Source organism: Marinobacter sp. UBA2688 (genome assembly GCF_002352785.1).
GTDB lineage: Bacteria > Pseudomonadota > Gammaproteobacteria > Pseudomonadales > Oleiphilaceae > Marinobacter > Marinobacter salarius.
Window position 1 is genome coordinate 1 of the sequence record NZ_DELU01000026.1, and the last position, 57,396, is coordinate 57,396.

The following is a 57,396-nucleotide window of genomic DNA, read 5'->3' on the forward strand; positions in this document are numbered from 1 at the left end:
CGCCATGCCTGGCGCACAACGAAAAAGGCGGCCCATGGGCCGCCTTCGGTGTTTGCTTGAACGAGTATCAGCTCAGCACCATCACCGCTTCCATCTCAACCGGGACACCCTTGGGCAACGCCGCGACACCCACGGCGGCACGCGCCGGGTACGGCTCCTGAAAATAGGTGGCCATGATTTCGTTCACCGTTGCAAAGTTGCTCAGATCCGTCATGTAGATGTTGAGCTTAACGATATCCTTGAGCTCGCCGCCACTGGCCTCGCAGACGGCTTTAAGGTTTTCGAACACCTGGCGGGTCTTGGCGGCGAAATCACCCGCGACCACTTCCATGGTTTCCGGCACCAGCGGAATCTGCCCCGACAGGTACACGGTGTCCCCGGCTTTCACTGCCTGGGAGTATGTGCCGATGGCCTGTGGCGCGTTATCAGTCTGTATTACGGATTTGTTGGTCATGACCTTGGGGTCCTCTTTATCAAAACGCCAATCCTCACCTCTGGGTGGCAGGCGTGTCAACAGGCCAAACGTAGCGGCTCTGGCCCGTTGCACCACGGTTGCGTCAGTGCCTTACCCGGTTGATATGGGTGACAGCGCGAATATTCCTGATCCGCCGCATCACCCTGGCAAGATGCCGGCGACCGTTCACATGCACCACAAGGCTGACAATGCCCAGCTTGGCGTTCTGCTCTTCCACGTTGATGCGCTCGATATTGCCATCCGCCATGGCAACTGCGTTGGCAAGCTCTGCAATGACCCCGCGCTGGCGCTCAAGCTCCACTCGAAGTTCAACGGAGAACTCGTTGGCAATGTCCTTGGCCCACTTCAGATGAGTGAGGCGCGCCCTGCCTTCATCGTCCTCTGGCAACCGTGAGCAGGTATCCGAGTGGATCACCATGCCATTGCCCGAGTCCATGGCACCGACCACCGGATCACCGGGAATCGGCTTGCAACAGCTGGCAAACCGAACCAGCAAGCCTTCGGTGCCACGAATGGTGACCGGGCTGTTATCGGCCTTGTCCATGATTGTCGCGGGTGCCACGTCCGATGCCTCATCGTCTATACTGCCGCTGACCAACTGGCGCGCCACGAGATAAGCCATGCGATTGCCCAGACCAATATCGCTGACCAGATCCTCGAAACTGTCCACCTGGTTGTGGCGGACCACCGCCTGGATCTGATGCTCGTTGATCTCGGACAGGCTGGTACCAAACCCTTTGAGGGATTTCTTCAACAGGGTTTTGCCCAGGTCCAGGGATTCGGCACGCTTCTGGTTCTTGAGCACATGACGAATACTGCTGCGAGCCTTACCGGTTACCACGAAACTGAGCCAGGCGGGATTAGGCCGTGCTCCGGGTGCGGTAATGATTTCAACGGTCTGGCCACTTTGCAGCGGCTGGCTCAGGGATCCGAGGTTGCGGTTGATACGGCAGGCCACGCAGGCATTACCGATGTCCGTATGGATGGCGTAAGCAAAGTCGACGGGGGTCGCTCCGCTGGGCAATTCCATGATTTTGCCCTTGGGCGTGAACACGTAGATCTCGTCCGGGAACAGGTCGACTTTCACGTGTTCGATGAATTCCAGGGAGTCGTCCGCGCGCTCACGCATCTCCATCAGGCCCTTCACCCAACGGTCCACCCGTGTCTGGTTGACGCTGGTCACACTGGAGGGCTCGTTCTTGTACATCCAGTGGGCCGCAATACCGTTGTTGGCGATGTGCTCCATTTCCTCGGTGCGGATCTGGATTTCAATATTCACATGCATGCCGAACAGAGTGGTGTGCAGGGACTGATAGCCATTGGCCTTGGGCATGGCAATGTAGTCCTTGAAACGGCCCGGCAGCGGCTTGTAGAGGCTGTGTACGGCGCCGAGGATGCGATAGCAATCGTCCTCGGTGTCGGTAATGATCCGGAAAGCGTACACATCCATGATTTCGTGGAAGGACTTCTGCTTGAACTTCATCTTGTTGTAGATGCTGTTCAAATGCTTTTCCCGGCCCAGGATGCGGCCGGGCAGGCTTCGCTCTTCCAGTTTCTCCTGCAATTTGCCACGGATATCGTCAATGATTTCCCGGTGGCTGCCCCGAAGCTTTGCGACCGCCTTGGAAATGTACTTTGACCGCATCGGGTACAGTGAAGAGAACCCCAGATCTTCCAGTTCGGTGCAAATGGAGTGCATACCCAGGCGATTGGCAATCGGGGCGTAGATATCCAGGGTTTCGTTGGCGATGCGCTGACGCTTCTCATAAGGCATCGGGCCCAGGGTGCGCATGTTGTGCAGGCGATCCGCCAGTTTGACCAGGATCACGCGGATATCCCGTGCCATGGCAAGCGTCATTTTCTGGAAGTTTTCGGCCTGGGCCTCGGCGCGGGAACGGAACTCAATCTGAGTGAGCTTGCTGACGCCGTCTACGAGTTCAGCCACATCCTCGCCAAACTGCTCCGACAGCGCATCCTTGGGGATGCCGGTATCTTCGATGACATCGTGGAGCATGGCCGCCATCAGGCTCTGGTGATCCAGTTTCAGGCCAGCAAGGATTCGAGCAACCGCCAGGGGATGGGTAATATAGCGATCGCCGCTTTTGCGCATCTGCCCTTCGTGGGCCTGTTCGGCATAATAGTAGGCTCTTCGCACCTGATTGATGCGATTGGTATCAAGATACGTGCTGAGTTCATTGGCCAGCACATCAACCGTTGCCTCTGCCGACACCGCGCCTCCGTGGGGATCATAAATGCCAGGGATAAAAAAACCCGAATGCAAGCATTCGGGTCCTTCCGACGTTCTTCCAGTCATGCCTATAGATACACTATAAAACCGCAAGAACAGATTTCAATGCTTTGGACGGGTAACCAGAAAATATTCCCGTCTTCGGCCACATTCAACCTTATTCGTCGTCATCCTCAGTGAGGAGATCGCGGGAGATCTTGCCTTCCGCGATTTCACGCAGGGCGATAACGGTAGGCTTGTCGTTCTCTTCGGCGACCAGCGGCTCGAAACCTTTGGTTGCGATCTGGCGGGCACGCTTGGTGGCCAGCATAACCAGCTGGAAGCGGTTATCAACGTGTTCAAGGCAATCTTCAACGGTAACTCGTGCCATAACTTCCCCGACAATAGCAAAATGACTGATTTCAGCAGACCGCGTAGTTTACTGCGGCCGGTTCAATTTGTATACAGGCAATGTGCGCCGATCAATGGCGCTCGGACAGCCTGACCAACAGCCCGGAATGCCTGACCTGCTGGGCCTGCATGCGCAGACGATGGCAACGAACAATCGCCAGCAGGTCGTCCAGCGCAGTGTCGAAATCATCGTTAACCACCAGATAATCGAATTCCACCGCGTGGCTGCACTCATCCGCCGCCTCATTGAGGCGACGCGCCACCACCTCCGGTGCGTCTGTACCCCGGCCGGTCAGGCGATCCTTTAACGCCTCCGGCGATGGCGGCACGATGAAAATGCTGACACAGTCTGGCATCAGGTGGCGGACCTGCTCCGCACCCTGCCAGTCAATTTCCAGGATCACATCCTGACCCGTGGCCAGTGTTTGTTTCACCCAGACCTGTGAGGTGCCGTAGTAGTTCCCGAAAACATCCGCATGCTCCAGAAAGTCACCGCGATTGATCATCGCCTCGAAGGCTTCTCGGCTGACGAAATGGTAGTTGACGCCATCCTGCTCACCCGTTCGTATAGGCCTGGTTGTATGGGACACGGAGACACCAAGCTTTTCGTCCTGCTTCAGCATTTGAGCCACCAGGCTGGTCTTACCTGCACCCGAGGGGGCGGAAATCACATACAGCGTGCCTTGTTCTGACTCCTGGCTCATGGGACTAACAACTCCGGGCATTGACGGGCTTTCAGTTGGCGCGGAACAACCCCGGCGCCACCACAATAACGAGGGCGGGATTATACGGCGTTTGCGCCGCCCCCGCATCCAAGTGAGGTTACTCCAGGTTCTGGACCTGCTCCCGCATTTGCTCTATCAACACTTTCAGGTCAACCGCTGCCCTTGTCACCCGGGCATCGATGCTTTTGCTGCTGAGCGTATTGGCCTCGCGGTTGAGCTCCTGCATCAGGAAATCCAAACGGCGACCGATGGCATCGTCGGACTGCAGAGTGTCCGAGACCTCGGTGATATGGGCTTCCAAGCGATCCAGCTCTTCGGCGACATCGCTTTTCTGGGCCAGCATCACCATTTCCTGGGCCACGCGATCCGGGTCAAGCTCCACCTTCGCCTGCTCAAAGCGGTTTTTCAGATGCTCTTCCTGGGCACGAATCAGTTCCGGCATTCGCTCCCGAACCTCAGTCACCCGCTCACCCATGGTGGTGAGCCTGTCTTCAAACAGCGGCCGCAGGCGTTCACCTTCCCGCTCCCTGACCGTCACCAATTCACTCACAGTACGCTCGAATAGTTCGCCAGCCGCTTTCCTGGCGGGGCCAAAATCCTGTTCAGTGGAGGCCAGCACTCCCGGCCAACGGAGTATATCCAGTGCGCTAATGTGGGCCGGGTTGTCCAGCATCCTGTTGATGTGGTTGGCCGCCTCATTGACAGCATTTGCCACATCCTCGTCGATCTCGAAGCCCTGGGTTGCCGATTCATTGGCCTGAAGACGAATGGCCACGTCTACCTTGCCGCGCCGCAATTGCTTGCGCAGTTGCTCACGGAAACTGTTCTCCAGCTCCCGGAGCGCTTCGGGCAAGCGAAAGGACGGCTCCAGGTACCGGTGGTTAACCGTGCGAATTTCACAGGTGAGCGTTCCCCAGTCTTCCTGGGTATCCTGGCGGGCGAAGGCCGTCATACTTCTGATCATGGTGACTCCACGTTTGCGAAGAAGCAGATTTCAAGTTTAGCAGGCTGGCCGCTCCAACATCGAACAGACGCCACAGACTGCGTGTTATACTCCGCAATCTTTCGACTTTGCAATCGACCGGGGATTCACCCCGGACACTCACCACTGATACCAGGAACAATTATGAGACCGAGCGGAAGAACGCCGGAACAATCCCGAGACATTCGCATCACCCGTCACTACACCCGCCACGCTGAGGGCTCCGTGCTGGTGGAATTTGGCGACACCAAGGTGATCTGCACCGCCTCTGTCGAAAACAAAGTTCCCCCTTTCCTGCGGGGCGAAGGCAAAGGCTGGATAACCGCCGAGTATGGCATGCTACCCCGCTCTACCGGCAGCCGTATGGGGCGGGAAGCTGCTCGCGGCAAGCAGGGCGGCCGCACCGTGGAAATCCAGCGACTGATCGGCCGTTCATTGCGTGCAGCGGTTGATCTGAGCGCTCTTGGCGAGCATTCCATCACCATCGACTGTGACGTCATCCAGGCCGACGGTGGCACCCGCACCGCTGCAATTACCGGTGGCTGCGTGGCGCTTGTGGATGCGCTGAACCATCTGGTGAAAGAAGGCCGGCTGAAAAAATCGCCGCTGAAGCAGATGATTGCAGCGTTTTCTGTGGGCGTTTACAAAGGCACACCGGTATTGGACCTGGATTACCCGGAGGATTCCGAAGCCGAAACCGACATGAATGTGATCATGACGGATCAAGGTGGTTTCATTGAAATTCAGGGAACTGCCGAGGGTGCGCCGTTTGAACAGGAAGAACTGGACGGCATGTTGAAGCTGGCGAAACTGGGTATTGGCCAGTTGTTTGAGGCGCAGAAGGCGGCTCTGGCCGACTAAGGTTCAGCCTTTTCGCGTGTCCGGAGAGGATCTCTTTTCCGGACACGCTTACTTTCCGATATCCCTCTACTCTGGACTAGCTCGGATCAGAAACCGATTCCGATGTCGTAATCCATGATCACCGGCGCGTGATCGGAGAAACGGGTACTGTCGTCAATCCAGCCATCCTGAATGGTCTTGCGGATACCCGGCGTCAGTAGCTGATAGTCCACCCGGATACCTGCGCTCTTGCGGGACCCTTCAGCCTGCTCTGGCCACCAGGTATACTGGTTGCTCTGCTTGTTGATATCGCGGAATGCATCAACACAGCCCATTTCATCAAACAAACGGTCCAGCCATGCCCGCTCATGGGGCAGGAAGCCGGAAAAATCCAGTTTGTGGTACAGCGGGCTGGCGTCAGTTACGTGATGGGCGGTTTGCAGGTTGGCGCAGAAAATAAACTGACGGCGCTTGCGCAGGGTTTTCTGCATATGGAGGCCAAAGGCTTCCATGAAGTCGTCCTTGTGATCCAGAACCGTCAGGTCGTCCTCGCCAATCAATTCTTCTTCGCGGCCAAGTGCGCAGGGAGAGAGAACGCAGGCGACAGATACCTTGTCAAAATCCGCCTGAATGAAACGGCCTTCGCGATCTGCCTGCTCATTGGCGAAACCGTACATAATGGCCTTCGGGAAATGGCGGGTATAGATACCAACGCCCCCATCCTCGTTACGCTCGCCATCAATAAAGTAGGCCTCATAGCCGTCCGGGATCAGGTTGAAATCCTCGACCTCGTAAGCCCGCATGCGGTGGTCCTGAACGCAAACCACGTCAGCGTCCTGCCTGGCTAGCCATTCAAAGAAACCTTTTTCAACAGCCTGGGCCAGACCGTTGACGCTGATTGTAACTACCCGCATACGTGTTCCCTGATTCGGTTTGTGTGTATGATACCGGTTTTACGCGTTAATTAAAGATCCAAACCCGCCAGAAGCCCTGTCATGCACGACTATCAGCAACAGTTCATTGAGTTCGCCATCCGCCGTAACGTACTCCGTTTCGGAGAATTTACGCTTAAATCCGGCCGCACCAGCCCCTATTTCTTCAATGCGGGGTTGTTCAATACCGGGGAGGATCTGCTTGAGTTAAGCAAGGCCTATGCCGCAGCACTCCAGCGTAGTGGGCTGGATTATGACATTATTTTCGGGCCTGCCTATAAGGGCATACCGTTGGCGACGGTCACCGCCATGGCCCTGGCCGCCGAGGGTAACAACAAACCATTCGCCTTCAACCGAAAAGAAAAGAAGGATCACGGCGAGGGTGGCAATATCGTGGGCGCCCCCCTGGAAGGCAAGGTTCTGATTGTTGATGACGTTATTACCGCTGGCACGGCTATCCGGGAATCCATGGAGCTGATCCGCACCTCAGGGGCGGAGCCTGCAGGCGTACTCATTGCCCTGGATCGCCAGGAGCGAGGCGCTGGCGAACTCTCCGCCATCCAGGAAGTCAAAGAGGAGTTCGGCATTCCTGTGGTCAGTATTATCAAGCTTGAGCAGGTGCTTGCCTACCTGCAAAGCAGGCCCGGCTTTTCAGAACATGCTGACAAAGTCGCCGCATATCGGGACGAGTACGGAGTCTGAATCCGGGCATGGTTTATCGTTCAGCTTTTGGTATGCTTCCTGACATACATTGTTTCAAGCGGAGCGCCAGTCTCTCACCATGAATCGTCTGACCAGGTTTTCAATCGCTGTATCTGCTGCGGCTGCGCTGATGTCTGCCTCTATCGTAGAGGCAAGGATGTATCGTTATACCGATGAAAACGGTCAGATTGTCATCAGCAGTACCATCCCCCAGGAAGCATCCAGACGGGGCTACGACATTCTCAGCAAGAACGGTCGGGTAATTGAAACGATCGATCCGGAACCCACCGAAGAGGAAATTGCCGCCAGGGAAGCCGAGGAAAAACGCCAGGCCGAAGCGGAACGACAGCGGGAGCTCGATCGCAAGCTTCTGGAGCGCTACAGCCACCCAGACGAAGCCGTGCGCGCCATGCACCGCAAGATACGTGAGCTGCAGGGGCTGAATCAGCTCAAGCGAGGCAACATTTCGGTGATCGTCAGCCAACTGGACAGCGAACAGAGCCGGGCTGCAGACCTGGAGCGATCCGGTCGCGACATCCCCGAAGCGACACTGGAAAAAATACGGCGACTGGAAGCCCAGATTCGTGACATCGAACGGGAAATCAACTCGCAGAACGCCAATATAAAAGCCCTGCGGGAACGTTTCGAAGCCGATATCGAACGGCTGGAAGAGATTACAGGCGAGGAAAGAACGCTTCCGCTGGACCCGGACGACCTGGAAGAATAATAAACCACACGACTCGAACAATCAGGCACAAAAAAGGTCACCTCACGGTGACCTTTTTTATGCTTCAAAGAACTCCGGTTGCCGCTCAGGCAGTAGCGGGGCTCTTCTTGGCAGTGCTGGTGCTTTTGCGAGCTGTGGTTTTGCGTGCAGCCGGCTTCTTGGCCTGCGCAGTAGCCTTGGTTGACTGGGCGACGCTGGTCACTTCGTCCGCTGCGTCGGCAACGGTATCTGCACCTTCAGCCGCTTCTTTTTCCAGCTTGGCAACCAGGTCAGCCGCAAAGCTGCCGAAACGGGTGTTCAGGCTGCGCAGTTGCTCGAACAGGTTTTCACTGTAGCCATAGTAACGAGTGCGCAGGGTCTTTACGCTGTACTCGCGGGCTTCGGTTTCCAGCTTTTCAGCGTACTCGAACGGCTTGGAAGCCAGCTTCTTCTGCTGTTCTTCAGCTGCGTTGATGCCCTTCTCTACGATGTCCTGAAGCTGTTCCTGATAGGTCTTGAGTTTACCCATGATGAATCTCCTAAGATTGTGGATGCGTGGTTTGAAAATCTGCATCGTTATCGCCGGCAAACCGATGCCGACTTCTGATCACATGTCGAAGGTTACGGTCAAAAATTAGAATGTTCATACTAAAACCACCCCCTATTCGCCATCTGTCAACGGGGGAACAGGATCGTCTCGGAATTTACGGATAGTTCACTTGATGATTTTTTAAAGATTCGGCATGCTCTGCGCCTTGAAATGAGAAAGCCCGTCTCCCCGTTTTATTCAGGCCTCGCTTCTGACGTATCCCATTACAGTAACAACAGCACCAATAACGCGCTGACAAACGGATTGCGAGAAACACCATGCCAGGTATAAGACTCAGCCAGAACGCTGCGGGCCATCGGCAGCTTTGGAAAATGGTCGTTGCCGGAATGGCACTGGCCATCATGGCCGGATGCCAGGAAGACTCCGGGGCATCAAGGGCCGCTTCAAGCCAAGCCAACGAAGCATCTGAACAAAGGCTGGGAGATGCCGTTTCGTCCATTCGGAACACCCTCGGGCAGCCTGAACCGGTACAGGAAGAGACATCCAACACTGGAGTTCCGGCCGACGAGGAGTCGATCACCCCTCCCACACTACGCTGGGACGCTCCGCTCACCCGGGAAGACGGCTCACGCCTCTATGCCAGCGACATCAGCGGCTATCGCATTTATTATCGCCTGCGGCACAGAGACAGTTTCGAGGTCATATCACTTTCCGGTGACGAAGACACTCGCTACCAGCTTGAGGATTTTCCGCCGGGTGCCTATGAATTCAGCATTACCGCCCTCGACGACAGCGGGCTGGAAAGCAAGCGCTCCGACGCAGTTACCGTCGACCTGATCTGAGTAGCATCCGAGAAATTTACCACCTGAAGATGACCCAACTGGGCACCAGCATGTCGGTCTCGCTCTCACGAATCCAGCCACCACCATCTGCTGGAACCAGGTAGTATTCGGGACCGACTTCCGGCACTACTTTGATCTCCACCAATTGACCATTCACCCGGTATTCGTAGAACACCTCGTTCTCACCCGGGCGAATCACGATCTGCGCCCCGTCAGCGGATGGCTGATAATCAGACACCACCAGGGGCTCCCTGGGTGTCTGTACAACATCGACATCCTCCTGGGCCATTGAAGGCCCGCAGAGCACACCCAACACAAGACCCGAGCAAGCGATACGTTTCATTTTCATGGTACTCTTCGGTTCTGTTTAGAGACGTGCATAATCACGCTGACACACGGGAAATGCACCCCGTTTATGTCAGAGTTGCACAAGCCTATCAACGCTTCAATCAGAATCCGGATCCGTTTTGATATGACACAGCAGCAGACTCCGCCGGTAGTTCTTGTAGATGGCTCTTCCTACCTCTTCCGCGCCTATCATGCCCTGCCGCCACTGATGACCAGCAAGAGCCACCCCACGGGCGCCATAAAGGGCGTTATCAGCATGATCCGGAAGCTGGAACAGGATTTTCCAGGCTCAAAAATGGTGGTGGTGTTCGACGCCAAGGGTAAGACCTTTCGCAACGACCTGTACGAAGACTACAAGGCCACCCGCCCGCCTATGCCGGATGACCTGGCCATGCAGATCCAGCCAATCCACGACATGGTTCGGGCCATGGGCCTGCCCTTGTTGATCGTCAGTGGCGTGGAAGCCGACGATGTCATCGGCACCCTGGCCCATGAAGCCACCAGCAAGGGCATTGATGTGGTGGTATCGACCGGCGACAAGGACATGGCGCAGCTGGTGAGCGATCACGTCACCCTGATTAACACCATGACGGATACCCGCATGGACCGCGATGGCGTGGTCGAGAAATTCGGCATTGGCCCGGAGCAGATCGTGGACTACCTGGCGCTGGTGGGCGACAAGGTGGACAACATTCCCGGAGTCAACAAGTGCGGCCCGAAAACCGCCGTTAAATGGCTACAGGCGTGGGACAACCTGGATGACATCATTGAGCATGCGGACGAGGTCAAAGGCAAAATTGGCGAATACCTTCGGGAAGCCACCGAAACCCTGCCGCTCAGTCGCCAACTGGCCACCATCAAAACCGACGTGGATCTTGAGTTCGGGCTGGAAGACCTCAAGCTGAGGACCCAGGACGACGGTCAGTTGCTGGAACTGTTCCGGGAATATGAGCTTCGATCCTGGATTGCCGAGCTCGAAAACAGCGACTCAGCCGATGAAAAAAGCGCGGACGATGCCGTCGACAACAGCACCAATCCGGCCAGCAAAGAGAAAACATACACAATAGTGACCGATCAGGCAGAGCTGGATACCTGGATTGATCGCCTCAACAAGGCACCGCTGTTCGCCTTTGATACCGAGACCACCAGCCTGCGTTATATGGACGCCGATGTCGTTGGTGTGTCCTTTGCCATTGAGCCCGGCGAGGCTGCCTACGTGCCATTTGGCCACGATTATATGGGCGCCCCGGAACAACTGGACCGGGAAACAGTGCTGAACCAGTTGAAACCACTGCTGGAAGACCCGAAGAAAGCCAAGCTCGGCCAGAACCTCAAATACGACAAGAACGTGCTGGCCAACCACGGCATCCACCTGGAAGGCATTGCGGAAGACACCATGCTGGAGTCCTACGTACTCAATTCCGTAGGGTCTCGTCACGACATGGACTCGCTGGCCAGGCAATACTTGGGCGAGCAGACCATCACTTTCGAATCCATCGCCGGCAAAGGCGCCAAGCAACTGACCTTCAACCAGATTGATCTGGAGCAGGCTGGCCCCTACGCGGCAGAAGACGCCGATATCACCCTTCGACTGCACCAGGCGCTGCGACCGCAACTGGAGAAAACCGGCCGGCTGCGGGACGTCTATGAAAACATCGACCTGCCACTGGTGCCCGTACTGTCCCGTATGGAGCAACGAGGTGCAATGATCAGCGCCAGCACGCTGCGCAAGCACAGCCAGGAACTGGCAGAGCGTATGGCGGAGCTTGAGAAGGAAGCCCACGAGGAAGCCGGCGAAAGCTTCAATCTGGGCTCTCCCAAGCAACTACAGGCTATTTTCTACGACAAAATGGGGCTGCCGGTGGTAAAGAAAACCCCGAAAGGCGCGCCCTCCACGGCGGAACCGGTGCTGCAGGAACTGGCCCACGAGCATACCCTGCCCCGATTGATCCTTGAGCACCGCAGCCTGAGCAAGCTGAAATCCACCTACACCGACACCTTGCCGGAATTGATTCACCATCGCACTGGCCGGATTCACACCTCCTATCACCAGGCGGTAACGGCCACCGGCCGGCTGTCGTCCTCGGAGCCGAACCTGCAGAACATTCCCATCCGCAGCGAACAGGGCCGGCGCATTCGCCAGGCTTTCGTGGCCCCGGAGGGCTACAAGCTGATGGCGGCGGACTACTCCCAGATTGAACTGCGCATCATGGCGCACCTGTCGGGCGACAAGGGACTGCTCAAGGCGTTCGAAAAGGGCGAGGACATTCACCGGGCGACGGCTGCCGAAGTCTTTGGCGTGGCCGTCGACGACGTCTCCGGCGACCAGCGCCGCAGCGCCAAGGCCATCAACTTCGGACTCATTTATGGCATGTCCGCCTTTGGCCTTGGCCGCCAGTTGGATGTGGGCCGCAACCAAGCACAGGAGTATATTGACCGCTATTTCGAGCGCTATCCCGGCGTGCTGAAATACATGGACAGTATTCGCAAACAGGCCCACGACGACGGATACGTGGAAACGCTCTACGGCCGTCGCCTGTACCTGCCGGAAATCAACGCCCGCAACAAGCAGCTGCAACAAGCCGCCGAGCGTACGGCCATCAATGCCCCCATGCAGGGGACTGCCGCGGACATTATCAAGCGGGCCATGGTCAGCGTTGAGGACTGGCTACAGGAACATCACCAGGACGATGCCCGAATGATCCTGCAGGTTCACGACGAACTGATTCTGGAAGTGCGTGAATCCGCCGTGGACAAGATTCGCGAAGGCCTTGAGAAGCGGATGTCTGCTGCGGCATCGCTGGATGTACCCTTACTGGTGGAGGCCGGAGTCGGTAATAACTGGGACGAAGCCCACTGAACCCTCTCGCCCAGGTTCCGTTTTGGGGCGAACAAGGTGGTTTCGCCCCAAAACACACCATTCTTTTTGCAGTCTCACCAGTATGCTCCCAGCAACGACGGCGCTGGGCTCGACAGCCGAAAACGGCACGAAATTCGCAAGCCTTGTGAGGGTCGGCCCCGCATTCGCATGAGTGAATACCGGGGCCATGTTGTGACACTTTTCTACCCGAGGCACTCACCATGACTTTTCTGGCTTCCGAGCGCAGTTGGCTTATGAACCCTGGCTTACTGAAACTGGTTCACCAGTGTCGCCGCTTAATTCAGTCTGAGTTCGGGGTAAAGCTGCACCTCACGGAAGAGCACCTGGAACGGCATCTAGCGGACTATGCCAGCAAAACCCGCTCAGCCCACCTCATCCACACCTGGGAAATACTCAGACCCCAGATCCCTCACCTGGACCTGCACGACGAGACCGACAATGCGAAGCGAATGTATCGCGGACAGGAAATTGCCGAGGAAACGTCTAGGGGCGACAGTAGTGCTTCCGAAACGGAAGCAGAAAGGACGAGAAAGAAGAAGGTTATCTATCGTGGGCAGGTTATTGGTTGAGGGGCGTCGTACGCCCCTCAAGGTATCACTTAAAACTGCTTGCTGACCTGTACCCCCGCACTCCAGGCATCAAGCTCGTAGGTACCACGGTAGCGAGCCGCCCCGGGCATGGGCTCGTCGTTGACGTCATAGTTCTGTTCGTTCACCTCTTCGTCGTCGAACAGCAACACCCCGGCGGCCACGTCTACCGTCCAGCCTGAACGGGCGTCGGCGTACTGTGCGCCCAGCGTGACCCAATCGCGATCCCCTGACGGGATTCGAGCCGTACGGAAATCGTCGTTCACCGGCGACTCATCCCAGGCATAGCCAGCCTTGAATGCCCACTCCGGGGTCGCCTGCCAGATGGCGCCGACATTGGCCTGCCAGGTGTCTTTCCAGTTTTCCGAAACGTGCGTCACCAGGCGCTCATCACCAAGACCGGGCCCTGCCTGAGAAGAAATTGGGCCATTGTCCTCACGGCTGACCACATCCAATGCCTCAAACCGGCTCCACTTGGCCCAGGTCGCACCTGCCAGCAGTGTTACGGTATCGGTCAATTGGTGACGGGCACCGAAGGTAATGCTCTCGGGAATATCCAGCGGGACAGTCACCCGTTCAGTGACCGTGGACTGGCTGAACGTCAGGCCACCACCGCTAAGGCTACCCTGCGGATAGTTACGAACTTCCGCGTCGCCATCCAGCTCCAGTTCTGTTCCGGTCTGGGCGGATATACCAAACTGTGTTCGCTCCGACATTTCCCAAAGCAAGCCAAAGGCGAAGGTGAGCGCCACGTCACTGCCTTCGATATCCGCGTAACCGTCTTCCAGGGTCCCCGGGGGCAACCCGAAGCGGGCTTCCGTACCACTGTAGTCCTGGAACTTGGTCAGCCGGCCTTCGGCGTAGATCACATTGACGCCAGCACCCATGGAGAATCCATTACCGTCGTTAACGGCAATGGACGGGCTGAATGCAATGGCGGTCAGCTCGGTCTTGTCCGCGAAAAAGCGCCCCTTGAAGTCATCCTCGTAATCCGCCGCAAGGCCATAGGGGGCGTGCAGACCGAAGCCCACGTCCAGCCAGTCGTTGATTTCGTGGGTCATGTAAAAATTGGGAAGGACGGCCGGGTCGGCGATATCACCACCGTTTCCACCGGCGACGGGACGGCCGTCATCGCGAACGGCACTGCCAGTGCCTTCCTTGAGCTCGGCATCAATATCCAGAACGGCGGCACCAAACGACATATTGGTGCCGGAAAGCTGGCTCATGCCGGCCGGATTGAAGAAAACCGTAGTGGCATTTTCCGGATTGGCTGCGGTGCCGGCGTTAGCAACGCCCATGGCACTGGCACTTTGCTCATTGAGTGAAAAACCACCGGCCAGCGCTGCGGCGGGTGCCACCAACGCCGATACCGTCGCGATTCGGATAACAGAGCCGGGCAATACTTTGTTTTTGCGCATAAATCCCCCTGGATGATCGTCGGAGCGGAGTATACGCATCACGGGCCAATGGCCTCAAATGCCATCCCTACTGATTCAGAACCCTAATTGTTTACTACTTTAGTCTAATCCTCGATCAATCGTCCTGGATCGACAACTTGTCGACACTGGAAGCCAGCTTGTCAGCGCCCTGGGAATCGGCACCCAGCTTGATCATCAGGCGCAGGTCGTTGGCTGAATCCGCGTGCGCGAGGGCATCCTCATAAGTGATGGAGCCTTCGGCATAGAGTTCATAAAGCGCCTGATCAAAGGTGCGCATGCCGCTCTCGTTGGACTTGGACATCAGTTCCTTAAGTCGGTGCACTTCGCCTTTTCGAATCAGGTCCGCGACCAACGGTGTGTTGATCAACACTTCAATGACGGCTTTGCGGCCCTGCCCGTCCGGCGTCGGGATCAACTGTTGAGCGACGATGGCCTTGAGGTTCAGGGACAGGTCCATCCAGATCTGGTTGTGCTGTTCCGGCGGGAAGAACTGGATAATCCGGTCCAGCGCCTGGTTGGCGTTGTTGGCGTGCAGGGTAGCGAGGCACAGGTGGCCGGTTTCAGCAAACTGCACAGAGTATTCCATGGTCTGGCGGGTACGCACCTCACCGATGAGGATCACGTCCGGTGCCTGGCGCAGGGTGTTCTTCAGAGCCACTTCAAAGCTATCGGTATCGATGCCCACCTCTCGCTGGGTCACGATACAGCCCTGGTGCTGGTGCACGAATTCGATGGGGTCTTCGATGGAGATAATGTGGCCCCGGCTGTTGCGGTTACGATGCCCGAGCATAGCCGCCAGCGAGGTGGACTTACCGGTACCGGTGGCACCCACGAACATGATCAGGCCACGCTTGGTCATGGCCAGATCCTTGATGATTTCCGGCAGTGCCAGGTCATCAATCTGCGGGATTTTCACCTCGATCCGCCGCAGGACCATGCCGCAGAGGTTGCGCTGGAAGAAGGCGCTGACACGGAAGCGACCGATGCCTCGGGCACTGATGGCGAAGTTACACTCGTGGCTTTCTTCGAATTCGACCCGCTGCTTGTCGTTCATGGCGCCATAGACGAACTCCCTCGTCTGCTCCGGCGTCAATGCATTCTTGGTGACAGGCAGGACCTTGCCGTTGACCTTCATGGAGGGTGGCACACCGGCAGTAATGAAAAGGTCGGAGCCGCCTTTGTCCACCATCAAACGGAGCAGTTTTTCGAATTCCATGATCTTTTTACCTGTGTTTCTGGCTTTCGGTGATTTGGGTGTCGGCCAGCGCCTGTTCCAGGGCACGCCGTGAACACGTCCATGTGCGCTCGACAAAAACATCCATGTTTTTGACGTCCCTGGAACAGGCACTGCCCGACACCCTCCGAACTTTTGCCGAACCTTCTACAAAGTTTAGAAATTATCCGGCATTTTTGCTTTCATTCTCGCGGCTTCGCGGGAAATCAGGCCTTTCTTCAAGAGTTTTTCCAAGCACTGATCCAGAGTTGTCATGCCCAGGGAACCGCCGGTCTGGATCGCCGAGTACATCTGCGCGATCTTGTCTTCACGAATCAGGTTTCGGATCGCCGAGGTGCCAATCATGATTTCGTGTGCCGCAATCCGGCCGCCGCCCATTTTCTTCATCAGGGTCTGGGAGATAACCGCCTGCAATGATTCCGACAACATGGACCGAACCATGGACTTCTCTTCCGCCGGGAACACGTCCACCACGCGGTCGATGGTTTTGGCCGCCGAGGTGGTGTGCAGGGTGCCGAACACCAGGTGACCGGTTTCCGCCGCCGTCAGGGCCAGGCGGATGGTTTCCAGGTCCCGCAGCTCGCCGACCAGGATAATGTCCGGGTCTTCCCGCAGTGCGGAGCGCAGGGCTTCGTTGAAGCCCAGGGTGTCACGATGCACTTCCCGCTGGTTCAGCAGGCACTTCTTGGATTCGTGTACGAATTCGATGGGGTCCTCGATGGTGAGGATGTGCTCATAGCGGCTGTCGTTGATGTAGTCGATCATCGCCGCCAGGGTGGTGGACTTACCGGAGCCTGTTGGGCCCGTAACCAGCACCAGACCTCGTGGCACAGAGGCGATGTCCTTGAACACCTGCCCCATACCGAGGTCTTCCATCGTCAGTACCTTTGACGGGATGGTCCGGAAGACAGCACCGGAGCCACGGTTCTGGTTAAACGCGTTAACACGGAAGCGGGCGACACCAGGCACCTCGAAGGAGAAGTCGGTCTCCAGGAACTCTTCGTAGTCCTTGCGCTGCTTGTCGTTCATGATGTCGTAGATCAGCCCATGGACTTCTTTATGCTCCATTGGCGGAAGGTTGATGCGGCGGACATCGCCATCAACACGGATCATCGGGGGAAGGCCGGCAGACAGGTGCAAGTCTGATGCGCCCTGTTTGGCCGAAAAGGCAAGCAGTTCAGTAATATCCATAGGGGTCCTCGGAAGGCTTTTTTCTTTTATCCCGGTATGCGCCGGCTCCGGTCATTGGCACTGAACGGCTTCACTTGGCATTTCAGTAACCTGCGGGTAACGTGTCAGCGTATCAGAGACTGACCGGAATCGGCGGATTCGCACTATGAGCAGCATAGCAGACAACATCGGGAGCGTAACCCGACGCATACAAAAAGCAACATTGAAGGCCGGCCGCAGCGCGGGTTCCGTGCATCTGCTGGCGGTCAGTAAGACGCGCCCGGCCGACGAGCTTCGCACGGCTTACAGCGCCGGCCAACGGGCATTTGGTGAAAACTACGTTCAGGAAGCTCTGGACAAAATGGAGGAGCTGAAGGAACTGGACGCCATCGAATGGCACTTTATAGGCCCCATTCAATCCAACAAGACCCGCCAGATTGCCGGGGCATTTGCCTGGGCACACAGCGTTGACCGACTCAAGATTGCTCAGCGCCTGAACGATCAGCGCCCTTCCACTCTCCCGCCGTTGAATATCTGCCTTCAGGTGAACATCAACAATGAGGAGAGCAAGTCCGGTTGTACCCTGAAGGATCTCACCAACATGGCAGACGCCATCGAAGAGATGCCAAATCTCTCGCTCAGGGGGCTGATGGCGATTCCGGACCCGGATCAGCCCGAGGCGGAGTTACGCTCAAGTTTTCGCAAGTTGGCCAATGCGCTGAAGCACATGCGCCAGGAGGCTCCCGGCTGCGGTCCGCTGGACACCCTCTCCATGGGCATGTCCGGCGACCTTGAGATGGCCATTGAGGAGGGCGCAACCTGGGTAAGAGTCGGTACCGCCCTGTTCGGGCCTCGGTAACCGGAAGCTGACAGGCCCAGATCCTGTTATCATCAGCGGCAGACTGACAATTGACCACTACTGATCCAAACGTGGAGTGAACCTTGAGCACATCACCAACGATTTCGTTTATCGGTGCCGGCAACATGGCCAGCGCCATCATCGGTGGCATGCTGGACAGCGGCTTCAAGGCCGCCAACATCTGGGTCAGCGCCCCCGATGACAACCATCTTCAATCCATCCGCAAACAATTTGGTGTCAGCGTCACCACCGACAATCGTTACTGCGCCGAGCAGGCGGACATGGTGGTTCTGGCGGTGAAGCCACAGGTTATGGCAAGTGTTTGCTCAGACATCGCCCCGGTGGTGCAGAACACCCGCCCGCTAATGGTGTCGATCGCGGCCGGGCTGGAAGCTTCCACCCTGGACGAGTGGCTCGGTGGCGGACTGCCGCTGGTGCGCGTGATGCCCAACACGCCATCGCTGGTTGGTAAAGGGGCTGCCGGGCTCTATGCCAATGATCAGGTCAAGGAAAAGCAGAAGACCATGGTGGAGTCGGTCTTTAACAGCATTGGCTCGGCGCTCTGGGTGGAGGACGAATCCCTCCTGCATGCAGTGACTGCACTTTCTGGCAGCGGCCCCGCCTATTTCTTCCTGATGCTGGAAGCACTGGAAGAGGCGGCCACCGATGCCGGCATTGCCGGCGAGACCGCACGCGCACTGGCAATCCAGACCATGGCCGGCGCCGCCGAAATGGCAGGACGCAGTGAACACGACCCCGGCCAGCTCAAACGCAATGTCATGTCTCCCGGTGGCACCACAGAACAGGCCATCCAGACCTTTGAAGAAGGTGGCATGAGAGATCTGGTCAAGAAGGCCTACTCAGCCGCTTACAAGCGCTCCGGGGAAATGGCCAAAGAACTCGCCAATAAACAGTAACCAATAACGGGAGACACGGCTTCATGCTGGCTGACATTCTGATCACCATTCTGCTCATTGCCTCGACGTTCTACCTGACGATCGTGCTGCTGCGCTTTTTGCTGCAACTGGCCAGGGCGGATTTCTACAATCCGATCTCGCAGTTTGTTGTGAAAGCCACCAACCCGCTGCTGCGTCCGCTTCGCCGCTTTATTCCCGGTTGGGGCGGTATCGACGGCGCAGCCCTGGTGCTGGCGGTCATCATCCAGGCGATCACCTTTTTCCTCATTCTTGTGGCCCTGAACAGCAGCATACCGGCGATCAACCCGCTCACCCTGCTCAGCTGGGCTATCCTTAACGTTCTTGATCTGATCGTTAAGATCTACTTCTGGTCCGTCATTGCAGTCGTGGTCGTCAGCTGGATTGCGCCACAAAGCGGCCACCCTGCTATCCAACTGGTTGCGCAGATCACCGAACCCGTGATGCGCCCCGTACGCAATGTGATGCCATCCATGGGCGGCCTGGATCTGTCCCCGATTATCGTGTTCCTGATCCTCAATGTGGTTTCGGTGGTGATCGACCACATGAAGGTAGCCGCCGGCATGGGCTCCATCGTCGGAATGTAGACCACCTCTCAAAAACACATTCCGTTACATATCAGGACAATAAACTACTCTCACCTGCAGCTGGTTCATCTATCTGAATCAGCTGCACTTTTTTCCTTCTACACGTCGCCCTGCTATACAGACCCGTGATCGCCGCCGCAGATTTGCCGCGCCAATGCGGTAACATTAGCTATATTTTTGGCACAACTTTAACCAACCAAGATCCAACGCAGTCGCCCGGAAGTCGCGCAGAAGGATGGTCCGATGAACAAGCAAGGAACCCTGTCGCAGCAGGTAGAGGCCTACCACGGCTGGAAAAAAGAACTGATCAGGCAGATCGGTCGCTACCGTCTGTGGCTGCAGGACAACAACCTGTTTTCAGACGATGTCAGCAACCGCATTCGTCACGGCCTTGAGCTGCTGATCGAAGACGAACTCACCATTGCTTTCGTGGGTGAGTATTCCCGCGGCAAGACGGAACTGATCAACGCCCTCTTCTTTTCAGAATACGGCCAGCGCATGCTGCCATCCCAGGCGGGCCGCACCACCATGTGCCCGACCGAGCTGTTCTTTGACCGCACGTCAAACAGCAACTACCTGTTGCTGCTCCCGATCGAAACCAGGACCGGCGAGCTCTCCCTGCAGCAACTGCGCAAGCAGCCCGAACGCTGGGTCAAACACGACCTGGACGAGCGCGACCCGGAAATCATGCGGGAAGTTCTGGCGGAAGTGGCTCGCGTAAAGAGCGTCACTCCGCAGGAAGCCCGCAAACTGGGCTTCGACGAGGACATGCTGGAGCATGACCGCAACAAGCCGGGTAATGTCGTGGTGCCGGCCTGGCGCAACGCCCAGATCAGCATTCGCCATCCGTTGTTCGAACGCGGCCTGCGCATACTGGACACCCCGGGGCTCAACGCTCTCGGCTCAGAGCCAGAACTGACCATCAGTATGTTGCCTCGCGCCCACGCCATTATCTTCCTGTTGAGCGCGGATACCGGCGTCACTGCCAGCGACATGACGATCTGGAAGGATCACATCGACACCGAGCACGCCGACCACCGCGCTGGCCGATTCGCAGTGCTCAACAAGATCGACGTGCTCTGGGATGATCTCCAGGGCGAGAAGCATACCCAGGAAGCCATTGACCGGGTGCGTAGCTACACCGCCGACCACCTCGGCATGCGCCAGAACGACGTGATACCGCTGTCCGCCAAGCAAGGCCTGCTGGCCCGGGTCAAAGGCAACGAAGAACTGCTTGAACGTTCGAACCTCGCCCAACTGGAACAGTTGATCATCCAGCGCATCCTGATGCACAAGGAACAGCTGATTACACAGAGCCTGATCAACGACCTGTTGGGCATGCTGCAGAACAGTCAGGCCGCCATGCAAAACCGGCTGGACGCACTGGAAGAAGAGCTGCAGGCCTGTTCTGGCGTCACCATGGACACTGACGCACTGCGGCGCCTGGCCGACCGCGCCCAGCGGGACTATGACTTCTACTACAAGAAGCTGATTACGCTCCGGTCCAGCCGCCGGCTGATGGATTCCCAGGGCGAGATGCTCAAGGGGCTGGTTAGCGAGGATCGGTTTGAGTCCCATGCCGAGAAAGTCCGCCAGAAGATGTCGAAGAGCTGGACCACTGCCGGCATGAACCACAGCATGGATCATTTCTTCGAGCTGCTGGAAAATGATCTGAGCAACCTTCTCAGCGAAGGGCGGCTGGCCGAAAAAATGGTGGGCGCCATCTACCGCCGCTACAACGAAGACACCCGGGCCCGTCACCTGGAGCCAATTCCATTACGGGCAGGTCGTCACGTTATTGCCATCCGCGAACTGCGCAAGAAGGCAAAACGCTTCCGCATCAGCCCCAAAAATCTGTTGACGGAGCAGTCGCTGCTGGTCAGGCGCTTCTTCAACGTGATGGTGGGCGAAGCCCGAACACTGCATCTGCGCGTGCGGGCCGATGTCGAACGCTGGCCATCGGAAGCACTACTACCAATCATGCAGTACTCCATGGAACAGAAGCAGTTGCTGGAGCACCAGATCCGCCGCCTCCGGGACATGGTTCGCAGCGACCGCGACAGCCGGGCCGAACGCGAACGACTGCAGAACACCATCAGCGATCTGACACGCCAGCTTGAACTGGCTGACGCCATGCAGCGGCAAATCCGTAAACCAGCACCCACTCTGATCCAACAGAAGGTGGTCAACATTTCCGGCGCGGTCTGACCGGCGCCGGAAATGGCGGTTGCAGCCATGCAGGCCGGCCTTTAAACTGCTTGGCTGGCAATCGCCTGGCCATATCAGTTAGGCCTGCACTTACATGCAGGTTTCCGCCCGGCCATTGCCTGAAACGTCTTCCAGATAATACGGACTGAATCAGGAACCTGTCGCGCCAATGCCCGATCCCTTGCCAACGGATTCTGTCGGGATAGTCACCCCACAGACACTGCACTTCGATACACCGATCACTCTCGCCTGCGGTCAGACGCTGGAGAGTTACGATCTGGTGATTGAGACTTACGGCAAGCTGAATGCGGATGCCACCAACGCGGTATTGATCTGTCACGCCCTCAGCGGCCACCACCATGCCGCCGGTTATCACAGCAAGGAAGACCGCAAGCCGGGATGGTGGGACAGCTGCATTGGCCCCGGCAAGCCCATCGATACCAACCGGTTTTTCGTTGTCAGCCTGAACAATCTGGGTGGCTGCCATGGCAGCACCGGACCCGGCAGCGTCAATCCGAAGACCGGCCAGCCCTACGGCCCTGATTTCCCGGTGATCACGGTACGCGACTGGGTCCACAGCCAGGCGCTGCTGGCCGACCGGCTCGGCATTGAATGTTGGGCCGCCGTGGTGGGAGGTTCCCTTGGTGGTATGCAGGCACTTCAGTGGAGCCTGGACTACCCGGATCGTTTGCGTCACGCCGTGACCATTGCCTCTACCCCACGCCTGAGCGCCCAGAACATTGCCTTCAATGAGGTGGCGCGACAGGCGATTACGTCCGACCGTGAGTTCCATGACGGCCGCTACTATGAGCACGACACGTTACCGCGCCGGGGCCTGATGCTGGCACGCATGGTGGGCCACATTACCTACCTGTCCGATGCTTCCATGGGCGAAAAATTTGGCCGTGAACTGCGGGACCAGGCCTACAAGTTCGGCTATGACGCAGAGTTCCAGGTGGAGAGTTACCTGCGTTACCAGGGTGAGCGCTTCTCGGAGTCATTCGACGCCAATACCTACCTGCTGATGACCAAGGCTCTGGATTACTTTGACCCGGCCTACGAGCACGACAATGACCTGGCAAAGGCGCTGCTCCGTGCGCGCTGCGAATTCCTTGTCGTGTCGTTCAGCACCGACTGGCGGTTTACCCCGGCACGGTCCGAGGAATTGGTGAATGCCATGATCGCGGCCCGCTGCAAGGTCAGCTATGCCGAAATCGACGCACCCTGGGGGCATGACGCCTTCCTGATTCCCACACCACGTTACACCGCCATCTTCCATTCCTACATGGACCGGGTCGCACGGGAGGTAGGTGCATGAGAACAGACCTGAAAATCATCGAGCAATGGATCAGCGCCGGCAGCCATGTACTGGATCTGGGCTGCGGCGACGGCACCCTGCTGGACTACCTGCAGCGGGAAAAAAGTGCAACAGGGTTTGGCCTGGAAATCAATCCGGACCATATCACCACCTGCATGGGTCGCGGGGTGTCCGTCATTGAGCAGAACCTGGACACCCAGGGCCTGGGGAACTTCGAAGATCACTCCTTCGACACCGTGCTGATGACACAAGCCTTGCAGGCGGTCCGGCGCCCGGACATGGTCCTCGATGAGATGCTTCGCGTGGGCCGCGAGGGCATCGTGACCTTCCCCAACTTCGCTTACTGGCGATTGCGCTGGTACCTGATGCGCCGGGGTCGTATGCCTGAATCCGAAACGCTACCGTATAAATGGTACAACACCCCTAACATTCACCTGTGCACCTTCAAGGATTTTGAAGCCCTTTGCTTCCGCAAGGACGTCCGGATACTGAACCGCACGGTGGTGGATGGCGAGCACCAGGATCGCTGGCTCAGCCGTCTTTGGCCCAATATGTTGGGGCAGATCGCCATTTACCGGATAACCCGGGAGGAATCATGACCACACATAGTCACAATCGCTGGCAGGCGTTGTTGTCACTCGCATGCCTGGTTCTGCTGTTTACCAGCCAGAGCCATGCCGACTCAAAGGATTTTGGTGAATTCGAAGTACACTGGAGCGTTTTCCCAAGCACCTTCCTGGCCCCTGAAATTGCCCGCGAGAACAACCTTAATCGCAGCCGCGGCATCGGTATCGTCAACATATCCATCATGAGGGAAACCGAGGATGGCGGCCTGGAGCCGGTATCAGGCCAGGTGGAAGGCAAGGTCATGAACGATATCCAGCAGGCCCGGTTCCTGGCGTTTCGACGCATCCAGGAAGGCAACGCTGTCTATTTCATCGCCGAATACCAATACAGCAACGCCGAGTTGATGACCTTCCAGATCACCACCCGCCCCACGGGCGCCAGACAGGATCTGCCCATCCGTTTCACCCACACACTGTTTAACGACTGATGACTAACGCCACCAACAGACTGGTCATTGCCAGCAACAACAAGGGCAAGATCGCCGAACTCACAGACCTGCTCGGCCCACTCGGGCTGACGCCCGTAGCCCAGGGTGAATTGGGGGTTGGCGAGGCGGAGGAGCCAGCGGTCACCTTCGTGGAGAACGCCATCCTCAAGGCACGCCATGCCGCCCGGATCACCGGGTTGCCGGCCCTTGCGGATGACTCTGGCCTGGCGGTTGATGCCCTCGGCGGGGCACCCGGCGTCCGTTCGGCCCGTTACGCCGGTGACACAGCCAGCGACGCAGACAACGTCCGGGCACTGCTCGACGCGCTGAAAGACGTTCCCGAGGGCCAACGCACGGCCCAGTTCCACTGCGTACTGGTCTACCTGCGCCATGCCGATGACCCCACACCGGTGATCTGTCATGGCCGCTGGCCAGGAAGCATCCTGCCAGAGCCCCGGGGTGAGGGTGGTTTCGGGTACGATCCGGTGTTCCTGGTACCGGAAACCGGCACCAGTGCCGCTGAACTGCACCGCGCCGAAAAAGGCCGTATCAGCCACCGTGGGCGGGCACTGGCGCTGCTTCTGGATCAGTTGGGGAAAGAGCCGGGGTGACCATGACCCCGACGCACGACACAGCGGTGAGCACCCTGCCCCCGCTAAGCCTGTATATTCACGTACCCTGGTGCGTGAAAAAGTGCCCTTACTGCGACTTCAACTCCCACGCACTGACCGGCGACATTCCCGAGAACGACTATCTTGATGCAATCATGGAGGACCTTGCCGGTGACCTCGCATTAATTCAGGGGCGCCCGATCGAAACCGTCTTCATCGGCGGCGGCACACCTTCGTTAATGTCGCCGGACTTCTACAACATACTGTTCGACCGGCTGCGCACTCACCTGTCGTTTACTGACGATGCCGAGATTACACTGGAGGCCAACCCGGGCACAGTGGAACAGACTCGCTTTAACGGCTTCCGTGGCGCCGGCATAAACCGGCTTTCACTGGGCATCCAGAGTTTCAACCCCATGCGATTGAAGGCACTGGGGCGCATCCACGATGACAAGGCAGCCCACAGGGCTATCGAGGCAGCCCGCAATGCCGGCTTTGACAACTTCAACCTGGACCTGATGCATGGCTTGCCGGGCCAGACACCGGCAGACGCCCTGGATGACCTGCGGGCGGCCATGTCGTGGCAACCCCCGCACCTGTCCTGGTACCAGCTGACCCTGGAGCCCAACACCGAGTTCTACAGCCGCCCACCCCAACTGCCCGACGACGACCACCTCTGGGAAATCCATTGCCAGGGTGCCGACTACCTGCATCAGCAGGGGTTCACAGACTATGAGGTGTCGGCCTGGAGCCGACCCGACATGGAGTCCCGTCACAACCTGAATTACTGGATGTTCGGGGATTACCTGGCGCTGGGCGCCGGCGCCCACGGCAAGGTTACCTTTCAAAATGGCGAGATCCGGCGTTTCTGGAAAACCCGTCAACCCGAAGCCTACATGAACCGCATCGGCAGCCGTACCGCGGGGAGCCAAATGGTCGAACTGGAAGAAAGGCCACTGGAGTTTCTGATGAATGCCTTGAGGCTGACGTCCGGTGTGCCGGAAAACCTGTTCACAGAGCGTACAGGTTTACCGTTGAGCAGAGTTGCGGTAAAACTTGAGGCGCTAAGAAAAGAAAACATGCTGGAACCGGGACGGATACAGACCACGGAACTCGGACAGCGTTACCTGAACAGTCTGCTGGAGCGCTTCCTCTGATGTCACTGCCGCGCCTTATGACCCTGTTGCCCAAACGGCTCAACCTGAGCCTGGCGGCCACCGCCGTCCTGTTGCTGGTCCTGGTTGTGGTCAATCAGCCCCTGCAGACCGGTTCGGCTCCCCAGGGCATCGTCAGCCTTCAGATGGCCGCCACGGCGGACCAGTCCATGGCCATACTGCGCAGCTGGCGACAGGACGGCATGCTATGGGCACAGATATCCCTTTGGCTGGACTTCCTGTTTGTACCCGCTTACCTGGCCACGCTGATTTTCCTGACCAATCACCTGATGCGGGACCGGCCGGGCGTTCGGGAACGTAACGTGGCACGCTGGGTGAAGGCCCTGTTTGTGACCGCGGGGGCCGGCGATCTAACGGAAAACATATTGCTACTCAATAACATGGACCCGCCCACGGATATGGTCAGCCTGTCCGCCACGCTCTGCGCATTGGTGAAATTCACCGGCCTGATGCTGGGCTGCGCCGGATTGGTGATCATTCGTGCCGCCCGGCGCCATCCGCTGGCCCACGAGTAGCAACTTCCGTCAGCGTACCGACAGCCTAGTTGGTGCGGTAAAACACCAGATCCCAGACGCCGTGCCCCAACGTCTCGCCCCGTTTCTCAAACTTGGTGATCGGGCGGTCTTCCCGGCGCGGTGAATATTCGCCGATATCCTGTGAGTTCGCAAAACCCTCGGACTCTCCCATGATCTCCATCATGTGTTCCGCGTAGTTTTCCCAATCGGTGGCCAGATGCAGGATCCCGCCCACGCGCAGTTTATGGCGCAGGCGCTGGACGAATTCGTGCTGGATCAGCCGGCGTTTGTGGTGACGTTTCTTGTGCCACGGGTCCGGGAAAAACACCATCACCCGGTCCAGCGCTGCATCGGGCAGGCACCGGTCGATCACATCGTTGGCATCAATGGCGTAGACACGAACATTCTCCAGCCCCCGGTCTTCAATCTCTTTCAGCAGTGCACCAACCCCGGGCAGGTGCACTTCCACGCCGATGAAGTCCTGCTCCGGTGCCGCTTCCGCCATGTCTGCCAGGGACTTGCCCATACCAAACCCGATCTCCAGGTTAAGCATGTTGTCCCGTCCAAAGATCTGGCGTGGGTCAATCATGCCCTGTTCACGGGTCAGGCCGTATTTGGGCCAACTGCGGTCGTAGGCCTTTTTCTGGCCTTCGGTCATCCGCCCCTGGCGCAGCACGAAACTGCGTACGCCACGGCGGGTCGTCACGGGTGAATCGCCGGAAACATCGTTGTGATCAGTCATCTGACGTCCTCAACCGCCCTGTGCGGTTTTCCTTCAATGGGTTATGGCGACAGTTTACCAGAGGCCGCCCAGCGGACTATACCGAAACCTGCGCATTCCGGGTCTGCTGCCGGTCCAGCTTGCGGTAACCCAACGCCTCAACCAGATGGCCATTGCCAATGTGGTCGAGGCCGTCCAGGTCCGCCAGGGTCCGTGCCACCCGCAGGATGCGATGCAATGCCCTGGCAGAGAGCCCCAGCCGCTCCATGGCGGCGGATAACATGGCCTCGCCTGCTGCATCCACGCGGCAGTGCGTCTGCAGCTCACCGCCACTTAACGCGGCGTTTCCGGATCCTCGCTGCATTTGCCGCTCGCGGGCCTGATACACCCGATCCCGCACAACCGTGCTGGACTCACCCCCACCGTCACGCTTCATCAGCACTTCCCCGCTCTGAACCGGCACTTCCACATGCAAATCGAACCGGTCCAGCAGTGGCCCTGATATCTTTGCCCGATAACGGAGCACCTGCGGGGGCGTACACTGGCACTCAATCGTCGGATGCCCCAGATAGCCACACGGGCACGGGTTCATGGCCGCCACGACCTGGAAGCAGGCCGGAAAAGTCACCTGCCTTGCTGCGCGACTGATGGCAATCTCGCCGGACTCCATGGGTTCCCGCAGCACTTCCAGCACCCGGCGCTCGAACTCTGGCAGTTCGTCGAGAAACAACACGCCGCGGTGCGCCAGGGAGATTTCTCCGGGGCGCGGACTGCTACCGCCACCCACCATGGCAACCGACGAGGCAGTATGATGGGGCGCGCGGTAAGGCGGCCGGCACCACTCTCCGTCCCGTACGGGAAGACCGGCCACAGAGTGGATGCTTGCTACCTCAAGCGCAGATTCGGTGGTTAACGGTGGCAAAATACCCGGCAGACGGCTGGCGAGCATGCTTTTACCAGTGCCCGGTGGACCAAACATCAGCAGGTTATGCCCGCCGGCGGCGGCGATTTCCAACGCCCGCCGCGGCACGCTCTGACCATGCACGTCCGCAAGGTCCGGACCGGCGTTCACGCCCGTTTCCGGCACCGCTGGCGGTACCGGGGAAATCCTTGCCCGATCACACAGGTGTTCGCAGACCGTCAGTAAATGGCCGGCTGGCAACACATCGTCCTGGCTGGCCAGTGCGGCTTCCGCGGCATTGGCCTGGGGGATCAGCAACCGACGCCCCTCGTTGCGAGCTGCCAGTATCGCCGGGAGCACACCTTTCAACGGTCTCAGCGCACCATCCAGGGAAAGCTCTCCCACGCATTCATACTGTGCGAGGCTTTCCGCCGGAATCTGTCCGGAAGCGGCAAGAATGCCCAGGGCAATGGGGAGATCGAAGCGGCCGCCCTCCTTGGGCAGGTCCGCAGGAGCCAGATTGATGGTGATTCGGCGGGCGGGGAATTCAAAGCCGGCGTTCATCAGCGCACTGCGAACACGCTCCCGGCTTTCGCGAACACCCGTTTCGGGGAGCCCGACGATGGACAGCGCCGGCAGGCCGCCTGACAGGTGGACTTCAACGGTAACGGAGGGTGCTGAAACGCCAATGCTGGCGCGGGTATGGACAACGGCAAACATGACAACCTTCCATGGTTATAGGTGATAGCGGCCTAGCCGCCTGACGGGCGTCCTGCCGGTCAGTTATTCGGGAACTGCTTTTCCAGGTCAGCCACGCGCTTTTCCAGCGCTTCGACCTTTTCGCGGGTTTTCATCAGTACAGCTTGCTGGGCATCGAATTCTTCTCGGGTGACCAACTCAAGGCGCGACAGAACCGTCATCACCGTGGCGCGGGCCTGAGCTTCAAAGTCCTCACGGGCGGCACGGGCCATATCGGGAACGAACTGGCCGAACTGTCCCTGAAGCTGGGAAAAGAAATCCTGTGGACCTTTCACGAATCACCTCTCAAAATCACCGGTCAAAATCGCTGCGCTGGACTATACCTCGTCCTCGGCGGGCTTTTCGTCGTGCCTGAACGACGGTTCGGAGTGTAACACTAATGCCTCCCCTGCCATACTGTGGCCGTCGACAGTATAATGTGGCTCAGGCACCCCTAATGCTTGCACCGAGTTCGTGCATCATTATGGTTCGCCCAAGACAGACAAGCCCCGAAATGGTGCGACCTGACGATCCATTCTGGATCAACAGACAGCCAACTGTCTGATAGTTATATTATTTTTTGCGTTGGCACACCCGATGCTAAAAGCCTTGTACGCAATCCGCACAATTGGTGTGCGAGGTGGCAGCATCCCGACCTCAACAACGGGCCGAAGAGTTCCAGATGTTGAGACGGCTTTACCAAGGAGAAAGCAATGAAACTTGTGACAGCGATCATCAAGCCTTTCAAGTTGGATGATGTCCGTGAGGCACTATCCGAGATTGGCGTACAAGGCGTAACGGTCACTGAAGTCAAAGGCTTCGGTCGCCAGAAGGGTCATACCGAACTCTACCGAGGCGCAGAATACGTGGTGGACTTCCTGCCCAAGGTCAAGGTTGAAGTTGCTATCGGCGACAACCTGCTGGATCAGGTCATCGAATCCATCACCAAGGCAGCCAACACCGGAAAGATCGGTGACGGCAAAATTTTCGTGACCGAACTGGAACAGGCGATCCGAATCCGAACCGGGGAAACCGGCGAAGAAGCGGTCTGATCGAAGACTGATCAACCAGACAGCCAACGCAAAAAATTTATAACTTGAAAAGCCTCGTGCGGAGGGCTTCACATGGAAAGCAATCTTAATCATATTTTTGAACTCCAGTATGCACTGGATACCTTCTACTTCCTTGTCTGCGGTGCTCTGGTCATGTGGATGGCCGCGGGCTTCTCAATGCTTGAAGCAGGCCTGGTGCGTGCCAAGAATACCACCGAGATCCTGACCAAGAACGTTTCCCTGTTTGCTGTAGCCTGTACCATGTACCTGATCTGCGGTTACGACATCATGTACGGTGGCGGGCTCTTCCTCAGCGGCGTTACCACGGTCGCTCAAATGGACGACGCGGCGATCGCCGGAGTCCTTGCCGCTTCCAACGAAGCCGGTTTTGGTGAGATGGGGGAATACGCCGGGGCTTCTGATTTCTTCTTCCAGGTTGTCTTCGTTGCAACCGCCATGTCCATCGTTTCCGGTGCCGTGGCCGAGCGCATGAAGCTCTGGGCCTTCCTGGCTTTCGCCGTTGTCATGTGTGGTTTCATCTACCCGATGCAGGGCTCCTGGACCTGGAACGGCGATGCCGTATTCGGTATCTATGAACTGAGCTACAGCGACTACGCTGGTTCCGGCATCGTACACATGGCGGGTGCCGCTGCGGCTCTGGCCGGTGTCCTGCTGCTGGGCGCCCGTAAAGGCAAGTACGGCGCGGATGGCCAGATCAAGGCCTTCCCGGGTGCCAACCTGCCGCTGGCGACTCTGGGTACCTTCATCCTGTGGATGGGCTGGTTTGGCTTCAACGGCGGTTCTACCCTCAAACTGGGTGGCATCGGCGTTGCCAATGAAGTGGCCAACGTGTTCCTGAACACCAACGCGGCCGCTGCCGGCGGCCTGATCGGCGCTCTGATAGTAGCCCGCATCATGTTCGGCAAGGCTGACCTGACCATGGCCCTGAACGGTGCATTGGCTGGCCTGGTTGCGATTACCGCTGAACCTGCCGATCCCTCGCCTCTGCTGGCAACCATTATCGGTGCCATCGGCGGCATCATCGTGGTGTTCTCAATCGTAACACTCGACAAGATGCGTATTGATGACCCGGTCGGTGCCATCTCCGTACACGGCGTGGTTGGTATCTGGGGTATCTTCGCGGTACTGCTGTCCGACGCGGACGCGACCTTCATGGGGCAGCTCGTGGGCATGCTCACCATCTTCATCTGGGTCTTCGTCACCAGCCTGATTGTATGGGGCATCCTCAAGGCGGTCATGGGTATTCGGGTGACCGAAGAGGAAGAGTACGAAGGTGTGGATCTGTCCGAGTGTGGTATGGAAGCCTATCCGGAGTTTGTCAGTTCCAAGTAAACCGGCCTGAAGGCCCGAAAGCAAGGGCGCCCATTGGGCGCCCTTGCTATTTCTCCTGAAAACCGTAGAATTTTGTGGCCTCAAACCGCATTGCAAAACAGCGAATCCTCGACCCGGCGCAAGTACCGTAGCAGTTCCATTTCAGCCTCCTAACTGCTTTCAAAAGGCCCCTTTAGCGCCCCTTCGCGAGTCTGGAAGTACCATGCGCCATTGATCAATTCAAATCTTTCGAATCGGAACCAGTTGCGCTCTGCTTCCCTTGTCGAACCGTCATCAGTGACCTCCTTCTCCATGCGCTTCGCAATCGGGCAACCGTTGCCCGATACCGGCAAGTGTAGTCAGAGGTATCGCGTTGTCTAATTTTCGACCTATTCTCCAACGGTAACCAATACCAACGCCACCACCGGCCAGCAGCCCTCACTTACGGTTTTAACAAACATGGGAGTCTGAAGAGGTGAATTACCAGCCTTCTTTTGGTACACCGTGTTTTTCGATGTAGTCGCTGTGTTCTTCAAGGTAGTTACGGGTGCCGACTTCGTAATTTGAAGCGTCCCCCTCCACCTCGTTAGCTTGCATTCGGCCTACTTCAATTTCATTGCCAATCTGGTTATTAATCCAAAGAACCATCTGCCCCCCGGGCGCCAAACCGATAGTCAGCATATCCCGTGGCCTGCTGAAGGTTCCCAGGCTGGTAGTATAAGTTGCGTGCTCGCGCATTTTTTCTTCCAGTCCCTCTGGCAGTGAAAACACGCGTTCGTAAAACTTTTGTTCAGCAAACGAGAACCAGCGTATACCGATATAGTCCGGGAAAGGCTGCGCTGTTCCTCCTTTGCCCCTAGGGCCACTGGGCCCTTTCCAGCAACACGCAACACTTCCCACCGGCATACGCCAGTGTCTTATGCCGGAGGCTTCAAGTTCCAGGTGCTCAACCCAGACTTCATAGTGCTTGGGTGCCCCTACACCCACATATGCCTTAAAAAGGCTATCAGGCCCAGAGGCACACCCCGATAGCATCAAACCAATGAGGAGGGCAAGCATGAATGTTATACGGCGCATATTACGTCTCCGGCTGATTGTTATAGACGATACGTTTCCGTTCAGGCGCAGGCCGGAATGGCGAGAGGAACCTGGCGTTCGAAAATGGGAGTTCGGAGCTCACGATGGTGTCCCCAATCAAAAACTCAAGCAGGTTGTAATGATCCGAATGATGCACATACCGCTGTTTTACCAGCTCCTTTTGCAGCGGCGGCAGTTCAGGCAGGTTCTTGCCCAGCGAGATATGCTCCCATAGTATCCGGTACGCTAGGTCGAGTTCTTTCGGAACTTCTGCGGCATTCTTGGCAGTACGAATGTCCTTCAATGGAACGCCTGCTCTTTTCGCCAAGTGATACATGCAGTGAAGATAAACCCGCGATAGCTCGCCGCGCACCTGCCGGTGCAGTTTCAGGTCGAGGCCCACTTCGCCATCCGGAACGGGGTGCTCGCGCACTGTTTTATGAATCCCGAGGCTGGCTGGCTCGCCCGTTGTCAGGGGTAGGCTGCGAGTCCCGATCCAGCCCTCGGCTTCGGTCACCCCTTTGAGGGTTGCGAGGTTGTCCCACTGCGGTGTCTGCTCCGGCCAGGCCGTAGCGCTGCCGCCAATGGTCAGTTTAGGCGAAAGCATCAGTTCCTCGGTCTGGCTATCATGGTAGCCGCCACCAATATCGGAGTGCGCGCCGGGCACCATGATTTCTCGGAAGTTGCGGGGAAGTGAACCATCCGGATTGCAGAGGCTGTTAAGCGCAAAATTTTCTCGACACTCGTCAACGGCCGTGAACTGTACAGCGGTGGAGACGGTGGCCGGGTCCAGGTACAGGTTCACCGGCGTGTTACGAGCATTGCTTGGAGAGAGATCGCCACCCGTGATATTTACGATGCCGGCGACGGTATCAAACAACCCCACAAAACGAATGGTAACTCGTTCCGGCCATTGAATACCCATGGCGGCCAAAGACTGTCCCAATTCGCCATCAGAGCCCTTGGCAATTTCATTCGCGGCATGGCGGGCGGCTGCGCCTCCCCTGCTAAAACCAAACAGATCAACTGTTAGCTTTGCGATAGGCCTTTCGTTAACCAGTATGGCTATGCGCTCTGCGACCTCAGTGAAACCATTTTTTACTTGCTCGGTGACACCCGTTTCACCAAGACCGGTTGTCATACCTTCCAGAGAATCCGGAGCTCCGGTTTTCGATCCTGCTCCCGGCGCATACACCGAAAAACTCTGGTTGATCATTGTTTCCGCCTCATTTTCGACCTCGGGATATAGATCCCGCAACTTGGCGACATTGCTGATCTCATTGGCGTAACTACCCCCCAGCAACAAAGCCAGCCGCCGTTCACACTCGGCATCGTCAATCTCGCCATTGCTGTGCGGCACGAGGCATGTCTCTTCCACCTGCTGCCGGTAAATCTCAATATTACCGGCATTGTTCAACGTGCCATCGGTGAAAATGCCCACTTCAAGATGAACCGGCTTTCTCTGTTCTTCTTTCTTTGCCTGACCGTTCTCGGGTGTTTGGGCTAGCGAGGCAGCGGGCACAAGGGGCGCAACCAACGCTGCTGTACCCAGCGGCAGGGTGGAGCGTCGGTCGGCTTCCTGTTTCGCCAGGTAACGCTCGTCGGCGCGGCGGTTGGTCATGGTGCAGTCAAAACCGCAGACGTTCATATGGCCGACACCGCCCGCCCCTACGTGGCTGATGATTTCAGGGGTGACTTCCCACTTGTTGAGAGACTCAATCTGGTTGCGAAGGCCCGGCCCGCCACCATCTCTCTTTAGGCGCCAGAACCCGCCGTTGGGGTGATCACTGTCCGTTTCCCAGACAACTATAGGCGATAAGGGCTTGCCTCCAATCAGAAACAGATGACCGTCCCTGAGCTCACGCTCCAGTGCTTTGACGCTCATTTCCTTTCCACTACGGTTTCGGGGCACGTCGGAGACAGGATGGTCAATCAGTTCGGCTGCATATGAGGCAGCGAAGAAAGGGCTTTCAATATAGGGCAGGTCCCGGAGTTCAAGCTCCAGGCGGGATTTTACTTTCATTGGCAGCGTTCCTTTGCGGCCGGTGTATTAGGCCCGCAAAGGTACTGACTAAAGCAGGCGCTCTCCTTGAGGGGCGGGCATGACCGCCACAAAGCCAAACTCTAATCAAAAACCGGGCGGCGAACAACGGCGCCCGTACCACCTTCAGAAATTCCTTGCCCCTGATGGCCTCCTAGCCCTCGCTCGACATCACCTCATCTTCCAATACATCCACCATGAACTGCGGCATCGCCAATGCCCCACGGTGGATGTCGGCGTTGTAATAGCGGGTCACAAACGGCCGCTGATCCGCGTCTTCCTCACGGAAGTACACCACCGGCTTTTCCTTACCCGCCATAGTGCAGCTCCACCAGCCGGTGGGATACACCGGTTGCGGGAACGGCAGGGTGCGGACGTGGTCGAAACCGGCCTTTTTCATGTCGTCGTGAATGGTTTTGATGATGGTGTTGGTGTGCAGCAGCGGTGACTCGCTTTGCTGGACGAGGATGCCACCGTCGCGCAGGGCGATCATGCAGTCGCGGTAGAAGTCGAGGGCGAACAGGCCTTCGGCGGGGCCGACCGGGTCGGTGCTGTCGATGATAATGACGTCGAGACTTCCGGGCACCGCATCGCGTATCCACTGGATGCCATCACCAAAGAAGAAGTTGGCGCGGGGGTCGGTGTTGGACTCGCAGAGTTCGGGGAAATACTGTTCCGAGAGACGAGTGACACGTTCGTCGATTTCCACCTGCCAGGCCTCTTCCACACCGGGGTGCTTGAGGACTTCTTTCAGGGTTCCACAATCACCACCACCAACGATGACCACTTTCTTCGGGTCTTTATGGGTGAACAGGGCCGGATGAGTCATCATCTCATGATAGAGGAAGTTGTCTCTGGTGGTCAGCATCACGCAGCCATCGAGCACCATCAGGTTACCGAAGGTTTCGGTTTCCCAGATTTCCAGTTTCTGGAACTCGGTTTGTTCTTCGTGCAGCTTTTTCTTTACCTGCAGGGAAAAGGCGGTTCCCTGGTCCTGGAATACTTCGGTAAACCAGCCATCGTTCAGTGCAGTCATGTCGTGTCTCCGGATGTGCGCGTTGAGCCTGTTCGTATTGAGGGTATTGTAGGTGCGTAACCACCACACCTAAAGGACTATCATTACCCTTGGGCCGTGTTTTTCGGGTGTTGTTCTTTTAGCGGGGCGGTGGAATCCATACAATGAGCGCCATAAGCCGGCCCGTTGCCGGCTGCGGATTCAGCACAGGAAAGCCCCATGAGCGAACCAACCCTCAGCGCCGCCCACAAGGTGTACAACATCGCCCACTGGAGCGATGGCTATATTGATGTGAATACCCGTGGCGAGGTACTGATAAGACCCGACCGGGGGCACAGCGGCGAGGACATCAACCTGCCTGACCTTGCCCGCTCCCTGGTCAGTGAGGGGGTTCAGCTTCCGGTGTTAATCCGATTTACCGATATTCTCCATGATCGGGTCAACAAACTGTGTGGCGCGTTTAACAAGGTCGCTCGCGAACACGGCTACCAGGGAGGCTACACCGCCGTCTACCCGATCAAGGTCAACCAGCAGCGCCGGGTGGTTGAGGAACTGCTCTGCGCCGAACCGGCCGCCAGCGACAACCAGATTGGCCTCGAAGCCGGCAGTAAGCCGGAGTTAATGGCGGTTCTGGCACTGTCGCGCCAGCAGGAGTCGGTGATTGTCTGCAATGGCTACAAGGACCGCGAATATATCCGGCTGGCGCTGATCGGGCAGAAACTGGGGCACCGGGTGTTCATTGTGGTGGAAAAACAGTCCGAGTTGCCGCTCATCCTCGAGGAAGCGCGCCGTCTGGGAGTGACTCCGCTGATTGGTGTGCGCGCACGGCTGGCCACCATCGGCAAAGGCAACTGGCAGAACACCGGCGGTGAGAAGTCGAAATTCGGCCTGTCCGCCAGCCAGGTGCTGGATGTGGTTGAGACCCTGCGCCGTGCCGGGGCCCTGGAATCCCTTCAGTTGCTGCATTTTCACCTGGGGTCGCAGATTGCCAACATCCGTGACATCCAGACCGGACTGCGGGAGTGTGCCCGTTTCTACAGTGAATTGCGCCACATGGGGGCACCGGTAGGCACGGTCGATATTGGCGGTGGGCTCGGCGTGGACTACGAGGGCACCCGCTCACGCAGCAGTTGTTCGATGAATTACAGCGTACACGAATACGCTTACAACGTGATTCATATCCTGCAATCGGAGTGCGATCGGGCGGGTATCCCCCATCCCAACCTGATCAGTGAATCCGGCCGTGCGCTGACGGCTCACCACTCGGTACTTGTGACCAATGTGATTGACCGGGAGATACCCGACAAGCGTCCGCCTGAACAACCGGTCAGTGATGCCCCGGCACCGCTGCAGGATTTGTGGCGCGACCTGGAGAGCCTGCGGGATGAGGCATCGCGCCGTTCCCTGGCTGAGATCTACCACGACGTGCTCCACGCCATGGCGGATGTCCACACCCAGTTTGCCCACGGCCTGTTGTCACTGGCGGACCGCGCACGGGCGGAAACGCTCTACACCACCTGCTGCCGGGCTCTGAGAAAACAGCTGAACTCCGCGAATCGCGCGCACCGGGAGATCATTGACGAGCTCAATGAAAAACTGGCGGAGAAGCTCTTCGTGAACTTTTCGCTGTTCCAGTCACTGCCGGACGTGTGGGGTATTGATCAGATCTTCCCGATCATGCCTGTGAACGGACTGAATCGCCCCCTCACCCGTCGTGCGGTCATCCAGGATATTACCTGTGACTCCGACGGGCGAATTGACCGGTACGTGGACGGCCAGGGCATCGAAACCACCTTCCCGCTGCCTGAAGAGGCGCCGGAAGAACCCATGCTGATGGGCTTTTTCATGACCGGTGCCTACCAGGAAATCCTCGGTGACATGCACAACCTGTTCGGCGACACCCACTCGGTGGATGTACGACGCAACCCCGGCGGCGGCCATACCGTCAGTGAGCCGATCCATGGCGACACCGTGGCCAAGGTGCTGCAGTATGTGAACTTCGAACCCACTGCCCTGCTTCGGGCCTATCAGCAGAAATTTGCCGCCAGCGGATTGCCGGAAGACATACAGACGAGCCTGCTGGAAGAACTGGAGAATGGCCTGGGCGGCTATACCTACCTGGAAGAGTAACCCGGATCAGGCCCTGCTTGCGCGCCAGGCTGAGGGTGACAGCCCCTCCCACTTGCGGAAGGCACGGCCGAAATTGGACGGGTCGCTATACCCCAGGCGATAGGCAATGTCATCGATCCCGAGGTCGGTGCGCCGAAGCAGCTCCAGTGAACGCCGGTGGCGGATGTCATCAAGGATGCCCTGAAATTTCAGGCCTTCGGCACTGAGCTGACGGCGCAGCGTCCTGGGTGACACACCCAGTTGCGCTGCCACGGAATCAATACCCGGAAGCCGGCCATCCCGTACCGATTCCAGCAACCGCCCCACGCGCTCGGGAATCGATGTGGTCGCCTCCAGCGATCGCATTTCCTCCTCGCATTGCGCTTCTGCTACCCGACGCGCCACAGGATTGGACAGGGAAATTGGCAGTTCCAGAAATTCCTTGCGAAAACGGAGCTGATTGGCGCCGGCGTCAAACCGGATACGATTGCCGAACAGCGACTCATAGGCCGGGGCATACTCCGGTGGCGGATAATTCAGTCGACAACTTCCACCATCAAGCAGGCGGCGTCCGAACAGGAGCAGGTTCACATCCATAAGCGAGGCCAGCACCACTTCTGCGTTGAACCAATGCAGATCATCCAGGGCGTGCACGATATCGAGTTGCAGCACAGCGTCGCTGCCCTCGGTAAAGAAACTCAGATTCATATACACGAACCGGATACGGAAATACTTGATCAACACCGTAAGAGCCTGGCCAATGTTGTCACAGCTGATGGCGGCCTGTGACAGGGAACCGTGGGTAGTGAACTTCAGGCGCTTGCCATATTCCAGCCCCAGGGCCGGGTCGTGACTCAATGCCAATGCCGAGCGACAAAGACGACTGAACTGCTCCACGGTGATGAAGTTGTCGGGGTGCCCCAACATGGCCGGACGAATATCGGCCGAGCGCAGCAACTCGGGACGCGCAGCACCCTTCTCTTCCGCCAACTGGCAAAGGATATCGGCGTAGTGGGCGCGAATAACGGGCAGATTGCCGGTCTTTCCGGGAGCATTCATGTTGGCCAAGCGTTCCTGAATAAATACCTGCAAAAGATTAGCCGTGATGATAGCGGTCGGCAATCTCCCTGCAGACGACACCGAGCGGCGGAGAAGCCAGCCAGTACAAGTGGGAAAAAATACCGCCCAACAGATCCGCCTGCCCATCGCCCCCGTAAATATCGTGACTGACAAACCCGGGGCGAGTGCATAGAATGATGAACACAACAATGCCAAATCATGCGACTGTCAAGGAGCGTCCGGTGTCCACACTGGATCAGAAGCCAGCACGAGCCGAGGGCCGCAAGGACCCCTGGAGCCAATTGCTGGAGAAAGTGGGAAAGAACCAGGATCGGCAGGCCTACCACGCTTTGTTCGAGCACTTTGGTCCTCAGATCAAGTATTACGCCATGGCCAATGGCATGGCGAGTCACGCCGAGGAGCTGGTACAGGAGGTTTTCGTATCGATCTGGCGGCGCTCCTGCTTGTACGACTGGAGGAAGGCAGCCGCGTCGACCTGGATTTTCACCATCGCCCGTAACCAACGCATTGACATGCTGCGCAAGATGAAACGCACGAGTGCGGAGATGCCGGTTGAAACGGAAGATCTGTGGCAGATTCCCGGCGAAAACGAAGACGAGCCGGTTACGTCGCTGCACCGCCTGATGTCTGAACGTCGCGTGCGAGAGTCCCTCAGCCACCTGCCGGAAGAACAGATTACAGTAATCGCCAAGGTCTACATGGAAAGCAAGTCACACCAGATGGTGGCGGACGAGCTCAACATACCGCTAGGTACCGTAAAAAGCCGGGTACGCCTGGCACTGAACAAACTGAAAGTGATTTTGCAGGACCAGAACGTATGACACGGCACCATCCAGACACACTTACCCTGATGGAATTCAGTGCAGGCAACCTCAGTGAGCCCCACGCACTGTGCATTCGTCTCCATCTGGACCAGTGCCCCCATTGTCGCAGCCGTGTGGATACGCTCGACAGCCTGGGTGCCGTCATGATGGAAAGTCAGCCCCAGGTCGGTGTTTCATCGGACATGTTTGACGCTATCCTGTCACGCATAGACAGCGAGCCTGACATGACGGAGACCTACATCAGTACACAAGCCAAGCGCATGAGCCCTCTTCAAAAGTTGTTGGGCGACGATCTCAACTCGCTGCCCTGGAAACGTCAGCTCGGCGATGTCAGTGTGCTGGATATCAGCGAACGGTTTCCCGGCCAGAGCGAGCAGGTGGTGCTTCAGAAACTGGCCGCCGGTGGGAAGGCACCCGCGCATACCCACAGAGGGAGTGAAACCACGATAGTTCTTCAGGGTGCATTCTCAGACCAGAAAGGTGTGTTCAACCAGTGGGACTTCGTGGTACTCAATCAGGAAGACGAGCACAAACCTGTGGCGGTTGGCTGCGAAGACTGCATCACCCTGTCGGTGCTCAGCGCACCGGTTAAATTAACCGGCACGTTCACTCGCTTATTGAACCCCTTTATACGCTGAGGCGGATGGACCGGAAACTGTACCGGCCTGGCCGAAGCCTTGGCCGAAAATGACCGGCCTTTGTCAGTTTGTGACCTTCCGGACGACACGTTGATAAACGATACTGATTACGTTGATTAGTGTCTCTGAACTAGTCCGGCCCACCCCCCGTCGGGTTGGGCACTTGCTTACAGGCCACGCTCTTGCGTGGCCTTTTTTATGCCTGCTCACTTCACCCCATGAATACGATATCCGACGACTGATTAGAGACAGCCGGCAGGGCTGGGTTACAATCGTGACTTTTCTCCGGAGATGCAGCATGACGGGTGACGACTTCCATTTCCGCTTCGGCGGTATCGAACGACTCTATGGCCGCCGGGCACTGGAGCACTTCCGTCACGCTCACATTGCCATCGTTGGATTGGGTGGCGTGGGCTCCTGGGCGGCTGAAGCCCTTGCCCGCTCCGGCGTCGGCACCTTGACGTTGATCGACATGGACGATATCTGCGTGTCCAATACCAATCGCCAGCTCCACGCGCTTAGCGGGCAATACGGGCGCACCAAGACGGACGCCATGGCAGACCGTTTGCGGTCGATCAACCCGGAGGGTGACATTCGGGTCCATTTCGGGTTCCTGAACACGAAAAACGTCGATGAACTGATTACCCCGGAGATGTCAGGGGTGGTCGATGCCATCGACAGCGTCAAAGCCAAGGCCGGGCTGATTGCACACTGTCAGCGTCGCAAGATTCCATTGGTGTGTGCTGGCGGCGCCGGCGGTCAGATGGACCCGACCCAGATCCGCGTCAGTGACCTGAGCAAAACCACACAGGATCCATTGTTGGCCAAGGTGCGTAATACACTCCGTCGGGAGTACGGGTTCTCACGCAATCCCAAACGGCGTTTCGGAATTGAAGCCGTGTACTCCCTGGAACAGCTCACGTATCCTGCAGGGGACGGTGAGGTTTGCCTACAGAAGCCTGCCACCGAAGGCCCGGTCCGTCTGGATTGCGCCTCCGGGTTTGGTGCTGCCAGCCCCGTCACCGCCAGTTTTGGTTTCTTCGCGGCGGCGCGGTTGCTGGCTCGCCTGGCACGCAAGGCCAATTCCGACAAGACGGCAGACTTTCCTGCAGGACTACAGAATTAAACCCATACTTCAACGGAACTGACCCCATTATGACCGTCAGCACTGTCTTTCTCCTTGCCTGTATCGGTGTGCTCTCCCTGTTTTGCCAGTGGCTCGCCTGGCGGGTTCGCATGCCGGCCATCCTGTTCCTGCTGGCCGGCGGCATTGCCGCAGGGCCGCTGCTGGGATTTCTGGACCCCGAAGTCGTGTTTGGAGACCTGCTGTTCCCGGTCATCTCCCTGGCCGTTGCCATTATCCTGTTTGAAGGCAGCCTGACGCTCCGCTACGACGAAATACGTGGCCATGGCAAGATGGTTCGCAATCTGATTCCCGTCGGCTCCATTGTCACCTGCATCATTGGTACCCTGGCCGCCCGCTGGATCCTTGATGTGTCATGGGAGGTGGCCCTCCTGTTTGGCGCCATATCCATCGTCACCGGCCCTACCGTCATCGCCCCTCTGCTCCGATCTGTGCGACCGGACGCAAAACTGGCCAACATTCTGCGCTGGGAGGGCATCATCATCGACCCAGTGGGCGCCCTGCTGGCGGTGCTGGTCTTCGAGGGCATTGTGTCCTGGGGCCAGGGCAACGTGTTCAGCCACTCGCTGTATATTTTTGGCAAGACCCTTGCAGTGGGTTTCCTGATTGGCGCTGTCGCGGGCTGGCTGAACGGCATTGCGTTGCGCAAGCACCTGCTGCCGCAATACCTGCACAACGCCGGCACCCTGACGTTCATGCTCGGGGTCTATGCCCTGTCGAATGAAATGGCCCACGAGTCCGGCCTGCTGACGGTCACTGTGATGGGCATCTGGATGGCCAACATGAAGCAGGTCCCCATCGACAGCATCCTGGAGTTCAAGGAATCCCTGAGCGTGCTGCTGATTTCCGCTCTCTTCATTATCCTGGCAGCACGGGTGGAGTTCGAAGCCATCGCTCAACTGGGCTGGGGGCTGGTGGCCGTGTTGGCGTTGCTGATGCTGGTTGCACGCCCGGCAAGCATCTTCCTGTCGGCCATTGGCACCAGTCTCAACTGGCGCGACAAACTGTTCCTGAGCTGGATCGCCCCCCGAGGCATTGTAGCCGCTGCCGTATCCGCCCTGTTTGCGTTTCAGTTGCAGAAACTGGGCTACGAAAGCGCCGGAGCCCTGGTGCCACTGATATTCATGCTGATCATCGCCACCGTCACCCTGCAGAGTCTTACCGCGAGGCCTCTGGCGAGGCTTCTGAAGGTCGCCGAGCCGGCGGAATACGGCTTCCTGATTCTCGGTGCCAACCCGGTGGCCCGAAAAATCGGCCTGGCACTGAAAAAGCTGGAGGTCCCCGTTACCCTGGCGGACACCAACTGGGAGAACGTCAAACAGGCGCGCATGGAAAACCTCCAGGTGTATTTCGGCAACCCCGTGTCGGAGCATGCGTCGACCCACCTGGATCTCACCGGCATTGGCAACCTGCTGGTTATTTCCCCTTACAAGCACATGAATTCCCTGGCCACCTACCACTTCCTGGACTGGTTCGGAAAAGACTCAGTGCTAACCCTGGCCGAAGGGGATCAGGACCAGAAGGCCCGGCACCAGACCGCCGAGAAAATACAGCTTACGAGAGGACTCTTCGACGGAGTGAGCTACGCCAAGCTGGCCAGTTTGGCCAGCCAAGGGTATACGGTGAAGACCACCCAGCTCAGTGACGAATTTACGTTCGAGGATTTCCTGGACAAGTACGACCGTCAGGCCATGGTGCTGTTCGTGGTGAACACGCGCGAACACATCACGCCGGTCAAGAGCATGGAGGCCATCAAGCCCGAGAAAGACTGGACATTGGTAAGCCTGGTGCCACCCCAGGCGAGGAAGGAACGCAAGGAGCGGGATACCGGGGAGTCGCCGGAACAGCCACCGGAACCCGCTCCAACCTGAGCGTATCAGCGGGCCCCGCAGTCCAGGACCAGTTTACCCCGAACGTGCCCACCCTCCAGCAAGCGGTGGGCATCAGCGACCTGATCCAGCGGGAAGGCCTTGTCGATATGGACACGCACCTCGCCGTCCTCGATCAGTTCGGCGATCTCATCGAGATGAAACACATCGGGGCGGACGGTCATGCCATGGGCTCTCAACCCAAGGGACTCAGCCGCGGTTATGATCTCATCTGCCGTCACGGTGGGAATCGTGACCAGTACGCCGTGCTCACTCAGGGTGTGCAGGGAACGCTTGCCCGCTTCGCCGCCGACCAGATCCAGCACCACGTCCAGACCATAGCACTCGTCTACAACGTCGGTGGTGTGGTAATCAATCACCTCATGGACGCCAAAAGCCGCCAGGAAATCGCGATTACTGGCTGAAGCAGTGGCGATCACATGGGCGCCCCGTTCAAGCGCAAACTGCACGGCGAAATGCCCGACTCCGCCAGCACCGGCGTGAATCAGCACTTTCTGACCAGCCTCCAGTTCCGCCACTTCGAACAATGCCTGCCAGGCGGTCAACGCGGCCAGCGGCAAAGCGCCGGCAGTCATCAGGTCCAGTTCCTCGGGCACAATGGCCAACTCGTCGGCGCGAGCCACTGCGTATTGGGAATAACCTCCTCCGCCAGCCGGGAAGCCCACCATGCCCATCACCCGATCGCCTGGCGCCAACGTCGTCACGTCAGCACCAACCGCAATCACTTCGCCCGAAACATCGTAGCCGGGCGTCCATGGCAGGTGGTCTTCAATCTGCCGGGCGGCAAATCCCAGGCCTTTCCGCGTCTTCCAGTCGATGGGGTTCAACCCCGCGCCCGCCACCCTGAGCAAAACTTCCTCGGCGCCCGGCTCGGGGATGGTGGAACTTTCGATCCGCAGTACGTCAGTATCGCCAAAGTGGTCATAGACCACGTGACGCATGGCATGACCAGAATTCGGATCAACGGTGTTTTCCATGGGGCTCTCCAGACAGCTTCAGGGACAGGATCATTTGTTCAGACTAGCAGAATCCTCAAGGTGTGGTATCAAAGCCGCGACCACCGGGCACCATCGCTCCACCGAGGATGTCGGCGTATTCCGCAGGCATCCGCGAGGGCCTCTGGCTCTTCATGTTGACACAGGCATGGGTGGATACCGCGCGCACCAGGGTCTTGCCATCGGATTCACGCACCAGTTGGAATTGCCGCGCCGAGCGAAAGCGCCCATCGAACCCAGTCAGCCAGGTGCCCAGCACCAGCCGGTCGCCGGCATTGGCGGACGCCAGGTAATCGATTTCAGTACGGGTAATGGCCATGGCTTTGCCGGTTTTTTCATGCAGCTCCCAGGTCATGCCGAGGCTGTCGATGTGCTGCCAGCTGATATCTTCAAGCCAGCGCACGTACACCACGTTATTGGCGTGCCCGAGCCTGTCAGTGTCCGCGTCCCGGACGTCGATGGTCATGGTGAATGGTTCGGGAAGATCCCAGTTCACCGGATCAAACTCACTCATTGTCGCTGTCTCCCAACCCCGGAATAGCCGACAAGGCTAGCCGGCCGATGCGGTCGTTGTGAAGTGAACCAAAGTAGAGGTGACCGTCATGGGGGTTGACCGACGTGATCTCCCGCAGATGGGTACCCTTGGTGTCGTGAAGACTGGTAATCACGCTGCCGTCCGCGTCCATGGCCACTACCAGCCCGTATTCCTGGGGCTTCGGCTTGAAGTAATCTGGCAGTTTGGCCAGCAGGTCTTTCAGCCATGGCTGCCGATGCAGGGCATCCACCTGGGCATTCCGGAGCGTGGGAAACGCAACCCAGTAGCGGCCCTCGTGGTCGACCGCCAGGTTGTCGGGGAACCCGGGCAGGTTGTCGGCAAACACTTCCGCCTGTCCGGGATAGCGGCCACCGATCCAGTACTTGAGGATTCGATACTTCCAGGTTTCATTCACCAACAGGTACTCGCCGTCCGGCGACACCGCCACACCATTGGCAAAATGCAGGTTGCTGAGCAACACCTCGGTTTTACCGGTGGCCGGATCATAACGAAGCAGGCGACCGTGAGGGCGCATCTCAAGCAAATCCAGCTGATACTCAGGCTGACGGAATCGCGAACTGGCATCCGTAAAGTAGATGCGGCCGTCCGGGGCAATATCCACATCGTCGGTGAAACGGAATGGCAAGCCTTCTGCCTCTCGGGTCAGTACGGTGACGGTCTTGTCCGGCGCTATGGAGAGAAGCCCCTTCCAGGCATCCGCCACGATGAGATTGCCGTGGCGATCAAACACCATCCCCAACGGCCGGCCTCCGGTTTCCAGCCACTTCTCCGTCTGGCCATCCGGTTTGACCCGGACGATCCAGCCATCCTGCGTGCCAGTGTAGAGAATACCGTCGTCATCCACCGTGGTGTCTTCAGGGCCGTACACCTCTCCCCTCGCCAGCAGGTCTGCCAGTCTCAGGCGTTCGTTGGGCGCCAGCTTACCGGTCAGTGGCTGCGGCGAAGGGGCGTTCCAGGCCTGGCTGTTAATGGGAGATGGCGACAACAGGAAGCCACCCAGCACCAAAAAACCAATCAGCAATGCGCCCAGAAGCCACTTCATAGAGGATGCCTGTTCCTGTCAGATACGATTCCGTAACCTTATCAGACACCCGCCAGCGGCTAAACTGGCAGGTACCCGTCGCTACCAGGCACTAATCCGTGAGGAAACGACGACACAGTGCCGCAAAGCTGTCGGGTTTCTCTGCGTGCAACCAATGCCCTGTGCCGTTGATGATTCGCAAATCCGCTGCGGGAAAGCGCTGACGGATGTCGTCGCGGTGTTTCTCCTGGATATAGGCCGAATCGGCCCCCTTGATAAACAATACCGGACCTTCAAACGGCCCGCTCCCCTCCGGTGCCTGCGCAAGGCGGGGATAACATTGCTCTATCACCGGCAGGTTCAGCCGCCAGCGGTACGGTCCGGGATGCTGGCCTTGTTCGTCATCCCCCACCCGCACCAGGTTCTTCAGCAGGAACTGCCTGACACCAAGCTCCTCTACATGGTCTGCCAGCACCCTGTCGGCATCCTGTCGCGTGCGGATAGAGCCCAGATCCACTGAGGTCAGCCCCTCCAGCACCACATCATGACGGGGTTTATAGGTCACCGGTGCGATATCCGCCACGATAATTCGCTCAACCCGGCCCGGAGCTTTCAATGCCACCTGCATCGCGGTCTTTCCGCCCATGGAGTGACCCAGAATAGACGCCTTTTCCAGCCCCTGAGCGTCCATGTACGCCAACACGTCGTCGGCCATAGCCGGGTAATCCATGGTGTCGGTATGGGGGGAAGCGCCGTGATTGCGCTGATCCAGAGCATGAATCTGCCACTGGTCCTGCAGGCGACGGGTGATACCTCCCAGATTTTCCAGCGAGCCAAACAGGCCATGGAGAAGGATCAATGGCGGGCCTTCGCCGGTAATGCGGTAATTGAGTTCAACACTCATGGTCATGACCTCCTAGAGTCGCCGGACAGGTTCGTGTGAGAACGGGCTGCTATCGTTAAACCGACTACATTACCATCGAATGTTATTGGAACAAGGGCAAGCCGCAGGCTTACCCGACAACCGGCCAGATATTTCAGGCAAAAAAAAGCCGGGGTCTCCCCCGGCTCAGGTCATAAACGTTTGCTGAAACTGATTAGCAGTAGTACATGCTGTTCAGGTACTCAGCCAAAGCGGCAATGTTGGAGCGCTCCAGCTCGTTATGGGGCACAAAAATTTCCAGTTCCATGAAAACACCTCCAATCCAGATGTGCGAGTGAGAATCCTCGATGACTTAATGCTATCGTTGTTAGGACAATAAACCGTTGACAGGCTGTCCCACAGGTTTGACATTTTGTATCAGTACCGATGAATTCCTGTTAACCCTCAATCATAGGTGACCGTGAACTCACCCCAGGCAAAAGCCACCACATCGCCACTGGTTGCAGCCTCGAGCACGCTGGCCCTGGTTCATTACCTGGACCGCCAGGGCGTGCTGGACATCCCCACCGTTGAGCGGATCGCCGGGTTCAACAAAAACGAGCTGGCAGACCCGGACCTGCGCATTCCGGCCGAGCGCCATTACCGCCTGTGGGAACACGCTGAAAAGGTCACCGGAGACCCTGCCGTTGGCCTCCATGCCGGCCAGGTGGTCGATCCTGACCGAATGGGCCTGGTCGGCCACGTGTTTTTCAATTGCGACACTCTCGGCGAGGCCGTTACCCAGTATGTTCGCCTGCACCGGCTGATTAACGAATCGGTGATCCTGAGTTTTGAACAAACCGGCGAGCAGGCCATCCTGACCTGGCAGGCGGACACCCCCGGGCACTACTGTCGCCAGGATATGGACCGGACGCTGGCGGCGGCTCTATGCCGCACCCGGCATTTCATCCACCCATCCATCGTTGCCGAGTGGGCCGAGATCGCCCACCCGAAACCGGGCTATGCCGATGAATACCAGCGATTACTGGGTGGCCCGGTGTTTTTTGGCTGTGGTGCAACTCGCCTGGCCTTCAGTAGCCACCACCTGAGCCATCCGATTCCCCATCGCAACCCTTACGTTTATTCCGCCGTGCTGAAGCAGGTCAACGCAGTGCTGGCCCGGCTGCAAAGCAGGCGTACCTTCGGCCGCAAGATCCGGCGACTGATTTCACGCCAGATGTCCACCGATCGCATCGACGCCGACACACTGGCGAAACAGTGCCATATGAGCCGACAAACCCTGTATCGACGGTTAAAGAAAGAAGGGCTTGGATTTCACGAGCTGGTGGAGGAAGTCCGCAAGGACAAAGCCATGCGCTACGTGGCGTCGGACCACTACGCATTGGGCGAAATCGCTTTCCTGCTGGGTTTTTCCGAGCTCAGCGCCTTCAGCCGCGCGTTCAAGCGCTGGACCGGGATGGCACCGGCCCAGTACCGCGCCCGCCACCTGAACATCGACAATGGAGACGCGCCGGAATGAGTATCGCTGACGTGCCCTGGCTGCCCCTCGCACTGGCCCTGATCTACCTGGCCGCGGCTGCCTGCATCTATCGGATACTGATGACCTACCGCGTGGCACAGGGAGCCATCGCCTGGATTCTGGCACTGATCGGCCTGCCCTATGTCGCCGTTCCCATGTTCCTGTTGTTCGGACGCAACCGGTTCGGCGGCTATATCAGGGCCAGACGCACCGGCGACGCCGCGCTGACGGAACTGCTCAACCATTTCGAACAGCAGACGGCAGCGGTCAGCAAACGCAACGATGAACATGTTCCGGACGAACTCCAGGTCCTCTGCAAGCTGGGCCGACAGCCGTTTACCACCGGGAATCGATGCGACCTCCTCAAGAATGGGGAAGCCACCTTTGAGGCGCTGTTCGATGCCATGGAAAACGCCCGACACTACATTCTCCTGGAGTTCTACATTGTTCGCTCCGACAAGGTCGGCCAACGCATCAAGTCGATCCTGAAACGCAAGCTGGCCCAGGGCGTTCAGGTCTGGTTCCTCTATGACGACATTGGCAGTGTCTGGCTACCGCGGAAGTACCTCCGGGAACTGGCCGCCGCCGGTGCAAAGGTTGCCTCGTTCGGAGACGGCAATTTTCGTCGCATGCGCCTGCAGGTCAACTTCCGCAATCATCGGAAACTGCTGGTCTGTGATGGTGAGGTCGGATTTGTCGGAGGCATCAACCTCGGCGACGAGTATCTGGGCACTGCCATGGACGAGGAGCCCTGGCGTGACAGCCACTGCCGCATTACCGGCCCGGCGGTGACCGGGCTGCAACTGGCCTGGCTCGAGGACTGGAACTGGGCCAGTGAGGACTTCCCGACGCTCAACTGGACGCCTTCCCAACCGAAGCCTGGCAACCAGGAAGTTCTGATTCTGCCCACCGGCCCGGCGGATACCTACGAAACCTGCACGCTGTTTTTCCTCAATTGCATTAACAATGCCCGTACGCGGATCTGGATCGCCTCACCGTATTTCGTGCCCGACGTTCAGATCATGAACGCCCTGCAACTGGCGGCCCTGCGGGGTGTGGACGTGCGAATCATTATCCCCGAGAAATCTGACAGCCGGCTGATCCGACTGGCTGCGTACTCATACCTGGTACAGGCATGCCGCGCCGGCATTGGCATCTATCGCTACCAGCCGGGCTTCATGCATCAGAAAGTCGTATTGGTGGATGACCGCTACGCGGCCATCGGCACCGCCAACCTGGACAACCGCTCGATGCGACTGAACTTCGAGATAACCGCCATCAGTACCGCCGTTGAGTTTGTGAGCGGCATTGAACATCTGCTGGAACAGGATCTCACCACCAGTCGACTGATGACGGAACGGGATTACCGGGACCGTTCTGTGGCCTTCCGGTTGACGTGCCGCACCATACGGTTGCTTGGCCCCCTGCTCTGAAACCGCCCACCAGGGCCTGGCCCGTTTTGGTGTGCCCATTTTCCATACGCAAAGAATGTGAGAGTATTCCAGAACCATTGAGCCAGCATGCTGTAACGAAGCAGGACCATGACCACATTCAAGCCCCGCGAAACCCTGACCGAACAGGTCGCCCGTCACATCGAAAACCTCATCGCATTCGGCCAGCTTCGCTCCGGCGAACGCATCTATGAAAGCGCCATGGCAAAGCAAATGGACGTGAGCCATGGGTCGATCCGCGAAGGCTTGCTTCTGCTTGAAAAACGCCACCTGGTACAGAACGTGCCCCGCAAGGGCGCATTCGTTACGCCGCTGGACGACTATTTTGTACGCAGCCTGTACGAAGTGCTGCAACTGTACCTGACCCATACCGGGCGCAAGCTGGTGCGGCAGTGGCAGGCAACCGACATCGACAAGCTCGAATCCCTCTACCAGCGCATGAAAGGCTGCCACGACAATAACGACCTGCTGGCGTTTCTGGAGCTAGGCATAGAGTACACTCAGGCGTCGCTGGCCTATGCCGACAACTATTTCATCATTTCCGCCATTGAGGATCTGTGGCCATCGGCGAAACGTTGCGCCTTTGTGGCGTTCCAGCGCGGTGGCAACCGGGTGCTGGAAGACAATCTGGCCCATGTGCGGGAGTCGATAGGTGCCATCAAGGAACGGGACGAGGAACGTCTTGCGGCCATTCTGGCCGGGTACGCGGAACAACAGTGTCAGCAGGTGCTTGACGCTATTCACAGCGCATCGGCTACGGCTTGAGCAACGGGCGGCTCATTCAAACAGCCGGGTAAACGAAAAGCCGACGTTGAGGTAGGCACTCCAGTCATCCCGGTTGTTGTAGGCCGTGGCAATCTGCACCGGTCCCAGGAAGGTTTCAACGCCGGCAAACAGGCTCCCAGAGCGCAACAGGTTGTTCCAGCGGGCCTCCCCCAGCGAGGACCAGGCGTTACCAGTCTCGAACCCGGCTCCGGCAAACCAGGGCACAAACGGCCCGCCAAATTCCTGCCGGACAAAGACGCCTGCCAGAGCCGCATCCTCTCCCGCCACTTCGCCCTGGCTGTATGCCGATAGCCGGTGAAAGCCGCCCAGCAGTACTGAATTCTCGATGCCGGCAACGCCCTTGGTGACCGCGTTGGCATACAACAGGCCGGTGATACTCGCCCGTCTCCAGCTTGCGGTGCCCAGGGCCATGACGGTGACCGATTCAAAATGACGGTCGGACCCAAGGCCCGGGCGCTCGAACCGGCCACGAATGCCGGCGAACCCGCCGGACTCCGGCAGGAAGGTATCGTCGAGGGAGTCGTGAACAAGCTGGAGCCGGAGACTGCCACTCTGGATGGAGCCGGAGGGCGCCATCGGTTCGCCGATCTGCTCGTCGACGGTGGCGTAGCCCCGCACATACTCAAGACGCACCTCTCCGTTTACACCCAGTTCGGTACCCAGGGCCAGATCCACCTGGCGATTGGTGATATCCACTTCGGTTATGCGCTCGCCTTCGCCATCGAACGCACTCAGGCTTTCACGGGAATAGGCACCGCCCAGCGTGAGGAATCTTTCGAAACCATAGTCCAGTGGCTGGAACCATTCGGTTCGAACCCGGGGCTGGGTGCCCAACTGAAGCCCGGTCGTCCACTCACCGCCCAGGGCATTCAGCCCCGTCATCCGCAACGACGTGGCGACATTAAACCGAGTATCGTTCTCGAAATTGTCTTCGTAGTTCAGGCCAAAGGACAGGTAGTTCGGCCCCCAGCTTTTCTCGCGAACCCGGATAACCAGATCCGTACCCGGTCCGTCGGTCGGCACCAGCGAATAGGAAACGGTTTCATAGTAACCGAGGCCGTAGATACGCTTGAGATCCTCCTCCAGTGCATCCACATCCAGAGGCTCACCCGTCTGCTGGCGTATGCGCTCACGAAGGAAATCCCCCGCCAGGCGAGAACGGTCGTCAATGCGAATATCGGTGATAACGCCCGGGTTGAACGAGTGCGCCTTCAGGCGACCGCGAAATCGATCCCACTCATCATCACTGACGCTCAGATGACGAAGTTCCCCTGCGTGACCACGAGCACTGCTGGCGCCCAGCTCAAACAGCGCCGGAGCCTCATAGAAATCTGCTGAGGACAAACCCTGCAGATCCGGTCGCATCAGGATGTCCTGATCATCCAGCAACTTGAGCTGCCGCTCGGTGTTTTGCCGCGTCATCATGGTGGTCAACTGACCAACCACAGAGAACGCCTCGCGTATGTCCTCCCGCTCCAACAGGGGATCGGTGATGTCCACGGCAATGACAATGTCGGCCCCAAGCTCATGGGCCACGCTGACCGGCAGGTTATTGGCCACACCTCCATCCACCAGCAAACGCCCATTCAGTGTGACCGGCGCATAGACGCCGGGAATACTCATGCTGGCGCGGATCGCTTCCGACAGGTTGCCACTGCCGATCACCACTTCCTCGCCGGTTTCCAGGTCCGTGGCGACGGCCCTGAACGGGATGGCCAGTTCATCAAAATCTTCAACCAGGGCTGCATCACGGGTGAGCTCATTGAGGATAAAACCGAGGTTCTGACCGGCGATGATACCGCCCCCCAAATGCAGACCGTCCATGCGCACACCGATGCCGGGCGAGACCGGGTAGCGCCAGTCCTGACGCTTGCGCCTGACAGGCTTGTAGGCACGGCCCGGGTCGTCACGAAAACTGGACACCCAGTCCATCTCGATAAAGCGCTCTTCAATCTCCTGGACCTCCATACCAGAGGCATAGAGTGCCCCAACCGCGGAGCCGGCACTGGTGCCCACCACAATGTCCACGGGCACCTTCAATTCTTCCAGCACTCGCAGCACACCCACATGGGCCATACCCTTGGCCCCTCCGCCGCTTAGCACCAGGCCCACTTTCGGCCGCCCTACGTCGGCCATAAGGGGCATAGCTGCGAGCACGGCAAGCAGGAGGGCGGTCAATCTGGCTGTTAACATCATCCCGTCCGACTGTCAGGCATCGTCTGTGGGATCCTCGTCCGCCAGGGACAGGTGAGAGACATCAGGTACAGCCGGTGGTGGAACCTCACGCTTCACGCCCAGGTCACTGCCCGGAGGCGCCAGTGTCCAGTCGTCCAAATGCTGGAACATGGGAGCGGGAGCCTCCCGGTGTTCCTCAAGCGTGACGCCAACGGGGTCAAGTGTCAGCCCGGACCCGGAAAGAATGCTGTCGACTTTATCGCCCGCCACTGGCAAGCGGTCGCCCGGCTCCACGGCAACGGCGCTCCCGGACCCGGCATCAGTACCCGCTGCCCCTGCTGGGGGTGTTGCAGGGGCAGGTTTTGGCTCAGCCTGTGGTTGAGCGGCGGGCGCCGCGCGCTCGGCTGCAGAGGCAACGGCGCCCTCCATGGGCTGCACATAAGCCACCATGCCGTGCTTTTGCAGCACCGCGCGGTACTTTTCCGCCTGGACTTCCTCCAGTTTGTTGCGGATAACGACTGGCTGACCGCTGAACATACGCTCAATCTGGTCCACCGTTGCCTTGAACAGGGTTCTGGCATTACTGCGGGCGGTTGCCGGGTCGGTTCCCGGTGTGCATTCACCTTTGAAGACGAGTTGGAACATCATCCTGCCTCTATGCGCTTCTGTTTTTATCCATAGTAGTTGATCCTGGCAGGCTGCGGAAATCCACACCCAGCCGATGGATTCTCTGAACATTGCAAACAATTGAAAAATTCGTGCAAAAAATACGCAAACCTGTTCGCACTCTGCGATAATCATCAGTAACTAAACGTTACATATGTTTACATTGATCGACGAACCGATTCCAAAGGAGCGGCTCTCATGGCCATCAAACGCATCACCGGCGCTCTCAGCCTGTTACTGGCACTGGCCTCGCAACCGGTCATGGCAGGCAACCTGGACGTGTTGCTAAGTGGAATCTTCCCCGATAAACAAGCTACTTACATTGGCTATGAAAGCATTGAGCGTGAAGACATTCCCGCCACATCGGCCGTCGAGCGTAAATACCTGATCGTCGATTTCAGATTCGAATCCGAGCCCCCTCAGGAACAGCTTCAGGCCAACGTACACCGGGTCTGCATGGCTCTGCTGAAAGATCGCGAGCTGATTCGCTCGCTGTCCGACTCGGGCTACGACATGGTCGCTGTCGCCTTTGACCGCAAGTCGCAGTTCGACTGCCTCTGACACTGTCCAGTCACTGATCCCGTCCTAGAAGGCGCGGAAAGGATTCGAGAGCACTGTTCACGGAATCCAGGTTAAACGCCTCCACGTCCGCCAGCAGTTTCTCTCCATATCGGGTAACCGAGGGCGAACGGAACCGCTTACCCCATTCCAGCACCCGGTTGGCAAAATCCTTCATCTGTTCCGGATCGCCGCTTTCACGTACCGTCTCCCACTCGTCGCCAAAATCCCGTGCCAGTTGCTCCTGCAACCATCCACGCTCCTGCATGCTGAGCGTCTGTGCCAGCAGTCGTTCCGACTCCTGGGGCGTACCATCTTCTTCGGCCTGGGCACCGGTTGCCTCAACCCGAGGAAGCTTGACCGTAAAGGTGGAGCCCGAGCCAGGCTCACTCTCAACCTGCAGTTCACCGCCCATCATGCGCACCAGCTTGCGGCTGATGGCCAGGCCCAGCCCCGTGCCCCCATAACGCCGCGTGTTCTGCCCTTCCTGCTGTTCAAAGGCGTCGAAGATCTGCTCCTGCTGGCCGGGAGGAATGCCGATGCCGGTATCGGACACCGTCACAACCAACCGGTAAAAGCAGCGACGATCTGCCTCACTGGCCACCTCTTCGACCGGCTGCTTCTCCGATGACTTCCGCGGTGTAGCCGTGGCGCGGACCGTCACACCACCTTCATGGGTAAACTTGATGGCATTGCCAACAAGATTGAAAAGCACCTGCCGCAGTCGTGTTTCATCCAGCATCATCGCCGCCGGCATCTTGGAGTCAACGCTGACTTCCAGCGAGATACCCTGCTCGGTGGCGCGCAGGTCGAATATGTGGCGTACATCACTGAGCAGCCGCCGCACCGACACCGCCGAATACTCCAGCCGCATCTTTCCTGCTTCGATGCGGGACAGGTCCAGGATGTCGTTGATCAGCATCAACAGGCTGCGGCTGCCCGCGCGAATGGCATCCAGGTAATTCCGCTGCTGGGGATCCTTGACGGTATTACTGAGCAAGTCGCTGTAGCCAATCACCGCGTTCATCGGCGTGCGGATCTCATGGGACATATTGGCGAGGAATTCGCTTTTCGTCAGGCTAGCCGCCTCAGCTTCCCGCGCCAGGCGTTCCGCCTCCAGCTTGGCCGCCCGAAGTTCGTCTTCGCTGCGGCGTAGTGCGTTTTCAGATCGGATTCGCTCGTCCACCTCCCGTGACAGTTTGCGGTTCCAGTACAGGAAGATCAGCACCACCACTAAGGCGATAAGCACGATCCGGCGCACCACGGTGTAGTCCGTTTCCTGCTCGATATCCAGGTGGATCCAGCGATTGTAGATCGACTCGGTCTCGGCCGCGTCCAGACTGCCCAACGCTTTATTGAGGATACGCTGCAGTTCGGGCCGCTCCTTGCTGACGGCAAACCTCAGCTCATACTGGTAAGGCGTAATGCTCGTTATCCGAAGGTTGGACAACCCCAGGCGGGCAACGGTATAGCTGACTGCCGGAATATGAGTCACCATGACGTCGAGGTCGCCGTTGGACAGGGCCAGCAGCCCCTCCTCGATGGATGTCATCGGATACAGATCGAGATTGGGGTGGTTGATCAATAGGTAGTCATGCCCCGCCTGGCGGTTAACCACACCCACCTTTTCGTCTCTCAGCTCCCTCAATTCGCCGATAAAGCGACCGTCGTCACGGATGGCAAGGGCAATGGGAACGGTCAAATAGGCACGGCTGAACAGGAAAGATTCCTCGACCCTTGGGGTTCGGGACATTGCGGGCAGTATATCCACCTCCCCCGAACGCAAAGCGTTTTCCTCATCGGCGCTGTTGTCCATCACCTGACGGCTGAAGCGAATGTTCAGTTGTTCTTCCAGGCGTTTGACCAGATCCGGCACGAGCCCGGCAGACTGACCATTCTGGGTATACTCGAACGGCGGCCAATCCGGCCGGAAGGCCACTCGAAGATTCGGGTTTTGATTGAGAAATGCCCTCTCGTCAACCGACAGGGAAATGGCGGAGGGATCCAGTTCCGGCAACTCGGTCTGCAACCACGACTGGCGGATCGACCGGTGCTCACCGTGGTCAATCGCCAGAACTGCCTGGTTGAGCACCCGATACAACTGGTCGCGCTCCTGGTCATTCTCCTGGTGACTCTCCGCTGCCATTTCCAGCACCACGTCGACCGATTGCTGGTTCAGCAGCGTGGCCACCCCAACCCCATTGACCATGGCAGACTGCAGATAGTCCGACACCACCGGAACCGGGCCCAGAAACGCATCCGCCTGTCCTGACAACACCCTGCCAACGGCTTCGCTGATACTGGAAACCGGCACGGGTGAAAAGCTATCGACAGGGTCAAGCAATGCGAACTGGTTGGGATCGTTGGTGATCAGGGCAATGTTCGCGTCCTCAAGGTCCGAGAGCGTGCGAATGCCTGCATCATCGGCACCAACGAATATGCCATAGGTCAAACTCATCAGCGGCGAGGAAAGCACTACATTGGAAGGAGGGGAACGATGGGCCAGATGGGTACTCAACCGGGCATCCAGGGTCCCATCCTGCAACCATTCACCGAGTTGTTCTTCCGGAGCCGACACCGGCTCAATAGGCACACCAAGCTTCTCTGACAGCCGATTGAGGTAATCAATGAAGATGCCCGCCAGCTCCCCCTCGCCGGTATCAAACACCAGCGGCACCTGACCACTTCGCACCCCGACCCGGAACGATTCTCTCTCCGCCAGCCAGCGCAGATCCTCGCTACCCAGCACCGGCGCCGGAGAGGGTTGCGGCGGCTCAGCAGCGGGCACGCCGGGCACCAGAATAGCGGTCAGCAACAGCACAAAATGAAAAACGGACCTCACTGGATATCCTCACCGGTTCGGCTACAGTTCAGGGAACCATACTCGTAAATTCTTCCGATTGCATTCAGCGGGTTACCCGATCTACTCTGATCGTGCCCACAGCGTTTTAAAGCACCGGCTACCTTGGGGAGAACCATAACCATGGATACCAGCAAACACGATTTCAGCACGCTTTTTGAACAACTCGGTATGCCATCCGACAGCGTCAGCATTGAGAGTTTTATCGCCCAGCACTCGCCACTGCCCCCGGAAATTGCGTTGCAGGATGCCCCTTTCTGGTCGGAAAGCCAGTCACATTTCCTCGAAGAGGGCCTCGAGGACGACTCTGACTGGGCGGAAATTATCGATGAGCTCGATGCCCTGATGCGGCACTGAGTCAGACATCACGTCCTGCAATAAGCACCTGGTCGCGGCCGGAGTCCTTGGCGAGGTACAGAGCCTTGTCGGCCCGGTCGAACACATCGTCCTCGTCATCGTCCCCATCAAATTCCGCCAGCCCTGCCGAAAACGTCACCGACACCGGTTCTCCCCGGAAATGGAACGGCAGCTCCGCGATATGCCCGCGCATGCTATCCAATACCGACCGGGCGTTGTCCACATTGGTTTCCGGCAACAGGATCACGAACTCTTCCCCGCCAAAACGGGCGATGAAGTCGGTTGCCCTCAGCCGCTCACGGAGGGCACGGGCAACCAGTTGCAACACGCGATCACCCGCCTTGTGGCCATAGGAATCGTTCACACGCTTGAAAAAATCAATATCAAGCACACAGACCGACAGTGAATGACGATAACGCTGCCAGCGCTGGTACTCGAACGACAGTCGCTCCTGCCAGGCTTCCCGGTTGGGTAATTGGGTCAGGACATCGGTAAGGGCTTTTTCACGTTCCTCCCGGAGTTTTTCCCGGACCTGTTCCGACTGGGCCTCCATCGTCACCAGTTTTTCCTGCATGAGCTCCAGTTGCAGCGACAGGTTACGCTCGCGCTCGGACTCCTGCTCCCGAAACCGCTCGACGGCCCCACTGATCGTCTCGAGGTGCTGGCTCACTGAGTCTTTCAGCCCGTCGAAGTCA

54 protein-coding genes and 1 pseudogene (1 of these 55 only partly in view) are annotated in these 57,396 nt (G+C 58.1%); 28 read left to right on the forward strand and 27 right to left on the reverse strand.

Annotated elements, in window-relative coordinates:
- Positions 1–67: 67 nt before the first annotated feature.
- The 5 genes from B3M52_RS15410 to B3M52_RS15430 form a co-directional block, all read right to left on the reverse strand.
- Positions 68–454 carry a RidA family protein gene (locus B3M52_RS15410; RefSeq protein WP_036205609.1) on the reverse strand — a complete coding sequence of 129 codons (387 nt, stop codon included), beginning with the start codon at positions 452–454 and terminating at the stop codon, positions 68–70.
- Positions 455–557: 103 nt separating this feature from the next.
- On the reverse strand, positions 558–2,705 hold the full coding sequence (locus B3M52_RS15415; RefSeq protein ID WP_036203176.1) for a RelA/SpoT family protein: 2,148 nt from the start codon (positions 2,703–2,705) through the stop codon (positions 558–560).
- A 175-nt stretch (positions 2,706–2,880) separates the two neighbouring features.
- The gene (gene rpoZ, locus B3M52_RS15420; protein WP_036203173.1) at positions 2,881–3,093 is read right to left on the reverse strand and encodes a DNA-directed RNA polymerase subunit omega; all 213 of its coding nucleotides are present in this window, start codon (positions 3,091–3,093) and stop codon (positions 2,881–2,883) included.
- A gap of 91 nt (positions 3,094–3,184) precedes the next feature.
- On the reverse strand, positions 3,185–3,817 hold the full coding sequence (gene gmk / locus B3M52_RS15425) for a guanylate kinase (RefSeq protein ID WP_075195033.1): 633 nt from the start codon (positions 3,815–3,817) through the stop codon (positions 3,185–3,187).
- A gap of 118 nt (positions 3,818–3,935) precedes the next feature.
- Complete coding sequence (locus B3M52_RS15430; protein WP_036203167.1) at positions 3,936–4,802, reverse strand: YicC/YloC family endoribonuclease; 867 nt, start codon at positions 4,800–4,802, stop codon at positions 3,936–3,938.
- A 162-nt stretch (positions 4,803–4,964) separates the two neighbouring features.
- Here B3M52_RS15430 and rph point away from each other — a divergent pair, with 162 nt between their 5' ends.
- Positions 4,965–5,681 carry a ribonuclease PH gene (rph, locus tag B3M52_RS15435; RefSeq protein WP_036203164.1) on the forward strand — a complete coding sequence of 239 codons (717 nt, stop codon included), beginning with the start codon at positions 4,965–4,967 and terminating at the stop codon, positions 5,679–5,681.
- A gap of 86 nt (positions 5,682–5,767) precedes the next feature.
- Here rph and B3M52_RS15440 read toward each other — a convergent pair whose 3' ends face one another.
- Entirely contained in the window at positions 5,768–6,574 is an 807-nt protein-coding gene (locus tag B3M52_RS15440) for an exodeoxyribonuclease III (RefSeq protein WP_036203162.1), read from the reverse strand.
- An 81-nt stretch (positions 6,575–6,655) separates the two neighbouring features.
- On the opposite strand from B3M52_RS15440, the gene pyrE reads away from it, so the two are divergent.
- Both pyrE and B3M52_RS15450 read left to right on the forward strand, forming a co-directional pair.
- Positions 6,656–7,294 (forward strand): orotate phosphoribosyltransferase, encoded by a 639-nt coding sequence (pyrE, locus tag B3M52_RS15445; RefSeq protein WP_075195032.1) that lies wholly within the window; start codon positions 6,656–6,658, stop codon positions 7,292–7,294.
- A 79-nt stretch (positions 7,295–7,373) separates the two neighbouring features.
- Positions 7,374–8,021, forward strand: coding sequence for a DUF4124 domain-containing protein (locus B3M52_RS15450; RefSeq protein ID WP_036203157.1), 648 nt, complete (start codon positions 7,374–7,376; stop codon positions 8,019–8,021).
- Positions 8,022–8,106: 85 nt separating this feature from the next.
- Here the strand turns inward: B3M52_RS15450 and B3M52_RS15455 are convergent, their stop codons facing one another.
- On the reverse strand, positions 8,107–8,529 hold the full coding sequence (locus B3M52_RS15455) for a hypothetical protein (RefSeq protein WP_075195031.1): 423 nt from the start codon (positions 8,527–8,529) through the stop codon (positions 8,107–8,109).
- A 338-nt stretch (positions 8,530–8,867) separates the two neighbouring features.
- On the opposite strand from B3M52_RS15455, the gene B3M52_RS15460 reads away from it, so the two are divergent.
- Entirely contained in the window at positions 8,868–9,392 is a 525-nt protein-coding gene (locus tag B3M52_RS15460; protein WP_075195030.1) for a fibronectin type III domain-containing protein, read from the forward strand.
- Between the two features lie 16 nt (positions 9,393–9,408).
- Here the strand turns inward: B3M52_RS15460 and B3M52_RS15465 are convergent, their stop codons facing one another.
- Positions 9,409–9,735 carry a DUF2782 domain-containing protein gene (locus B3M52_RS15465; protein WP_036205605.1) on the reverse strand — a complete coding sequence of 109 codons (327 nt, stop codon included), beginning with the start codon at positions 9,733–9,735 and terminating at the stop codon, positions 9,409–9,411.
- A 129-nt stretch (positions 9,736–9,864) separates the two neighbouring features.
- Between B3M52_RS15465 and polA the strand changes: the two genes are divergently transcribed.
- Positions 9,865–12,600: a DNA polymerase I gene (gene polA, locus B3M52_RS15470; RefSeq protein WP_041332637.1), complete on the forward strand. Its 2,736-nt coding sequence runs from the start codon at positions 9,865–9,867 to the stop codon at positions 12,598–12,600.
- Positions 12,601–12,821: 221 nt separating this feature from the next.
- The gene (locus tag B3M52_RS15475; RefSeq protein ID WP_041332636.1) at positions 12,822–13,190 is read left to right on the forward strand and encodes a hypothetical protein; all 369 of its coding nucleotides are present in this window, start codon (positions 12,822–12,824) and stop codon (positions 13,188–13,190) included.
- A 29-nt stretch (positions 13,191–13,219) separates the two neighbouring features.
- Here B3M52_RS15475 and B3M52_RS15480 read toward each other — a convergent pair whose 3' ends face one another.
- The 3 genes from B3M52_RS15480 to B3M52_RS15490 all read right to left on the reverse strand — a co-directional run bounded on the left by B3M52_RS15480 (position 13,220) and on the right by B3M52_RS15490 (position 17,072).
- Entirely contained in the window at positions 13,220–14,626 is a 1,407-nt protein-coding gene (locus B3M52_RS15480; protein WP_177190611.1) for an OmpP1/FadL family transporter, read from the reverse strand.
- A gap of 115 nt (positions 14,627–14,741) precedes the next feature.
- The gene (locus B3M52_RS15485; RefSeq protein WP_041332635.1) at positions 14,742–15,863 is read right to left on the reverse strand and encodes a PilT/PilU family type 4a pilus ATPase; all 1,122 of its coding nucleotides are present in this window, start codon (positions 15,861–15,863) and stop codon (positions 14,742–14,744) included.
- Between the two features lie 174 nt (positions 15,864–16,037).
- A complete protein-coding gene (locus tag B3M52_RS15490; RefSeq protein ID WP_027830795.1) occupies positions 16,038–17,072 on the reverse strand; it encodes a type IV pilus twitching motility protein PilT in 1,035 nt (344 codons plus the stop codon).
- A 145-nt stretch (positions 17,073–17,217) separates the two neighbouring features.
- Between B3M52_RS15490 and B3M52_RS15495 the strand changes: the two genes are divergently transcribed.
- From B3M52_RS15495 to B3M52_RS15540, 10 genes and pseudogenes are all read left to right on the forward strand, one after another.
- Positions 17,218–17,910: a YggS family pyridoxal phosphate-dependent enzyme gene (locus tag B3M52_RS15495; protein WP_041332633.1), complete on the forward strand. Its 693-nt coding sequence runs from the start codon at positions 17,218–17,220 to the stop codon at positions 17,908–17,910.
- A gap of 83 nt (positions 17,911–17,993) precedes the next feature.
- Positions 17,994–18,827, forward strand: a complete 834-nt coding sequence (gene proC, locus B3M52_RS15500; protein ID WP_036203143.1) for a pyrroline-5-carboxylate reductase — start codon at positions 17,994–17,996, stop codon at positions 18,825–18,827.
- Positions 18,828–18,850: 23 nt separating this feature from the next.
- Complete coding sequence (locus B3M52_RS15505) at positions 18,851–19,432, forward strand: YggT family protein (protein WP_036203140.1); 582 nt, start codon at positions 18,851–18,853, stop codon at positions 19,430–19,432.
- Positions 19,433–19,675: 243 nt separating this feature from the next.
- Positions 19,676–20,485, forward strand: a pseudogene (locus B3M52_RS20030) (dynamin family protein); the annotation flags it as partial.
- Between the two features lie 1,324 nt (positions 20,486–21,809).
- Complete coding sequence (gene metX / locus B3M52_RS15515) at positions 21,810–22,958, forward strand: homoserine O-succinyltransferase MetX (protein WP_036203135.1); 1,149 nt, start codon at positions 21,810–21,812, stop codon at positions 22,956–22,958.
- A complete protein-coding gene (metW, locus tag B3M52_RS15520; protein ID WP_075195028.1) occupies positions 22,955–23,557 on the forward strand; it encodes a methionine biosynthesis protein MetW in 603 nt (200 codons plus the stop codon). Before metX ends, metW begins: the two co-directional genes overlap by 4 nt.
- Complete coding sequence (locus tag B3M52_RS15525; RefSeq protein WP_075195027.1) at positions 23,554–24,012, forward strand: DUF4426 domain-containing protein; 459 nt, start codon at positions 23,554–23,556, stop codon at positions 24,010–24,012. The genes metW and B3M52_RS15525 overlap by 4 nt, the downstream gene beginning before the upstream one ends.
- On the forward strand, positions 24,012–24,623 hold the full coding sequence (gene rdgB / locus B3M52_RS15530) for an RdgB/HAM1 family non-canonical purine NTP pyrophosphatase (protein ID WP_075195026.1): 612 nt from the start codon (positions 24,012–24,014) through the stop codon (positions 24,621–24,623). The genes B3M52_RS15525 and rdgB overlap by 1 nt, the downstream gene beginning before the upstream one ends.
- A gap of 2 nt (positions 24,624–24,625) precedes the next feature.
- Complete coding sequence (hemW, locus tag B3M52_RS15535; protein WP_091642238.1) at positions 24,626–25,780, forward strand: radical SAM family heme chaperone HemW; 1,155 nt, start codon at positions 24,626–24,628, stop codon at positions 25,778–25,780.
- Positions 25,780–26,313, forward strand: a complete 534-nt coding sequence (locus tag B3M52_RS15540) for a hypothetical protein (RefSeq protein WP_041332628.1) — start codon at positions 25,780–25,782, stop codon at positions 26,311–26,313. Before hemW ends, B3M52_RS15540 begins: the two co-directional genes overlap by 1 nt.
- A 25-nt stretch (positions 26,314–26,338) precedes the next feature.
- On the opposite strand, the gene trmB is transcribed toward B3M52_RS15540, so the two are convergent.
- The 3 genes from trmB to B3M52_RS15555 form a co-directional block, all read right to left on the reverse strand.
- Positions 26,339–27,055, reverse strand: a complete 717-nt coding sequence (gene trmB / locus B3M52_RS15545; protein WP_075195024.1) for a tRNA (guanosine(46)-N7)-methyltransferase TrmB — start codon at positions 27,053–27,055, stop codon at positions 26,339–26,341.
- A 76-nt stretch (positions 27,056–27,131) separates the two neighbouring features.
- Positions 27,132–28,655, reverse strand: coding sequence for a YifB family Mg chelatase-like AAA ATPase (locus B3M52_RS15550; RefSeq protein ID WP_075195023.1), 1,524 nt, complete (start codon positions 28,653–28,655; stop codon positions 27,132–27,134).
- Between the two features lie 59 nt (positions 28,656–28,714).
- Positions 28,715–28,969: an accessory factor UbiK family protein gene (locus tag B3M52_RS15555; RefSeq protein ID WP_075195022.1), complete on the reverse strand. Its 255-nt coding sequence runs from the start codon at positions 28,967–28,969 to the stop codon at positions 28,715–28,717.
- Positions 28,970–29,386: 417 nt separating this feature from the next.
- Between B3M52_RS15555 and glnK the strand changes: the two genes are divergently transcribed.
- Both glnK and B3M52_RS15565 read left to right on the forward strand, forming a co-directional pair.
- Complete coding sequence (glnK, locus tag B3M52_RS15560; RefSeq protein WP_004578958.1) at positions 29,387–29,725, forward strand: P-II family nitrogen regulator; 339 nt, start codon at positions 29,387–29,389, stop codon at positions 29,723–29,725.
- Positions 29,726–29,797: 72 nt separating this feature from the next.
- Positions 29,798–31,078, forward strand: a complete 1,281-nt coding sequence (locus B3M52_RS15565) for an ammonium transporter (RefSeq protein WP_075195021.1) — start codon at positions 29,798–29,800, stop codon at positions 31,076–31,078.
- Between the two features lie 149 nt (positions 31,079–31,227).
- On the opposite strand, the gene B3M52_RS15570 is transcribed toward B3M52_RS15565, so the two are convergent.
- The 4 genes from B3M52_RS15570 to speE form a co-directional block, all read right to left on the reverse strand.
- Positions 31,228–31,371, reverse strand: coding sequence for a DUF6316 family protein (locus B3M52_RS15570; protein WP_221886060.1), 144 nt, complete (start codon positions 31,369–31,371; stop codon positions 31,228–31,230).
- Between the two features lie 166 nt (positions 31,372–31,537).
- Positions 31,538–32,134, reverse strand: coding sequence for a DUF2931 family protein (locus tag B3M52_RS15575; protein WP_075195020.1), 597 nt, complete (start codon positions 32,132–32,134; stop codon positions 31,538–31,540).
- A gap of 1 nt (position 32,135) precedes the next feature.
- Positions 32,136–34,157, reverse strand: a complete 2,022-nt coding sequence (locus tag B3M52_RS15580) for a T6SS phospholipase effector Tle1-like catalytic domain-containing protein (RefSeq protein WP_075195019.1) — start codon at positions 34,155–34,157, stop codon at positions 32,136–32,138.
- Positions 34,158–34,329: 172 nt separating this feature from the next.
- A complete protein-coding gene (gene speE / locus B3M52_RS15585) occupies positions 34,330–35,211 on the reverse strand; it encodes a polyamine aminopropyltransferase (protein ID WP_075195018.1) in 882 nt (293 codons plus the stop codon).
- 198 nt (positions 35,212–35,409) lie between these two features.
- Here speE and speA point away from each other — a divergent pair, with 198 nt between their 5' ends.
- Positions 35,410–37,320, forward strand: a complete 1,911-nt coding sequence (gene speA / locus B3M52_RS15590; protein ID WP_075195017.1) for a biosynthetic arginine decarboxylase — start codon at positions 35,410–35,412, stop codon at positions 37,318–37,320.
- A 6-nt stretch (positions 37,321–37,326) separates the two neighbouring features.
- Here speA and B3M52_RS15595 read toward each other — a convergent pair whose 3' ends face one another.
- Positions 37,327–38,358, reverse strand: coding sequence for an AraC family transcriptional regulator (locus B3M52_RS15595; RefSeq protein WP_075195038.1), 1,032 nt, complete (start codon positions 38,356–38,358; stop codon positions 37,327–37,329).
- Positions 38,359–38,600: 242 nt separating this feature from the next.
- Between B3M52_RS15595 and B3M52_RS15600 the strand changes: the two genes are divergently transcribed.
- The 4 genes from B3M52_RS15600 (at position 38,601) to B3M52_RS15615 (ending at position 42,856) form a co-directional block, all read left to right on the forward strand.
- Positions 38,601–39,200, forward strand: a complete 600-nt coding sequence (locus B3M52_RS15600) for a sigma-70 family RNA polymerase sigma factor (RefSeq protein WP_036203098.1) — start codon at positions 38,601–38,603, stop codon at positions 39,198–39,200.
- Complete coding sequence (locus tag B3M52_RS15605; protein ID WP_041332624.1) at positions 39,197–39,841, forward strand: ChrR family anti-sigma-E factor; 645 nt, start codon at positions 39,197–39,199, stop codon at positions 39,839–39,841. The genes B3M52_RS15600 and B3M52_RS15605 overlap by 4 nt, the downstream gene beginning before the upstream one ends.
- Positions 39,842–40,139: 298 nt before the next feature.
- Complete coding sequence (gene tcdA, locus B3M52_RS15610) at positions 40,140–40,967, forward strand: tRNA cyclic N6-threonylcarbamoyladenosine(37) synthase TcdA (RefSeq protein WP_041332623.1); 828 nt, start codon at positions 40,140–40,142, stop codon at positions 40,965–40,967.
- Between the two features lie 29 nt (positions 40,968–40,996).
- Positions 40,997–42,856 carry a cation:proton antiporter gene (locus B3M52_RS15615; protein WP_075195016.1) on the forward strand — a complete coding sequence of 620 codons (1,860 nt, stop codon included), beginning with the start codon at positions 40,997–40,999 and terminating at the stop codon, positions 42,854–42,856.
- Positions 42,857–42,861: 5 nt separating this feature from the next.
- Here the strand turns inward: B3M52_RS15615 and B3M52_RS15620 are convergent, their stop codons facing one another.
- From B3M52_RS15620 to B3M52_RS15635, 4 genes are all read right to left on the reverse strand, one after another.
- A complete protein-coding gene (locus B3M52_RS15620; protein ID WP_036203087.1) occupies positions 42,862–43,851 on the reverse strand; it encodes an NADP-dependent oxidoreductase in 990 nt (329 codons plus the stop codon).
- A 55-nt stretch (positions 43,852–43,906) separates the two neighbouring features.
- Complete coding sequence (locus B3M52_RS15625) at positions 43,907–44,383, reverse strand: acyl-CoA thioesterase (protein ID WP_036203084.1); 477 nt, start codon at positions 44,381–44,383, stop codon at positions 43,907–43,909.
- The gene (locus tag B3M52_RS15630) at positions 44,376–45,467 is read right to left on the reverse strand and encodes an SMP-30/gluconolactonase/LRE family protein (RefSeq protein WP_075195015.1); all 1,092 of its coding nucleotides are present in this window, start codon (positions 45,465–45,467) and stop codon (positions 44,376–44,378) included. The genes B3M52_RS15625 and B3M52_RS15630 overlap by 8 nt, the downstream gene beginning before the upstream one ends.
- A gap of 91 nt (positions 45,468–45,558) precedes the next feature.
- The gene (locus B3M52_RS15635) at positions 45,559–46,350 is read right to left on the reverse strand and encodes an alpha/beta fold hydrolase (RefSeq protein WP_075195037.1); all 792 of its coding nucleotides are present in this window, start codon (positions 46,348–46,350) and stop codon (positions 45,559–45,561) included.
- Between the two features lie 433 nt (positions 46,351–46,783).
- Between B3M52_RS15635 and B3M52_RS15640 the strand changes: the two genes are divergently transcribed.
- The 3 genes from B3M52_RS15640 to B3M52_RS15650 all read left to right on the forward strand — a co-directional run bounded on the left by B3M52_RS15640 (position 46,784) and on the right by B3M52_RS15650 (position 50,064).
- Positions 46,784–47,848, forward strand: a complete 1,065-nt coding sequence (locus tag B3M52_RS15640) for an AraC family transcriptional regulator (protein WP_087148992.1) — start codon at positions 46,784–46,786, stop codon at positions 47,846–47,848.
- Entirely contained in the window at positions 47,845–49,281 is a 1,437-nt protein-coding gene (gene cls / locus B3M52_RS15645; RefSeq protein WP_087148993.1) for a cardiolipin synthase, read from the forward strand. The genes B3M52_RS15640 and cls overlap by 4 nt, the downstream gene beginning before the upstream one ends.
- 108 nt (positions 49,282–49,389) lie before the next feature.
- Positions 49,390–50,064 carry a GntR family transcriptional regulator gene (locus tag B3M52_RS15650; protein ID WP_075195014.1) on the forward strand — a complete coding sequence of 225 codons (675 nt, stop codon included), beginning with the start codon at positions 49,390–49,392 and terminating at the stop codon, positions 50,062–50,064.
- Between the two features lie 12 nt (positions 50,065–50,076).
- Here the strand turns inward: B3M52_RS15650 and B3M52_RS15655 are convergent, their stop codons facing one another.
- Positions 50,077–52,281: a patatin-like phospholipase family protein gene (locus tag B3M52_RS15655; protein WP_091642222.1), complete on the reverse strand. Its 2,205-nt coding sequence runs from the start codon at positions 52,279–52,281 to the stop codon at positions 50,077–50,079.
- A 12-nt stretch (positions 52,282–52,293) separates the two neighbouring features.
- Entirely contained in the window at positions 52,294–52,905 is a 612-nt protein-coding gene (locus B3M52_RS15660) for a hypothetical protein (RefSeq protein WP_091642313.1), read from the reverse strand.
- A gap of 219 nt (positions 52,906–53,124) precedes the next feature.
- Here B3M52_RS15660 and B3M52_RS15665 point away from each other — a divergent pair, with 219 nt between their 5' ends.
- Positions 53,125–53,487 (forward strand): hypothetical protein, encoded by a 363-nt coding sequence (locus B3M52_RS15665; protein ID WP_036203070.1) that lies wholly within the window; start codon positions 53,125–53,127, stop codon positions 53,485–53,487.
- A gap of 10 nt (positions 53,488–53,497) precedes the next feature.
- Here B3M52_RS15665 and B3M52_RS15670 read toward each other — a convergent pair whose 3' ends face one another.
- On the reverse strand, positions 53,498–56,326 hold the full coding sequence (locus B3M52_RS15670) for a transporter substrate-binding domain-containing protein (protein WP_091642220.1): 2,829 nt from the start codon (positions 56,324–56,326) through the stop codon (positions 53,498–53,500).
- A 141-nt stretch (positions 56,327–56,467) separates the two neighbouring features.
- Here B3M52_RS15670 and B3M52_RS15675 point away from each other — a divergent pair, with 141 nt between their 5' ends.
- Positions 56,468–56,701 (forward strand): DUF2789 domain-containing protein, encoded by a 234-nt coding sequence (locus tag B3M52_RS15675; RefSeq protein WP_036203064.1) that lies wholly within the window; start codon positions 56,468–56,470, stop codon positions 56,699–56,701.
- A gap of 1 nt (position 56,702) precedes the next feature.
- Here B3M52_RS15675 and B3M52_RS15680 read toward each other — a convergent pair whose 3' ends face one another.
- Positions 56,703–57,396, reverse strand: the 3' portion of a protein-coding gene (locus B3M52_RS15680) for a GGDEF domain-containing protein (RefSeq protein ID WP_041332620.1). The gene runs 983 nt beyond the window's last position; only the last 694 of its 1,677 coding nucleotides appear in the window; its start codon lies off the right edge, out of view; the stop codon is at positions 56,703–56,705.

Excerpts from the sequence above, each read along its gene's own strand:
- metX (WP_036203135.1), top strand. The coding sequence starts at position 21,810 with ATGCCCGATCCCTTGCCAACGGATTCTGTCGGGATAGTCACCCCACAG.
- B3M52_RS15480 (WP_177190611.1), bottom strand. The coding sequence starts at position 14,626 with ATGCGCAAAAACAAAGTATTGCCCGGCTCTGTTATCCGAATCGCGACG.
- glnK (WP_004578958.1), top strand. The coding sequence starts at position 29,387 with ATGAAACTTGTGACAGCGATCATCAAGCCTTTCAAGTTGGATGATGTC.
- B3M52_RS15490 (WP_027830795.1), bottom strand. The coding sequence starts at position 17,072 with ATGGATATTACTGAACTGCTTGCCTTTTCGGCCAAACAGGGCGCATCA.
- B3M52_RS15450 (WP_036203157.1), top strand. The coding sequence starts at position 7,374 with ATGAATCGTCTGACCAGGTTTTCAATCGCTGTATCTGCTGCGGCTGCG.
- B3M52_RS15505 (WP_036203140.1), top strand. The coding sequence starts at position 18,851 with ATGCTGGCTGACATTCTGATCACCATTCTGCTCATTGCCTCGACGTTC.
- B3M52_RS15575 (WP_075195020.1), bottom strand. The coding sequence starts at position 32,134 with ATGCGCCGTATAACATTCATGCTTGCCCTCCTCATTGGTTTGATGCTA.
- B3M52_RS15605 (WP_041332624.1), top strand. The coding sequence starts at position 39,197 with ATGACACGGCACCATCCAGACACACTTACCCTGATGGAATTCAGTGCA.
- B3M52_RS15475 (WP_041332636.1), top strand. The coding sequence starts at position 12,822 with ATGACTTTTCTGGCTTCCGAGCGCAGTTGGCTTATGAACCCTGGCTTA.
- B3M52_RS15625 (WP_036203084.1), bottom strand. The coding sequence starts at position 44,383 with ATGAGTGAGTTTGATCCGGTGAACTGGGATCTTCCCGAACCATTCACC.
- B3M52_RS15440 (WP_036203162.1), bottom strand. The coding sequence starts at position 6,574 with ATGCGGGTAGTTACAATCAGCGTCAACGGTCTGGCCCAGGCTGTTGAA.
- B3M52_RS15655 (WP_091642222.1), bottom strand. The coding sequence starts at position 52,281 with ATGATGTTAACAGCCAGATTGACCGCCCTCCTGCTTGCCGTGCTCGCA.
- speE (WP_075195018.1), bottom strand. The coding sequence starts at position 35,211 with ATGACTGCACTGAACGATGGCTGGTTTACCGAAGTATTCCAGGACCAG.
- speA (WP_075195017.1), top strand. The coding sequence starts at position 35,410 with ATGAGCGAACCAACCCTCAGCGCCGCCCACAAGGTGTACAACATCGCC.
- B3M52_RS15650 (WP_075195014.1), top strand. The coding sequence starts at position 49,390 with ATGACCACATTCAAGCCCCGCGAAACCCTGACCGAACAGGTCGCCCGT.
- hemW (WP_091642238.1), top strand. The coding sequence starts at position 24,626 with ATGACCCCGACGCACGACACAGCGGTGAGCACCCTGCCCCCGCTAAGC.
- B3M52_RS15570 (WP_221886060.1), bottom strand. The coding sequence starts at position 31,371 with ATGGAGAAGGAGGTCACTGATGACGGTTCGACAAGGGAAGCAGAGCGC.
- rph (WP_036203164.1), top strand. The coding sequence starts at position 4,965 with ATGAGACCGAGCGGAAGAACGCCGGAACAATCCCGAGACATTCGCATC.
- B3M52_RS15455 (WP_075195031.1), bottom strand. The coding sequence starts at position 8,529 with ATGGGTAAACTCAAGACCTATCAGGAACAGCTTCAGGACATCGTAGAG.
- gmk (WP_075195033.1), bottom strand. The coding sequence starts at position 3,817 with ATGAGCCAGGAGTCAGAACAAGGCACGCTGTATGTGATTTCCGCCCCC.
- B3M52_RS15460 (WP_075195030.1), top strand. The coding sequence starts at position 8,868 with ATGCCAGGTATAAGACTCAGCCAGAACGCTGCGGGCCATCGGCAGCTT.
- B3M52_RS15595 (WP_075195038.1), bottom strand. The coding sequence starts at position 38,358 with ATGAATGCTCCCGGAAAGACCGGCAATCTGCCCGTTATTCGCGCCCAC.
- B3M52_RS15620 (WP_036203087.1), bottom strand. The coding sequence starts at position 43,851 with ATGGAAAACACCGTTGATCCGAATTCTGGTCATGCCATGCGTCACGTG.
- B3M52_RS15615 (WP_075195016.1), top strand. The coding sequence starts at position 40,997 with ATGACCGTCAGCACTGTCTTTCTCCTTGCCTGTATCGGTGTGCTCTCC.
- B3M52_RS15565 (WP_075195021.1), top strand. The coding sequence starts at position 29,798 with ATGGAAAGCAATCTTAATCATATTTTTGAACTCCAGTATGCACTGGAT.
- B3M52_RS15525 (WP_075195027.1), top strand. The coding sequence starts at position 23,554 with ATGACCACACATAGTCACAATCGCTGGCAGGCGTTGTTGTCACTCGCA.
- B3M52_RS15540 (WP_041332628.1), top strand. The coding sequence starts at position 25,780 with ATGTCACTGCCGCGCCTTATGACCCTGTTGCCCAAACGGCTCAACCTG.
- B3M52_RS15665 (WP_036203070.1), top strand. The coding sequence starts at position 53,125 with ATGGCCATCAAACGCATCACCGGCGCTCTCAGCCTGTTACTGGCACTG.
- metW (WP_075195028.1), top strand. The coding sequence starts at position 22,955 with ATGAGAACAGACCTGAAAATCATCGAGCAATGGATCAGCGCCGGCAGC.
- B3M52_RS15580 (WP_075195019.1), bottom strand. The coding sequence starts at position 34,157 with ATGAAAGTAAAATCCCGCCTGGAGCTTGAACTCCGGGACCTGCCCTAT.
- tcdA (WP_041332623.1), top strand. The coding sequence starts at position 40,140 with ATGACGGGTGACGACTTCCATTTCCGCTTCGGCGGTATCGAACGACTC.
- pyrE (WP_075195032.1), top strand. The coding sequence starts at position 6,656 with ATGCACGACTATCAGCAACAGTTCATTGAGTTCGCCATCCGCCGTAAC.
- B3M52_RS15410 (WP_036205609.1), bottom strand. The coding sequence starts at position 454 with ATGACCAACAAATCCGTAATACAGACTGATAACGCGCCACAGGCCATC.
- B3M52_RS15430 (WP_036203167.1), bottom strand. The coding sequence starts at position 4,802 with ATGATCAGAAGTATGACGGCCTTCGCCCGCCAGGATACCCAGGAAGAC.
- B3M52_RS15495 (WP_041332633.1), top strand. The coding sequence starts at position 17,218 with ATGAGCAGCATAGCAGACAACATCGGGAGCGTAACCCGACGCATACAA.
- trmB (WP_075195024.1), bottom strand. The coding sequence starts at position 27,055 with ATGACTGATCACAACGATGTTTCCGGCGATTCACCCGTGACGACCCGC.
- cls (WP_087148993.1), top strand. The coding sequence starts at position 47,845 with ATGAGTATCGCTGACGTGCCCTGGCTGCCCCTCGCACTGGCCCTGATC.
- polA (WP_041332637.1), top strand. The coding sequence starts at position 9,865 with ATGACACAGCAGCAGACTCCGCCGGTAGTTCTTGTAGATGGCTCTTCC.
- B3M52_RS15675 (WP_036203064.1), top strand. The coding sequence starts at position 56,468 with ATGGATACCAGCAAACACGATTTCAGCACGCTTTTTGAACAACTCGGT.
- B3M52_RS15485 (WP_041332635.1), bottom strand. The coding sequence starts at position 15,863 with ATGGAATTCGAAAAACTGCTCCGTTTGATGGTGGACAAAGGCGGCTCC.
- rpoZ (WP_036203173.1), bottom strand. The coding sequence starts at position 3,093 with ATGGCACGAGTTACCGTTGAAGATTGCCTTGAACACGTTGATAACCGC.
- B3M52_RS15635 (WP_075195037.1), bottom strand. The coding sequence starts at position 46,350 with ATGAGTGTTGAACTCAATTACCGCATTACCGGCGAAGGCCCGCCATTG.
- B3M52_RS15550 (WP_075195023.1), bottom strand. The coding sequence starts at position 28,655 with ATGTTTGCCGTTGTCCATACCCGCGCCAGCATTGGCGTTTCAGCACCC.
- B3M52_RS15660 (WP_091642313.1), bottom strand. The coding sequence starts at position 52,905 with ATGTTCCAACTCGTCTTCAAAGGTGAATGCACACCGGGAACCGACCCG.
- B3M52_RS15465 (WP_036205605.1), bottom strand. The coding sequence starts at position 9,735 with ATGAAACGTATCGCTTGCTCGGGTCTTGTGTTGGGTGTGCTCTGCGGG.
- rdgB (WP_075195026.1), top strand. The coding sequence starts at position 24,012 with ATGACTAACGCCACCAACAGACTGGTCATTGCCAGCAACAACAAGGGC.
- B3M52_RS15630 (WP_075195015.1), bottom strand. The coding sequence starts at position 45,467 with ATGAAGTGGCTTCTGGGCGCATTGCTGATTGGTTTTTTGGTGCTGGGT.